Below are 54,863 nucleotides of genomic sequence, written 5' to 3'. Positions count from 1 at the left end.
GACGTCGCGGTCCCAGACCTCGGTGATGGCGCGGGAGAGCCGTTCCGTCGCGCGGTAGAGGTCGTACCGGGGGTCGCCTGCGTCCTTGGCGCGGTTGAGGACCGCGTGGTGGATCTCTCCGAGCTGCTCGTACTGCTCGGTGCTCAGGGAGCCGGCGGTGGACATTTCGGCGGCGAACGCTGCGATCCGGGCTGTCTCTTCGGCGGTGGTGTGTTCTTGCGTCATCGCCGCCGTGTCGACGTCGGTGCTGGCGAAGAGGTCGATCTGGTCTTGGTCAGCGAGGGCGAGGAGCCCGAAGTCCTCCAGGTCGGATTCTGCTGAGACGACGACGCTGACGGGAGTGGTGCGCCATTTGAGCGTCCGGTGGCCGCGAGCGTCTTGCTGGGCGAAGTGCTGCTCGAGCATCGCGGGGAAGCAGCCGCAGTCCTCGTGCTCGTCGTGGTGGTGGCCGATGCAGCGGTCGTCGGCGCAGCCGCATTCGTCGCCGGCCCACTCCGCGATGGAGGGCGAGCCGTACTCGCGCGCCCATTCGTCAGGGTCGATTTCCTGGGCGCGGAGGGTGCTGATCACGTCGGGGTAAAGCTTCATCGTTGGGGTCCTGTCTGATGAGGCGCGACGACCGGCGGTCGCGACGGGTGCGAGCGCGTCCATCGTCGCATCCGGTCACGACTCTGGCCGTGCTGCCGTTGCGCGGGTCTGGGGGGGGGTCGAGGGGGCTCTCCCCCTCGTGCGGGCCGGCCCGTTTCGGGTCGGCCCGCACACGCGCTCAGAGCGCGAGCGTGTGGAGAATCAGGGTCGTGGAGCCGATGGGCTTTGGGAAGTCGGTGTAGTCGAGGGTCGCGCGGCGGTTGCTGATGAGGTCGAGGGCGATCAGTTCCTCCTCGGACTCGTCCGTCATGTCGCCGGGCTCCTCGTCCCATTCGCGGAGGATCTGCCGGTCGGCGTCGAGGACTTTCCACAGTCCCCAGACGTGGGCGATGGGGCCGGTCGTCTCGTACTTGAAGACGAGGGCGGTCGCGGTGGGCCAGCCGTAGGCGGCCGCGGCGACGATCAGCGCTCGCGCTGCGGCGGCGGTCGCGGCGGCGTCCCCGGACGCGGCCGCGGCGTCGACGGCGACCTCGGCTGCTCGCAGCGTCGGGTCCTCCTGGTACGGGTCGAAGCGGTGGGCGGGGCGGGGTGCGGTGGTCGTGGTGGTCATGGTCGGGCCTTCCTGTGCAGCAGTGGGAGAAGAGGAGGGGCGGGGACCGGCGCGAGCCGGTCCCCGCCGGGTGGGCTAGCTGAGCCCTGCGGTGTCGGCGGGGGTGCTGTCGCCGGTGACGACCTGCTCGACCGGGGAGAGCACGTATCCCCAGGCCGCGAGCTGGCGGAAGTGCTCGGCCGTGCGCTCGTCGCCGCGGCGCCAGGACTCCTTGCTCGTGTGCGCCTCCTGGCCTCCGAGCACGACGGCCAGCGCGACCAGGCGGGCCTTCGCGGGGTTCGCTTCGACCAGCGCTGCGAGGGCGTCGGCGCGGTAGCCGGAGGGGCGCTCGATGCGCAGCAGCGCGTGCGGGAGGTCGCTGCCGTCGCTCATCCCATAGGACATCGCGAACCGGTGCGTGGTGAGGCCGAGAGCGATGACGCGATCCACGTCCTTCGGGAGGGTCTTGCGGGCGAGGAACGTCGCGATCCACTCGCGGCGCACCTTCTCGGCCGCGTTCCACGCCTCGTTGTTAGCGATGAGGACTTTCCGCTCCGCGGACTTCTCGGCGCGCTCCTCCTCGGCTTCCTCCTCGGTCTGCGGCCGCTCAGAGGCTGCGTAGGCGTCGGTATATCTTGCGGCGGTGGGGTCCTGGGGGAGGAGGGTGACCTCGACCTCGCCGCGCCAGCTGGTGTCGATGAGCACCCCGCGGCCGGAAGCGACGGCGACCTGCTTGGGGGTGACGCTCTTCCCGTCCTCGCCGCGCAGCTGCCGGATGGGCGTCCACGTCGCCTGGTCGCTGTAGGCGTCGGAGCGGGTGAGGATCTGGAAGCCGTTGCCGGTGTATTCGTCGACCGTCGCCGGGAAGAGCGTCTGGTGCGCGGCCTCGTCGCGGAGGTCTGCGGGGTGTGCTCGAACAGGGCAGGGTCGTGGGCGGCGATCTCGATGAGGGTCGCGCGCGCGTCGTTCTCGAACTTCAACAGCACTGCGGCCTGGTCCAGGGTCAGCTCGTGCTCGTGCAGAACGGACGTGACGGTCGCTGGCTCCGCGACCACCGGCCCCTTTTTCACCGAGTCGGTCCTGGCGCCGATGCGCTTGGCGATCGACGGATCAGACATGCCCTCGAACGCAAGCCGCACACCCGGACGGTGTGGTCCGTGACCGAAAGTACGGCGCGCTGGTCCTTCTCCACGATCTGCCGCACTATCCGGTCGACCGCGGTTCCGTCGCCCCCTCGAAGGCGTAGACCGGGGTGACGGCGACTCTGACCTGGCGGGCGGCAAAGGTGCTTCGCCGTCCGGCGCAAACGACGACGTGCGCAACGGGGCACTTGTCCAGCCAAATCGTCGACATGGGGGTGGCAGAAAGGACTCTGCGATTAGGCGTAGAGACGCAGGTCGCTTTCGTGTAATGGCTCCTCTTTGAGCGCGTCGATGAGCGCTTGAAGCGCGTTCAACGCGACAGCCTCCGCTTCAATGAAGTCATCAGAATTTGCGGCCTTGTGCGCGGCTCGTAAGACCGCATGGTGTCTCGCATGAATTTCATTCTCGCCAAAAACGGCTTCTAGTAGATCGGCAAAGTCTGCGTAATAGCGGTAAAGCGTGCCAATGCCGACGCCAGCGCGAGCAGCCACTTGGGCAGTCGTCGCCCTTTCTCGGCCGACCTCGACGACGACCTGCCGCGCCGAGGCGACGATTGCGGCCCGAGTCCGGTGGGCGCGATCTTGACGTGGTTCTACCGGCGTTCTGCGATTAAGGGAGACTGTCATGCTGACCATTTTCCCGTCGGTTCTACCGAACCTGATACATACTCATGTGAGAAATCGAGCATCTTCCGCAGAACCGGACGGACCCGGCGGGCGTCTCCGACGATGAAGACGCCGACCCTCGGGCACGCGCACGCCGGCCCCGATTCCCTTGACGACAGCCATGGCCGTCCTTGCCGCGAAAGACGACGGTGAACGTCCGGCCTCAACCAGCGACCAGCCGCGCGACGAGGAACCGGCCCGACTCGGACTCCAAGCGGCTTCGAGGGTAGTGGGAGCTGTGCCCACTCCGGTGGCCTTTAGCGCACGATGCCAGCTGGTAGTGCGGCCGACCTCGCGGCGCGACGGCGGGTGCGGACGTGGTGCGCGGTCCGATGGCCCAGCTCGAGGAGGTGCTCGCTGAGCGCCTGGGCCGCCCGCAGCTCGTCGAGGACCGCCTGCGGCAGCCGCCCGCGCGCACCCGGGAGCGAGACGACGGCAATGTGCTCCGGGATAAGTGAGAGCACCACCACGCCGATCGCGTAGAACTTGAGGGCAACGATCCCATCAGGTCCCTGGTCGAGCACGAGCGACAGCGCCCGCTCGACGTGCTCCGGATCAGCGGACTCGACAAGGGTGAGCATGGTCGTTTAGCCGCGCGCGCCTCTCCTCGATGCCCCTGGTCGCCCCGGCCTGCCCGTACTGGAAGACGCTGCCCGCGACGACGGCGAGACCACGTGGGAGCACCGCGACTAGGTCGCAGGCGACGGCACGGAATTGGTAGCTCAGCGTGGCGATCGCGGTGGAGCCCGCGGTCAAGCGCAACTGAATGGGCCTAGTGCTCAGTACACGCCCGCGAAGACGAAGGGGTCTCCCTCCGCGTTCGCAACAAGTGACGATTCGACGTCAGCAAGAATGTCAGGGCAGTTATCGCGTACCGAGTAGTACATCGCCGCACCCGCGATCAAGAACGCTTGGTCACGAGGAACAAAGTCAAGCGAATAGCTACTTATGGTCGTGCCTTGAAGGAGGCCGGCATAGTAGGGCGGGGGTGATTCTTCGAAAACCGCGCAGAAGCTGGCCCCGTCCTTGTCTGCGAGTATCTTTGCGTAGCCGTCAATAAGAACGTCGCTCCACGGCGTCGGTTCGGACGTAGGCACAGCGGGAGGTGGGACGGGTGAGAGTGACGGCTTCGACGTGTTTGCTGTTCTCGTTGGGGTCGGTGTAACGCTTTCAATTACACCTGGGGTGGCCCCCGAATTGGCTTCATCAGCCGACGCTGTGCAACCCGTCAACGCCGCTAGCGAGATCGTCATAAGGACTATGGGAATCAAGAGTCGGGCGCGCACGGCCTCAACATAACAGTGTCTCGCGAGAAACGGACGATCAACTGCGATGTAGTGCAAAGAAACGACGCCGGAGAGCGCATCTCGGTACGAGTGGCTTGAAGCACCCCGACCAGACGATCGGAGAACCGATGAGCGCAACGCTCGACGACACCGTCCTGCTGTCGCCGCTCATCGTTCCGCCCGAAGCCGAGATGAAGAAGGCCTTGCTGCTGAGCGAGCGGTTCTCGACGATCGCTCCGCGCGGGTTCCCACCCACCGAGGCCATGGCCGAGATGAGGGAGCGAGGCTGGTGGATTCCCGCCCATCTCGACGACCTCGACGACCTCACGCGAGAACGCGCCGTCCGCGAGTGCATCGACGCCGCTGAGCGGTACACCTTCACGACCGACGACTGGCAGCAGTCCGACAGGCTGTTCGCCCGCAAGCTCCCCTATGAACTGGAGCACTGGCTCGTCGAGAACGACTACCTCAGGCCGGCTTCTCGCGACGGATCCCAGTTCCGAGCGACCAGACAGAACCTGGTCCCCGCACTCCTCGCGATCTGCGGCCGGCGCCTCTGCCAGGCGAAGGGCTGGCAGTACGGCGTAGCCACGACCGCGACGGCCCGACAGGCGCTGTTCTCCATCGACGAGGCCACCGATGAGCGGGCTCTTGCCCTCACGCTCTACGACATCCCGGAGCCGCATCCGGATGCCACCTTCGAAGACATCGTGGCCTTCCGGCAGAGCAAAGAAAAGCTCCTCGCCCGCTACCTCGACGGCCTCCGAGACGTGCGGCTCGCTGTCGCGGAGGCGGAGGACGGCCGGGAGCTCGAGGACGCGCTCCTCACCTACAAGGCGCGCGTCACGGAGCTGCATCGAGCATCCGGGCCTCTGAAGGGCGAGGGCGGCGGGCGACTCGATCCGATGACTCTGCTGATCCCGATGACCGAGGCCGGCGTCGCGGTCGGAGACTGGTTGACCTCAGGGCCGAGCTTCGCTCCGATCGTCCTGGCGGTGCGAGCCGTCGCCTCGGTCGTCACTCTGCGTCGGCACGACGCGACGTCCTACCTCTCAGCCGCGGTGGCGAAGAACCTGATCGAGGCGCCGGAGAGCCGGGCGGTGACGGTCGGCCTGCGGGACTGACCGCACCACAGCGGCTCACATCACGACGCCGCCGGTCCAGGGTCGACCAAGGTTCTGTCACCGCCGATTCCGCACCGTCTTCACCATGCCCGATCCCACCCCCGACGCCCCCAAGGTCACCGCCGAAGACCTCTGCACCGAGCTGCAGCTGGGGAGTTCGGCTGGCTCCGCCTCACCGTCAGCCCCCGGGCGAGCACACTCGCCTCCCCTACCTGACTTCTCGGATGCCGCCCGGGAGGGGCAGGCCCCCACCGCTCACTCAGCGAGCGACTTCCACAGCGAGGCGTTGGTCTCCGTCATCGCCCAGCCGTCGCCGGGCCAGAAGATCGGCCAGCGGGTGTCGCCGCCCATGCGGTTCTTCATCCACACCGTTGCCCGGCCGAACGCGCGCTGCATGGTCAGCGGCTCGACGCCGGTCACCTTCGCCACGTCCTCGAGGGCGACCGCCGACGGCGACGCTGCGGCGAGGATGTCGAGGACCTGGCAGAAGAGCTTGATGGACTTCGCTTCGCCGGACCGGAGGACCTCGAACTCCTCGAGGGTCCACTCTCGCGAGTCTTCGATCGTCTCGTCATCGTTGCCCAAGACTCTTGCGGCTCCCGGGTTGCTCACGCTCGCAGCGCTGGAGTTCTGCCCTGCGATGAAACGCATCACGGGAATAACCAACTCTTCGGGCACGGGCACGTTCACGTAGGCGGTCATTGTTCTTTCCTTTTCTCTGAGACGAAGTCGAACAAGAAGACCGTAACACGTCTTGCATGAGTCTTGCAAGAGCCGCTGTGCTGAGCGTGTGCGCCAGCGCTCGACCCCGTGCGCATGAGGCGAGCAAGAAGATCGCCGCCGCCGCGCTTCTGGAATGGGAGCCTCGGGCCGATGCCGTAGCCGAAAAGTCCGGCTCCTCCCGCCTGTGCACGTCGCCACGCTGACGAGCAGGGCGCATCGATCGCCTCTGCGCAGAGGCTCACGATCTCCTACGGGAGTCCCCTCCGCCCCATTCGGTACCGTCTCCCCCATGTCCGACCCCACTCCCGACGCCCCCGAGGTCGCCGCCGAGCACCTCCGCGCGGAGCTGCAGCTGCGGCGCTTCGGGCGGCTCCGCCTCACCATCGACATGGCGCTGGGCAGCGGGTTCCTCGCGCCCTACGACCTCGTCGTCGTCCGCCTCGACACCGGCGCGGAGATCATCCGCGTGAAGGCCGATCTCACCGATCCCCACTACCTCCTCGGGCAGGTCGAGCTCGACCTCGAGACGAAGACGGTCGCCGAGTTCCTCGAGGAGTGGCGTCCCGCCTGACCGGGTCGGCACAGCCGCGATCCCGGTGACGGGACGTCGCTGAGGCGACCGGACCAGGACCGCGGAGATCCGCACCCCCTCGCCTCACAGACCCGCAGGGACCCTGTCCCGCTCCTCGCCGGCGGCCACCACCGGCACCCACGCGCCGCGCGCCGGCCGCCCCGCCCACCACACGTACACCCCGGCGGCGACCACGGCGCCTCCGGCCGCGACCGCCCACCACGGGAACCCGGCGACGTCGGGCGACTCCCCCGCCGCGTCCACGTCCGACTGCGGCGTCGGGATCACTCGTTCGCCCGTGACGAGGATGCGGTGGGTGTTGATCCCGAGCGGGGTGCAGGTGACGAGGGTCAGGAGGTCCTGGCCGGGCTGCACGAGGAAGTTCTGCGTGTCCTCCGGCTCGACGACAAGCGTCTCGCGCACGCGGTAGGTGACCACCTCGCCGTAGACCTCGATGGTGAAGGTGTCGCCCACGTCGACGCGGTCGAGGTGGGTGAAGAGCTCGGCCGAGGCGAGGCCGCGGTGGCCGGTGAGCACCGAGTGGGTGGAGGGGCCGCCGACCGGCAGGGCGGTGCCCTCGAGGTGGCCGACGCCCCGCTCGAGGACGGCGTCGCTCGTGCCGTGGAAGATCGGCAGGTCCACGTCGATGGCGGGGATCCGGATCCGGGCCATCAGCCCCTCGGCGTCGCCGCGCAGGAGGGAGGAGTAGCGCTCGCGGTCGGCGACCTGCTCGTCGTCGGCGAGGGGGAGGCGCTCGTTCGCGGCGACGGCCGCGCCGCCTCCGCTGAGGCTCTGGTTGTAGGCGCGGGCCTCGACGAGGTTCTGCCGGAGGGTCTCGGCGCCGAGGTCGGTGATGTCCTGCGTGAGGGAGTCGATCTCGCGCGCCTGCTCGACGGCGCTGAGCCAGCTGGCGGCGACGGGGTACAGCAGCAGCGCCACTCCCGAGAGGCTGAGGAGCGCGATGACCAGCGGGGCGATCGGCAGCCGCCACCGCGGCCGGCGGTGGATCCGCCTCCGCGGAGGAAAAGGGCTGGAGACAGAGGAATGCGGGGCACCCGACGGGTGCCCCGCATTCGACTTCGTCATGGTGTGACGTTACTCCGCGGTCTGAGCAGCCAGCGCGGTGCGGCGGCGCGAGGCGATCAGGCCCGAACCGATCGCGAGGGCGAGGAGCGCGCCTCCACCGAGGGTGAACCACTGCGCGCCGCCACCGGTGAGGGGCAGGGCGAACGCCGGCACCTGGGTGTGGAGGAACTCGACGTAGTTCTGGATCGGCGCGGTGGCCGAGCTCGGTCCGGCGACGACCTGCGTCAGCACCTGGGCCGGGGTGGGCAGACGGAATCCGGCGGGCGGGGTCAGCTCGCGGACGTAGTAGTTGCCCGGCGTGATGATCGGGATCTCGACGATGCCGTTCGCTCCGGTCGTCCAGTTCTGGTTGCCGTTGATGAACACCGGGTTCTGGCCGAGGTTGGCGTCGTTCTCGGTGAGGAACACCTGGTAGACGGCACCCGCGAGCGGCACGCGGTTGGCGCCGTTGTTCTGGTAGGCGTACACGGTCAGCTGACCGATCGGGGTGCTGCCGGTGACCGTCTCCGTGGCCCCGTTCACGACGCTCGTCGCCGAGTTGGTGATGATGCCGTTGGCCGGGATGGCGGTGGCGCGGGTGAGCACCGTGAGGGTGACGACGCCGCCCTGAAGACCCTGGAGCTTCGTGAGGCCGGCCTGCAAGAAGTTCAGCGTGACGTTCCGGGTCGCGGCGTCGTAGCCGAGCGTGTAGTCGGTGTTCGCGATGAACGCCGGTGCGGGCGCGGTGCCCGCGGCGCTGGTCACCGTGATGCCGGTGGGCGCGACGCCGGCCGGGCCGGTCGGCAGGTAGGTCAGCTCGGCGGGGAGCGTGTCGGTGAGGGTGAACGTGTCCAGCGTGTCACCGGCGGCGAGCACCGGGACGTCCGAGGCGATGGCCCAGCGGATGAGGTCGGGGTTGCGCGCCTCGACCGAGTTCGCCGCCGCGGGGACGCGCGTCTTGGTGAGCTCCGTGACCGCGTTCTTGGGGTAGACGTGGACGTCGTAGATCCACTGGTTCGCCGGCGCACCGGTCGGGCCCGTCGGGAACGGCAGGGTGACGAGGAACGGCGCCGCGCCGTTGGTCGCTCCGGCGGGGAGCTGGGTCTCGGTCACGAGGTAGAGGCCGAGCGGCATGCTCGCGCCGTTGTTGAACACGGCCTCGCCGTCCGTGCCGCTGGTGGCGGTGAAGGTGTCGGCGGCCGTGACGCGGGTCGCGGCGGTGCCCGGGGTCAGGTTCGCGACCTGGTTCCAGCCGTCGGGCGTGGTGAGGTCGACGCCCTGGACGCGCGCGGCGGTGAACACGGCGCCGGGCAGCGCGTCTCCGGGGACCGTGATCTCCTGGCCGGTGCCGATCGCCTGGCCGTTGTTGGAGCCCAGCGCGAGCTTGTGCACGGTGAGGGTGCGGCTGATGGTCGGGTCGATGTTGCCGGGCAGCGTGACCGCTGACGCCGGCGCGACGGCGGTGAACACCGCCGCAGCGCTCAGCGCGAGGACGCCGGCTGCGGCGGCGAGCCGCCTGGTGAGTGTGCGGGACATGTGATCTCTCCTACTGAGGTCGTGAGTGCTGGTGTCGTGGAGTCGAAGGTGTGCGGGAAGGGGTCTGCGGGAGAGCACCGGGGCTCTCGGTCGGGGCGTCACCGGGAGGGGCCTCGCAGCCTCCGGCGCCGCTCCCAGAGGAGGAGGCCGAGTGCGAGAGTGAGCACCGACCCCCCGCCCAGGAGGAACGCGTCGGTGCTGGCGCCACCGGTCAGCGGCAGGCGTGTGGGGTCCACGGGGGCGTTGACGAAGCGGTAGACCGCCGTCTGACCGGCCGTGGGGGCCGTGATCGTCCGCGAGGCGACCGGGGACCACGTCGTCCCGGTCAGGCGCTCGAGACGCAGTTCCTGGTAGGCGAGGCGGCGGGTCGGATCCGTCGCCGCCTCGGACAGCGTGTAGCCGTGACCCGGTCGCACCTCGAAGGTGCTCGCCGGGTTGCCCGCGGCGACGTACTCCGCGCCGGCCCGGGTCTCCGTCGGGAGCGTCGCTCCGGCCAGTGCGGCGGGCGTCGCGGTGACGCGCCAGTCGGCGGCCTGGAAGCCGGTCTGGGGGCGCAGGACCTGCTTGACCAGGGTGATCGTCGCGCTGGCGTTGTCCACGGTGCAGGTGACGGCGGCGCCGTTCGTCGGGGTCACGTCTCCGGCCGCGCTCACGGTGAGGGCGGCGCCGGTGTCGGTGCGGCACTGCCAGGGTCCGGTCTGCACGGAGGTGGCGGGGCCCCCGGTCTCGGCGAGCCGGTAGGCGGCACCCGGGGTGACGGGGATCGCCGACACGCCAGCGGAGCCCGCGCGGCCGGTCGGGCCGGGCAGGGCGCCGGTCGGGCCGGTGGCGCTGAGCGTGAAGTCGCTGGGCAGCGCACTGCCGGAGCTCACCGTCTTCACGAGCGTGAGCGAGGCCGTGGGCCGGTTCACGATCGAGCACTCGACGACCGCCGCGGAGGCGATGCCGGTGAGGCTCGCGCTGATGACGGTCCCCGACTGCGAGAACGTGGTCGCCCGGGCGGTGCCGTTGACCGTGCAGGCGCCGCTGACGAACGCGAAGCCCGTCTGCTGCACCTCCGAGACGGTGAGCGTCGCCCGCGACGCCTCCGTGCCGAACAGGACGGTCCAGGCGGCCTGGCCCGCGGCGTCCGTCTGCTGGCGGGGCGACTGCTCCGGCAGCAGGGCGACGGTGCCCGCGGTGGCCGTCGCCGTCGTGCCCACGGTCCAGTCCGCGCCGGGGCGGGTCGTGCCGGAGGCGTCCCGGATCGTCTTGGTGATGCGCACCGTCGAGGCGGGGCGCGGGGAGTTGAAGAAGGTGCAGGTGACGTTGACGCCGAGCCGGTTCGGGAGGGTGACCGTCCCGGTCGGGTTCGAGCCCGTGCTCACCCGCACGCCGTCCGCGTAGCACTCGTAGATGCTCGTGTAGGCGGTGATCGGGGAGGCGGAGCCCGCGGCCATCGCCTCCGAGACCGTCACCGTGCTGTTGATCGGAGTGGGGAAGGGGCCGATCTGCGCGGTCTGGCGGCCGGTGGTGGCGCCGGTGGTGGTGGCCGTGGCGAACGGCGACGCCGGGGAGCCGGCGGCGGCCGTGAGCTGGAACTGGTCCGCCGCGGCCAGGTGGCCCACCACGCTCTTCTGCACGGTGATCGTGGCCGGCGAGGAGCAGCCGGAGAGGTCGACGGCGTTGACGCTCACGCGCGGCGTGCCGCTGACGCGGGTCCAGGTGGTGGCGTCGAACTCGTAGGCGCTGCCGGGGATGGCGGGGACACCGTTCGCGGCGGCGACGTCGCCGTTGGCGAGGTAGACGGTTCCGCGCGGCGAGAAGGCGATGCCGTTGATGTTGGCGAAGGCGGCGTCGGTCCCCGTCACGGCCTTCGCGATCGAGGTGTTCACCGGGAGGGTGCCGCCGGTCGCCGCGGCAAGGGCGTCGGCCGGCACGGTGAAGATCGCGGCGCTGCTGGCGTTGTTGACCGAGCCCGCGCCGACGACGTAGAGGTTGCCGCGAGCGTCGAACGCCATGTCGCCGTTGCCGTTGGGGGTTCCGGAGGTGGGAAAGGAGCCGACGAGGGCGAACCGGGTGGCGACGGGGTTCGCCTCCGTGAAGCTCCAGATGTAGAACTGGCCGCTCGCGAAGCTGCCGAACAGGTACCGGCCCGTCCGGAGGTCGACCGCGCCGGCGACGATGCTGCCGGTCACCTGCGCTCCGCCGGCCACGGTCGTGTACGCGCTGTTCGCGATCCTCTGGAAGCCGGCCTCCGGCGTCCACTTGAGGACGGCGTCGACGTCCGTCGCGTCGGACGAGCGGTCCAGCGCGTAGGCGAAGGCACCGTTCGCGCCGACGCCGAGCGCGTTGGCCTCGGCGGTCCCCGACCAGCTGCCGATCGAGGTCAGGGATCCCGTGACGATGTCGGCCTGCTGCAGGGCGCCGGCCGCCGTGAGGGAGTAGAAGCGGCCGGTGTCGCAGACCAGGCGCGGCGTCTGCACCGTGTTCGTGAAGGTGCAGAGCACCTCCGCTCCCGCCTCGCTGGGGATCGTGATCGACCCGGCGGCGGAGGCTCCGGAGGCGATGACCGTGCCGCCGCGCGAGCACTCGTAGCTGTTGGAGTACCCCAGGCCCGCGCCCGCGGTCTGCGCCTCGGCGATCGTGTACGTCGCTCCGGACTGCACGGTGAGGCGGCTGATCTGCGCGGCCTGGATCCCGGTGGCGGTGCCCGTGGTGGTCGCCGACGCGAGGACGGTCGTGCCGCTGCGCACCGAGAGCGTGAACTGGTCGCCCGTGGCGCTGCGCACGGGCAGGTTCTTCCGGACGGTGAGGGTCGTCGCGGCCTGGACCGTCACCGACGTGGGGGCGGAGGCGATGAGGCCGGTGGGAGTCGTGGTCCCGGTGCTGTACGTCCCGGCTGCGGCGGCCACCACGTCCACGGAGACCGTGCAGGAGGTCGCGCCCGCGGCGAGGTCGCCGCCGACCGTCGAGACGGAGGAGGACCCGGCGGCCGCGGTCACGGCGAACGCCGTTCCGGTGACGTCGGTGCAGGACCCGCCGACGGCCGGCGTCGGCGCCACGACGAGGCCGGCCGGGAGAGCGGTCGAGAAGCGCCAGTCGGCCTTCGCGAGGAGGTCGCTGGTGTTGGTGACCGTGTAGGTCAGCGTGGTCGGCACCGTCGCGGTCGGCACCGCCTGCGTGAAGGCCGCGTCGAGCGCGGGGGTGACGTCGAGCACGCGGAGGTCGTCGACGGCGAAGGCGCTTCCCGTGCCGGTGACCGTGTTCACGAGCTGCACCTGGGCCGCGGCGATCTGCGCCGGAGTGAGGAGCGCGGTGCTCGTGCCGGTGTAGGCGGCGGCGCGGGCGGAGGCGGGGAGCGCGGGATCGACGAGCGCGCCGAGGCCGCCGACCAGCGGGAGGGTCGGGGACGTGTAGAACACGCTGCCGGTCGCGGTGCAGGGCACGACCGGTGCGGCGAATCCGGTGAGGACGGTGGACCCGCCCGAGATCAGGTTGAGGGAGAGGGACGCGTTGTTCGTCCCGCACTGCCCGCCGGCGGCGTTCATGCCGACGGCGTAGTAGCGGGCGGCGGGAGCGGAGACGCCGATCCCCGCGGCGCTCTGGGCGACGGTCGTGCCGCCGGTGATGGTGGCGTACGGGTACTCGACCAGGGCGTGGTTCGCCTGCGTGCCGGTGTTCGAGCCGTTGGCCGGTGCGGTGCTGGAGGCGGACCCCGGCACTCCGGCCGCCACCTGACCGAGGACGTCCGCCATGCGGCGGGTCTCGCGTGCGGCCGACGATCCCGTGCCGACGGTGAGGAGGGGCCGGGTCGGGCAGAAGGCGGCGTTGGGGTAGGGCGCCGTGTAGTTGACCAGGACGCCGGTGCAATTCGTGGCGGTCGACCAGCCGGTGGCGGCCGTGTAGCGGCCGTTCGCGTAGGCGGTGAGCGCGCTCGGGGTGGCGGTCAAGCCCTGCTCGAAGGTCTCGGTCCACACCTGTCGCGGGGCCTCGGCGACGCCGGCGGCGAGCGTGGAGAAGCCTCCCGCTGCTCGCGCCGTCGCGGGCGGGCCGCGGTCCGACTCCTGATCGTCGTCCGCAGCCGCCGGAGGAGCGGGCGCCGATCCGGCGGGCGCCGGCTCGACGGGCTGCTCCGTCCCTGCGGCGCCGCGGGGTGCTGCGGGATCGGGCTCGTCCTGAGCGGGCTCCTCCGCCGTCGCACTCGGCGACTCCGCGGCCTCGGCGGGTGCGGGAGAATCGGAGGTCGACGGGGCAGACGCGGAGGGGGCGGGTGCCGGATCGGCCTCGGGGGCTGCCGGCGGTGTCGGTGCGACGGGCGTCGGGAGAGGAGCGGGGGCGTCGCCGGCGACCGGATCCGCCTGGTTCGCGGCCTGCGCGGGAGACGAGGCGGAGACGTCGCCGAGCCCCCACGAGCCGACGAGGAGAGCGCCGATCGTCGCGAAGACGACGGCTCGCATTCCGAGGCGCGACGGCGCTCGGTGCCGTGAGTGGCGGCGCCGCCGGGTCGTGAAAGCCATGGTTCTGCTTCTCAGTCGTGTTGTCGATCGTGGAGATGAGCGAAACGTCGACACGACGAACGACACGGATGTCGCAGCGAGTGCGGAGGCCCCAGACTCCGGAGGGGAGCACGCCTTCCCCGCGGGCTTCCGAAGATGAACGTATAGGTCGGCCTCCCTCTCGCCATAGAGAAGTGAGCCCCCCTTGTCGGGGCCATAACCGATGAGAAAAGGACCGGGGTGAAGCCGAATATGGCGCCTTTTGACGGGTCCTCGCGAAGGAGTTCTAAGAAGTGAGCGCGCGCGACCGGCTCGGCTGACTTCTCCTGTCAGGTCCCGTGCAACGCTCGGGCCCCACCCGGCCACGTACTCGGTACACGCCCGACCGACGAAGGATGGCCCCGATGACGCGACGCACACTCGACGACCTGCTCTCCCGCAGCGACCCCGCGACCGACGACCGGGCGCCCGGCGTCCGCACCGCCCTCCGCGCCGTGATCGCCGAGACCCGCGAGCGCGCGCCCCGCCGGCCCGCGCGGTCGAGGGCGTGGTGGCTGGCGGCGCCCGTCCTCCTCGTCCCGGGTCTCGTGCTGGCGACCAGCGCCGGCACCGACGTCCGCTCGGTCCCCGACTTCACGATCCCGATTACCTACACCACCGACTCGGGCGCAGCGGTGTCGTGCTCGATCGACTACTTCAACGGCGAGATCGACTACCGCGAGGTCACCACCTCCGCGACCGACTACCTGCGCGCGCAGGACTGGAGCGGCATCGGCCAGCGGATCCACGACGACGCGGTCGCCTACACGACCGACCCCGCCTGGCTGGCCTCGGACATGAACAGCGACGGCCCCGGCCTCTCGGAGGAGACGATCCGCTGGCGCGCCTGGATCACCGCGGCGGACGACCACATCCTCGACACGATCCCCGAGGGCGTGATCGTCGAGGGCGACGGCGGCCTGGGCGGCAGCACCGACTGCACGGGAGAGCTGTGATGAGCGCCGGCGAGGCGGCGCCTGCGATGGCGCGCAGCGCCGTCCGCTCCCCCGCGCGCGACCGGGAGGCCGAGATCACGGCCCTGGTCGAGCGGGAGGCGCCGGACCTGCTCCGCTACTTCGCGCGGCGGACGGCGAGCCCCGAGGACGCCGCGGACCTCCTCAGCGACACCCTCCTGATCCTGTGGCGGAAGGAGCGGTCGATCCCCGAGGACGAGACGCGCGCGCGGATGTGGGCGTTCGGCGTCGCCCGGCGGGTGCTCTCGGGCCAGCGCCGCACCGCGACCCGGAGGAGCGCGCTGGTCGAGCGGCTGGCGGAGGAGCTCCGCATCACCCCACCCGCACCCGCCGACGACGCGGCCGAGGACGTCCGCGCCGCGATCGAGCAGCTGAAGCCCGTCGACCAGGAGATCATCACCCTCGTCTACTGGGACGGCTTCTCCCTCGCCGAGGCGGCCGAGATCCTGTCCCTCCGCGCCGCGACCGTGCGGAGCCGGCACGCGCGGGCGCGGGCGACGCTGCGGGACGCGCTGGGGGCGGCGATGTGAGGAGGGGTGCGGGGCGGGCGTGCCGGCAGCACCATCCGGAACACGTGGGGCCAGGCCGGCACAACGCCCCCGCAACGAACGACGTCCGGCCCCGCCCCACAGGCACCTAGTCGAGGAAGTACGCGTTCACCTTCTCGTCGGTGTCCAGGATCTCCTCCGAGGGCACGCCGACTCGGGCCGCGAGATCGATCGCCCCGAGAAGTGCGACCTCGATGTCGGGAGAGAACGCCCGGTCGAGGATGTCGATGAAGTGCAGCATGCTCGTCTCGAGCTTCGCCAGGAGATCGGCGTAGTCGGCGGCCAGCTGTTGATCGAGTGAGCGCTGGTCCTCGAGATATCCGGCGATGAGCGCTTCTTCCCGGGCGGAGAGCGAGGACGACGCGACGCTGAACATGACGGAGCCGACGGTGTTGCCGATGACGGCGCCGAGGACGGGGACCGGGATGAGCACCTGCCCGACGACCGAGGACAGCGCGCTGATGCCGGCCTGGAGGCAGAGGATCTCGGAGTTCTCGATGAACTCGATCTCGGAGATGTCGCCCGCTCGCAGCCTGCTCGCCTGGCCCGCGATCCCCAGCGCGGCGGTCGTGACCGTGTTTGCCGTGGCGGCCGACGTCGCAGTGAGATTGGTGAGTGAGTAGATCGTGAGACCGCGGACACCGCCCTTCACCGCGCCGAGACCGGAGACGTTCGCGATGTCCTTCCAGTCGTCGGTCGAGAACTCCTTGAGCTTCGTGCCTTCGCGGCGCTTGTCGAGGACCGCGGAGACGAACGCGGTCCCACCTTCGATCCCGGCGGCGACGACGGTGGCCTGAGCGCCCTGGCGCACCGTCGCCCGGTTCTCCCGAACGGCAGCCGCGCGGGCGGCCTCGTCGGTCGCCGTGATCCTTCTCTCCTCCGCCGCGAACGTGTCGGTGTACGCACCGAGCTGCACGTCCCGGTACTCCAGCCGGGAGGGCTCGAGTGCCGCGATGTCGATCGTCTCACTCGAGAAGAACGCCTTCACCCGGTTCCAGTCGCGGAGGGACGGGCCGTCCCCGCTGCGGGAGAGGACCTTCGCCGCATCCTCGGCGGACATCGCATGCAGCTTCTGGATGACCTCGAAGTGGTCGCTCGGGATCTGGTACCTGCCGCCGTTCCTCACGAAGTCCGGGTACCTCTCGAGGTGCTCCGTGATCGCGCCGAGGCCGAACCGCCCGCCGGCGGCGGAGAACTTCTGCTGGATCAGCAGGCCGTTCCGCATCAGATCGACGGGGCCGTTGTCGTTCACCCAGGCGTTGCCGCCGGTCTCCCCGAGCACAGCGGCACGGGCGTTGCCGATACCGACCTCGGCGACCTCGGCGATGAATCCGTGCGCGCCCTTCACTCCACCGCGGTTCGACGAGACCACGTCGCCTATGTGCAGGAGGGCCGTATCCAGATGGTCGAGAGCCGTCGAGAGGTTCTGGTCCTGCCTGCTCAGGGCGCCCATGAGGCGATCGACGCGCACCTGGTTCAGGTAGCCCACCCAGGCGGCGACGGCCTGCTCGTGAGTGCTTCTGGCGACGTCGGCGAGATCAGGCATCGTCGGCGGCCTGCTCCACACGGGCGCTCAGCAGTGCCGCACTCGCTTTCGCGACGTTCACGAGCGCGCCGAGCTGCGATTGCTGGGCGGGAGCCAGGGTCGCGAAGTCCGCCCCGAAGAGCGGCAGCGCCTCGCCGTAGACCTTCAGAAGCAGCTCTCGGGTAGAGGCGGTGCGCTGGAGGAGGTCGTCGATCTGCGCGTCCATCGCCTGCACCTGCGCGATGTTCCGCATCACGGCGGTGAGCATCTCGTGCTTCGTCTCGCGGTTCTCGAACTTCTTCTTCGTGAACAGGACGACCGAGGTGAGGACGGCGGCGCCTGCGAGGCTCCAGCCGACCGGGCCGGCCAGCGCGAGCAGCGCTCCTCCCGCGACGGTCCCTCCGCCACCGGCAGCGATGGCCCCGCCGCCGAGCCATGCCAGGGCGGCCTGGCTCGCAGCGGCACCGGACAGGGTCGAGATCGCGGTCCCGGTCGACGCGGTGCCGAACGTGGTGGCGACCCACATGGCGGCGGTCGGCGCGACGCTCGCGATCGCCGCGCCGGCGGTGACACCGGCGCCCGCTCCCGCCGCGGACTTCCGTGCAGCGACGAGATCCGCGCGGGCGATCTCCTCGGCGTCCAGGAACCGGGCTCTGTCGAGCTCGATCTGCTCGAAGTCCCTGCTGAAGGACTTGGGCGTGTTGGCGATGCTGTTCACCACGAGCTCGACGAGAGCGATCAGGTCGGTGGAGCGCTCGCGTTGCCGGAGGAGGGAGAGCCCGTCGTCGCTCATCGCCGTGAAGGCGCGGTTGTATTCGGCCGTGACCTCCTCGTACGACTGGAGGCTCCGCGGGCCGAACTTCTCGGCGGCTGCTTCGCGGAGATCGCCGGCCTGCTCCATCACCTGCGTCGTAGCGCTCCGCGCACGCTTGCTCAGATCGCCGGCAGCTCGTGCGACTCTCTCCTTCGCCGTGGCCAACTCCGGTCGCTCGACCATCACCCGCACCTGTTCCCCGTAGACGCCTTTTCCCGGCTCGACACTATCCAGCCGCGTATCGAGAAGTGGTCGGGAATACCGCTGCCGACGCTTCTCGGACACTCCTGCCGGATGAGTTGCTCCCGCCACTGCTCCTCCGGGTCGCGGCCCTCCGCACCCCTCCACCCGGCACCCCCGCCTGAGTAGCATCCCCCGAATGAGCAGGCTCGTCGTCTCCGTCCTCACCTCGCTCGACGGCCGCTTCGAGGGGCCCGGGCACGACCTCTCGGCGCTGCCGTTCGAGGACGCGTTCAACGACCACAACCTCGAGCTGCTGCGCCGCGCGGGCACGCTCGTCTACGGCGGCCGCTGGTTCCGCGACAACTGGGACAGCTGGAGCGCCGTCGCCGCGGACGGGACGGCGGGCGAGCGGGAGCACGAGACCGCGCGGCTGGTCACGTCGCTCGACGCGCTGGTGATCAGCGACTCCCTGGCTCCCGATCCGGAGGCGCCGTGGGCCGCCACCACCCGGATCGTGCCGCGGAAGCAGGGTCCGGCCGAGATCGGACGGCTCAAGCAGGGTGACGGGGGCGACCTGCTGATGTTCGGCAGCGGCACCACCTGGAATCCGCTCCTCGAGCAGGGCCTGGTGGACGGGCTGATCGTCCTCGTCGGCGCAGGCCTCGCGGGCGGCGGGACGCCGCTCTACTCCGGGGCGCCGCAGCACGGCCTGCGCCTCCTCGACGCGACGGTTCTGCCGGGCTCGGAGCTGGTGCGGCTCCGCTACGACGCGAGCGGGGCCGGCGGGCGGCCGCACAACCTCCGCTGAGACAGGGCGGCCTCCCTCAGGAGCCCGCGGCCCCTCCTCTCAGCCGACGTCGTGCGCGCCCGAGGCCGGGGCAGCTGCCGCGAGCGAGCCCCCAGCGGACTCCTCCGGCCGGCGGAGTGCCCGAGCGCACAGCCGGACCCCCAGAAGCGCAGTCGCCGCGCCTCCCGCCAGCATCCCGGCCCCCACCACCGTCCACGTCGTCAGGCTGGAGCTCGGCGCGCCGAGCAGACCGTAGAAGAGCCCGACCCCGCTGCCGACCAGAGCGGCCGCGACCAGCGGGATCGCCAACGCCGATCCCTTCTCCGACCGCGTCCACGCCGAGCTGCAGAGAACGGCGACGGCGCCGATCAGCCAGCCGACGCCGGGGATCAGCAGCCAGCCGAAGGCGAAGACCAGGGAGGCCACGACCGCGAACCACCGACGGTGGAGGACCGTCCGCTCGTCACCGCGATGGACTCCGGCCTCGACTCCGCTCGTCATGCATCGGAGCCTACGGAGACGGCCCGGACCGCGGCACGAAGTGGCGCGGGATCGGCCGGACGGCGCCACACCCGCCTCCGCTCGGTCCTGAGGAGCCGGTCCTGCCGAGCCGGTCCTCGAGCGCTGGCACCCGGCCCACCTGAACGCCCCGCCCTCCGCTCACCCCGCGACGGTCAGCGACACCTCGACCGCCACGTCCTCCGGCCCCTCCCCCAGCACCGTCTGCCGCACCTCGACCCCGTCGAGCCGCAGGCCGCTGTCTCCGGCGGCGTCGAAGAGCGCGACGATCGCCGGATGCAGGGTCCCCTCGGGCAGTTCCTCCCCGTCGCGGGGGCGCCAGGTGGCGACCAACTCGGTGCGCGCCGGGAGGATCGCGGCGAGATCGGCGAGGTCGCCCTCCGCCTCCGCCGACGTCGGCCAGCAGCAGACGAGCTCCGCCGAACCCGGCTCGCCCGCCCGGAGCGCCGTCCAGAAACGTCCCGTCGGCCCGAGCCCTGCCGCGTGCACTCGGGTGGCGAGCGCGCCGAAGATCTCGTTCGCCTCGTCGTCGCCCGGCCCGTCGGCCTCGTCCAGGGCGATCGTGAGGACCTGGCCGACGTACGGCTGCGCCGACATCGTCCGCTCGGCGACCTCGACCGGCACGGCGAGCGCCCGCAGCGTCACCTCGGCGGCCTCGAACGCCCGGTCCTCCTGCTCCCGCTCCGCGAGCACGCGCTCCCTGTGCGCCAGCAGCGCCTCCGCCGCGGTGCCGGCTCGAGTCGCCGCCGCGACCTCGGGCAGCGGCACCCCCGCGCTCCGGAGGGCGCTGATCACGACTCCGGCCCGGACCTGGGCGTCGGCGTACCGGCGGTACGACGACCGCTCGTCGACCTCCGCCGGGACCAGCACGCCCTTCTCGTCGTAGTGCCGGAGCGCCTTCACGCTCAGACCCGTGATGCCTGCGTACTCCCCGATGCCCAACATGCCTCCAGCATCCCGTCTCCCCCGGCGGGAGGGTCAACGGGCGGGAGGGTCAACGGGCGGGGGTGCCGACGCGGGACGGACAGCAGCGGAGCGGGCAGCAGCGGAGCGACCGGAGCCGGGCGGGCGGCAACGTGTCCGGCGCCGGCGGAGCCGACACGGCCTCACGCCGACGCTTCAGCTCTCGCGCTTCAGCCCGCCCGCCTCACCGCGAGCTCACCAGCCCTCGGGCCCCGCGCTCCCCGCCTCGTACTCGTCCAGCGGAGCGTCGCCCGCGGCCCAGGCGGAGAGCACCGGAGTGATGATGCGCCAGCACTGCTCGGCCACGTCGCCCGGGACCGAGAGCAGGGTGTCGCCCTGCAGGATCCCGGCGAGGACCTGCGCGTAGGGGTCGAGCGTGGCCGCGCCGGGTTGCGCCGTCAGGGTGGTGCGCTCGAGATCGGTCAGCTCGTCGGCGCTGTTCACGACCAGGTCGAGGCTGACGTCGCCGCCCTTGAGGCCGATCCGGAGGACCGTCCCGGCGTCGCCCTCGGCCGCCTGCAGGCCGCGCGGGGGCGTGGCGGCGCGGAAGTGGATCGCCACCTCTCGGCGCGGGTCGCCGATCGCCTTGCCGGAGCGGAGGACGAAGGGGACGCCCGCCCAGCGCGGGGTGTCGACCTGGAGCAGCAGCTGCGCGAGGGTCTCGGTGCCGGTCTCGGGGTCGACGTCGGGCTCGTCGACGTAGGAGGGGAAGAAGCGGCCGTCGACGCGGCCCTCGGTGTAGCGGGCGCGGCGGGCGGAGGAGGGGTCGTCGCGCCAGAGCCGCACGGCGCCGAGCACCTCGGCCATGCGCGCGTGGACCTCGTCGGGCGCGACCTCGTCGGGGCGCTCCATCGTGGTCAGCGCGAGCACCATCAGGAGGTGGCTCTGCAGCATGTCGCGCAGCGCGCCGGTCTTCTCGTAGAAGGCCGCGCGGCCCTCGATGCCGAGCGTCTCGTCGTAGACGATCTCGACCTTCTCGATCCACTCGGCGCTCCAGCTCGCCTCGAGCAGGCTGTTGCCGAAGCGCAGGCCCAGCATCCCCAGCACGGTCGCGTTGCCGAGGAAGTGGTCGATGCGCCAGAGGCGGCTCTCGGGGAGGACCTTCGCGAACGCCGCGTTGAGGGCGATCGCGTCGTCGAGGTCCTCGCCGAACGGCTTCTCGATGGCGACGACCAGCTCCTCGGGGAGGTCGAGCTCGGCGAGCGAGGCGGCGACCTTGTGCCCCATCGCCGGCGGCAGGGCGACGTAGAGCACCGGGGTCGACGGGCAGGCGTCGAGGAGGGCCTTCAGCTGCTCCGGGTCGGAGGCGTCGGTGGCGACGAAGCGCGCCCGTGACGCGAGCGCCTCGACCGTGTGCGCGGCGACTCCGGCCGCCTCGAGGCTGCGGCGGACGAGGCCCTGCCACTCCTCGTCGGTCTGGGGCGTGCGCGCCGCCCCGATCAGCGTGAGCTCGAGGTCGCGCGCGAGCTCGGCCACCCGGCCCAGGCCCGGCAGCAGCAGCCGCTCGGTGAGGTCGCCGCCCGCTCCGAGGATCGCGATGCTCCGCCGCTCGCTCCCCAGTGCCGCGGCCTCGGGGATTCCGATCTGCTCCGTCATGGTGTCTCCCTCGTAGCCGTCGTGAGTCAGCGGCCACAGTACGCGCCGGGCCCTGGCGCGAGGCCGGGAGCCGGGAGGGGTTGAGGAAGCGGGCGCGGAGTGGCAGGGCCGCGCGGTCGGGAGCGAGAGAGCTGCACGACCTCCGCTGAGACGCGGCCCGCCGTCTCGGGGCGGGGAGCCCCTTCTCAGCCGACGCCGGCGCGCGACCCGCGGACGCCCGGCCCGCCGCAGCCGTCCCGCACAGCACGTCATCCCTCTCCGGTGCCGTCCGGCGGTACCCTGCCCGCATGCGCCTGCGCCAGGTCGTCCTCGACACGGAGGACGCCCGCGCCCTCTACGCCTTCTACCTCGCCCTGCTCGGCGGCGAGTACCGCCCCGGCGACGAGCCGCCCGCGGACGGCTCGGACGACGAGGCGGAGTGGGTCGCGATCGTCACCGCCGACGGCGCGAAGCTCACGTTCCAGCGGGTGGCCGCCCTGCCGCGCGCGACCTGGCCGGAGGGGCCCGTCCCGCAGCAGCTGCACCTCGACTTCATGGTCGCGGACGCCGACGAGCTCGACCGGCAGAAGACCCGGGCGCTCGCTCTCGGCGCCGAGCTGATCGAGGACAGGAGCGAGGACCCGGAGGAGGCGCTCCACGTCCTCGCCGATCCGGCCGGCCACCCGTTCTGCGTCTTCGTCGCGCCCGACTACCCGGCGGAGTAGGGGCGCGCGGCTTCAGCGAGTCGCACGCGTCGGATCACATGCCGGTGATCGTGACCGTCGTCGTCGCGGCGATCACCGCGGCTCCCGTGACGCTCGCGGCGGTTCCCGCGAGGACGGCGGCGGCCGCCGGCCCTGCCCAGTGCTGCGCCGCGAGCGACCGGATCGCCTGCCGGTCCGGGATGCCGGGCCTCGGCGAGAGCGCTCCGGCCGCGTCGAGCAGGCCGATGAGCGCCGCGTCCGACGGAAGGGGAGCCGTCCGAGCCGCGAGGACCTCGGCGACCCGGATCCGCAGCCGCTCGTCCTCCGCCGGCTCCACGGCGGCGACCCGCTCGAGGAGGGCGGCATGCAGCTCCCTCCGCGTGAGGCGGGCGATCCACCAGGAGACGCTGCGCGGTGCTCGCTCCGCTGCGATCCACCCGAGTGCCCCGTCGAGCACGGCGTCCCCGAGCGCGGACCGCTCCGGCCCGAGGGCGACGGCTCCGGCGTCCACCTCGACGCGCCGCTGGAGGGAGAGCTCCGCGAGGACGGAGGCGGCCAGGACGGTGTCGAGAGCGCCCGACGAAGCCGCGGGCCGCCCGTCGCTCCGCCGCAGCAGGAGGAGGAGCGCGACGGGGAGGGGCGGCTGCCCGGCTCCGGGGGGCGCAGCTGCCGGCGGGGTGGTGGGAGCGGGCTGTTCCGAGGAGTTCCGTGTCGAGTCGTCCATCCCTCGAGCCTGGCACCCGACCCGTCGAGACCGCATCCGCCGGGCGACGGGTCCTCCGTCGTCCGACCGATCGACCGGCCGGACACGCCCGAGAGCCCACGTCGCGCCCCGAAGCGGACCGCTCCTCCGCCACATCGGGCGTCAGACCACCCCCGCCGCCGTTCCCGACACGATCAGGTCGGCGCGGTCGCGGGTGGCCTCGATCAGCAGCGCGTTCCGCCCGTCGACCTCGGAGGCCCAGGCGGAGGCCGCCTCGGGGGCGCGGCCGAAGGAGACGTGGCGGTCGACCAGGCGCTCGAAGCGCTCGGTCTCGGGAGTCGCGCAGAACCAGGCCTCGTCGAACTCGGCGCGCAGCAGCGCCCACGGGCCCTCGTCGACGAGGAGGTAGTTGCCCTCCAGCACGACGAGCGACGCGGAGGGGTGCACGGCCAGCGCGCCGGCCACTCCCTCGTCGACGGTCCGCTCGAAGGTGGGCGCGTAGACGACGTGGTCGGTCTCGGCGCGCAGCCTCCGCACCAGGGCGAGGAAGCCCCAGCCGTCGAACGTGTCGAGGGCGCCCTTGCGATCGTGGCGGCCGAGCTCGTCGAGCGTGGCGTTGGCGAGGTGGAAGCCGTCCATCGGCACGAAGGCGGCGGTCCCCTCCCCCGCGAGCTCGTTCGCGCGGGCGACCACGGCCCGGGCGAGCGTGGTCTTGCCGGCCCCGGGGCTGCCGGCGATCGCGACGATCGCGCGGCGGCCCGGCGAGGTCAGCGCGAGCGCGCGCCCGGCCAGCTCGTCGAGACCGGGCCGCACCGCGTCGGGCGCGACCTCGGTCTCAGGCCTCGCCACGGCTGCTCTCCAGCGCGTTCACCAGGAAGCCGTGGGCGTGGCGGGCGAGCGCGGGGCCGTCGTTCCAGAGGTTCCGCCACACGGCCAGGTCGTTCGAGAGGGTCGGCGAGACGACGGCCGACGAGAACGACTCGAAGGTGATGGGTCCGCGGTAGTCGATCGCGGCGAGGGCGTGGAAGAACGTCGTGAAGTCGAGGTGGCCGCTGCCGAGGTAGCCGCGGTGGTTCTCGCCGATGTGGACATACCCGAGACGATCCCCGACCAGCAGCACCGGGCGGAAGAAGTCGTCCTCCTCGATGTTCATGTGGTACGTGTCCAGGTGGATCAGGACGTTGTCGGCGCCGATGTCGTCGGCGAGGCGCAGGGCGTCCGCGGCGGTGTTGATGACGTTGGTCTCGTAGCGGTTGCAGATCTCGAGGCCGAGGGTCATGCCCTTCGTCGAGGCCTCGGCGGCGAGGTCGGTCAGCACCGAGACGACGTTCGCGCGGCCCGCGGCCGAGAGGGGCGCGCTGTACTTCCCGAGCGCGCTGTAGAGGGCGCCGGTGAAGTGGGTGCCGCCGAGCGCATGCGTGGTCTCGAGGGAGTCGGCGAGCAGCTTCGCGCCGCGCGCCACAACCTCCGGGTCGTCGCTGGAGACGTCGGCCGAGAAGGCGAGGCCGCGCGAGCAGACGATGCCGAGGTCGTTCGCCTCGAGGGCGGCGCGAGCGGAGGCGGTGTCGAGGTTCTGCACGTCGTGCAGCGAGAGCTCCAGCAGGTCGAATCCGGCCGCCTTGGTCTGCTCGATCGTCGCGGTCACTTCGTCGGGGGTGGTGCCGCCGGCGAAGACGAGGGCGTGCACTCCGAGAGGGTTGGTGGTCATGGTGGTGCTCCTTGGTTCGAGAGGTTCAGGGGCGGCGTCGGGCCGCGGGGTCGGTGTCGAGCAGGTCCGCGAGGAACGCGTGGCCGGAGATCGCGAGGGCGACGGGGTCGTGCCAGAGCTCGCGCCAGAGGCCCATGCCCTCGGCCGAGGCCGGGGGCTGGACGGCGGGCGAGAAGCTCTCGAGGGTGAGCGGACCGCGGTAGCCGGAGTCGGCGAGCGCCGCCGCGAGCCCGGTCCAGTCGGTGCTCCCGGTGCCCAGCTCTCCGCGGTGGTTCTCGGAGGCGTGGAGGTAGCCGAGCAGGTCGCCGGCGTCGCGGACGGCGCTCGCGAGGTCGACCTCCTCGAGGTGGGCGTGGAACGTGTCGAGATGCAGGAGCACGTTCGGCGCGTCGAGCTCGCGGAGGAATGCGGCGGTCTGGGCGGCCGTGTTCAGCAGGTTGCTCTCGTAGCGGTTCACGTACTCCGCTCCGACGACGACGCCGGCGGGAGCGGCGGCCGCGGCGACCCGCCGCAGCACGTCGAGCGAGCGCGAGCGGGCAGCCGCGTCGGCCGCGTGCTCGTACTTGCGCATGGCCGAGTAGGTGACTCCGCCGACGTACCGCGCGCCGATCGCCTCGGCGAACCGCACGGCCGCCAGGAGCCGCTCCTCGCCGCGGCCGGCCGTGGCCTGGTCGGTGATGTCGGAGTCGGCGTCCAGCGCGAGCGAGACGACCGCGTCGATCCCGTGCTCGTCGAGCAGGTCGGCGGTCCACGCGGAGGCGTCGGGGTCGGCGGGAGCCGGGATCTCGATCAGGTCGAAGCCGATCGAGGCGGCGGCGCCGATCGCGCGGCGCCCCGACTCCGGCGTCCAGTCGCCGACGAGCAGGCCCGCGTGGACCCCGATCGGCGACGAGCGCTCCGTGCTCCCGCGGTGCAGGAACTCGGGGTGCATCAGGCGGCCTTCGCGCCCGTGATCAGCGAGACGAGCTCGTCGCCGCTGGTCTCGGCGGTACGGCGGCCGGCGACGGCGAGGCCCGCGCGCATCACCCACACCTGGTCGCTCAGGCGCATCACCTGGTCGAAGTTGTGGCTGATCAGCAGCACGGCCACTCCGGCGTCGCGCAGCTTGAGGATGATCTTCTCGACGCGCGCCGTCTCCTGGACGCCGAGCGCCGCGGTCGGCTCGTCCATGATCACGATCTTGCTGCCCCAGCCCGCGGCCCGGGCGATCGCGACCGCCTGGCGCTGGCCGCCCGAGAGGCGGCGGACCTTGCTGGTGACCGGCGGGACGTTCACGGCGAGGTCGCCGAGCAGCTCCTGGGCCGTCTTCTTCATCTGCGTGCGGTCGAGGAACCGCACCCCGGGCACGCCCTTGGTGAGCTCGCGGCCGAGGAAGAAGTTCTGCCACACGGTCAGGTCCTCGACCAGGGCGAGGGTCTGGTGCACCGTCTCGATGCCGCCGTCCCGCGCGCCGAGCGGAGTGGTGAAGTGCACCACGTCGCCGTCGAGGGTGATGGTGCCGGAGTCGGCGGGGTGCACCCCGGAGAGGCAGCGGACGAGGGTGGACTTGCCCGCGCCGTTGTCGCCGATCAGGGCGGTGATCTCGCCGCGGCGCATCGACATCGACGCTCCCTTGAGAGCGTGGACGCCGCCGAAGGACTTCTTGATGTCCCGCGCTTCGAGCAGGATGTCGCTGGTCATGGCTGGGCTCACTTCTTCTGGTAGCGGGTGATGAGGGCGGCGAGCACGACCACCAGGCCGACGGCGAGGGGCTGGTAGAACTGCGAGACGCCGAGCAGGGTCAGGCCGTTGGTCAGCGCGGTCAGGAGGAACGCTCCGATGATCGGGCCGACGATCTTGGCCTTGCCGCCGGTGAGGCTCACTCCGCCGAGCACGACGGCCGCGATGGAGTTGAGCAGGTACTGCGTGTTGATGGCCGGCTCCGCGGCGCCGACGCGGGCGACGAGGAGGAGCGAGCCGACTCCGGCGAGGACGGCGGCGATGATGTACACCGCGATGCGCACGCGTCCGGCCTTGATGCCGTTGGCGACCGCGCTCTCCTCGTTGCCGCCGACCGCCTGCACGTGCAGGCCGAAGCGGGTGCGGAACATGACGACCCAGGCGACGACTCCGATGACCGCGGCCAGGATGATCGGGTAGCCGATGATCCCGATCGAGCCGGTGGTGAGGCGGAGCAGCTCGGGGCTGCCGACCGTGATCGGCTTGCCGTCGGAGACGATCAGCGCGAGGCCGGTCGCCACCGAGAGCGTGCCCAGTGTCGCGATGAAGTCGGTGACCTTGCCCTTCGCGATCAGGAAGCCGTTGATCACTCCGATCAGCCCCGCGAAGAGCAGGGCCGCGAGCGCCGAGAGCCAGAAGCCCCAGCCGGCGCTCCAGCCGATGCCGAAGCCGACCGCTCCGACGGTCATCGTCGCCGAGATCGAGAGGTCGATGCCGCCGGTGGTGATGACGAAGGACTGGCCGATCGAGAGGATGACCAGGATCGCGGCGGCGACGAGCATCGCCTTGATGTTGCCGAGGCTGAGGAACGTCGGCGTCGCGATCGAGAACACGATCACCAGGGCGACGAGCCCGATCGGTGCGGCGTTCTCGGCCCAGAAGCTGAGCTGACGGAGGTTCGCCAGCAGCGGGGAGGCGCTGGCCGGGGGTCGGGCGGTGACTGAGGTCATGGTCGCTTCCTGGGTTGCCATGGGCGGGAGGTCCTACTTGCTGGGGACGAGCGCGGCGAGCGGGTTGTCGAACTCCTCGAACGGCTGGGGGAAGGCGCCGAGGGCCTGCTCCGCGGTCTCGGAGGTCACGAGTGCGGTGGGCGACTCGATCTCGGCGGGGATCTCCTCGCCGGCGCCGACGGCCTCGCACGCCTGCACGCCGAGCTGGCCGATCGCGTAGGGGTACTGGGCGACGGTGGCGGTGAGGCCGCCGTCCTTCACCGACTGCAGCGCGTCCTCGTTGCCGTCGACGCTGACCACCTGGACGGAGCCGGTGAGGCCCGCGTTCTCGACGGCCTTGACGATGCCGAGGCCCATGTCGTCGTTCGCGGCGAAGAACGCCTTCACGTCGGGGTTCGCGGCGAGGATGTCGGTCGCCTTGGTCAGCGCGACCTCGCGCTTCCAGTCGGCCGCGGCCTCCTGGACGACGGTGAGGTCGGAGCCGATCGCGGCGGTGAAGCCGTCGACGCGGGCGGCGCTGGTGACGTCTCCCGAGACTCCGCCGATGACGGCGACCTCGGAGCCGGCGGGCAGCTGCTGCAGGAGGAAGTCGCCGGCCTTGCCGCCCGCGGCCTCGTTGTCGGTGCCGATGTAGGTGGTGACGTCGAGGTTCGCGGCCTCGACCGCGTCGGGGTCGAGCGGGCTGTCGATGTTGACGATCGTCTTGCCGGTGGCGGAGGCGAGGGCCTGCACCAGGTTCGTGCCGCTGATCGGGTTGACGATGAGGCAGCCGAAGTCCTGGCCGGCGACGGTGGTGAGCTTGTCGGCCTGGCCGGTGGTGTCGCCGATGTCGGCGGCGGCCTGCACCGAGACGTCCACGGAGTCGTCCTTCGCGGTGTCCTCGATGCCGTTCTCCATCGCCTGGAAGAAGGGGTTGTCGAGGCCCTTGATGACCGCGGCGACCTTGGTCGATCCGGAGCCGCCGGCGGCCGTGTCGCCACCCGAGGCGCAGCCGGTGAGGAGGAGTGCGAGGGCGCCGACCGGTGCGAGAACCGGGAGGAGGCGGCGTGCTGTGCGGTTCATCGTCATCCTTGAGGATCAGTGGCACCACTGCGTGCCGGTGTGTGAAAACTACCGGGGCTTTCGCGTTACCGCAATACGAAAGTCGGGGAACTTCAGGTTTCCCGTCGGCAGGCATGTACGCTGACCGTGACAAGAAGGGGAGCGATGACGGGGTACTCCACCGGCGAGGCCGGTTCGCACGTGGCCGACGTCCTCGCGCTGTTCCGCGAGCAGGGCGAGGTCTCGCGCAACGCGGTGATGGAGCAGACGGGGCTCTCCCGCTCCACCGTCAACCAGCGCCTCGCGACCCTCGTGGAGCTCGGCCTGATCGCCCCCACCACCGGCGGCGAGTCGACCGGCGGGCGCCCCTCGAGCATGTTCGCGATGAACCTGGTCGGCACGGTGTTCCTCACCGCCGACATCGGGGCGAGCGGATTCGTCGCCGCCGCCTGCGACCTGCGCGGCACCCCCCTCCGGCACGAGAGCGGCGTCGTCGACGTCTGGGAGGGGCCGGACGCCGTGCTCTCGCTGGTGATCGCCGCGTTCGAGCGGCTGCAGCAGGGCGACGCGGTCGCCGGCATCGGCGTCGGAGTCCCGGGGCCGGTCGAGTTCGCCGCCGGGCGCGTGCGCAACCCGCCGATCATGACCGGCTGGGACGACTTCGACATCGCCGGCTACTTCGCCGAGCCGTACGAGGGCGTGCAGGTCGTCATCGAGAACGACGCGAACGCCCGCGCCCTCGCCGAGTCGCGCCACCACGGCTCCGACAACCTGATCAGCCTGAAGCTCGGCACCGGCATCGGCTCGGGCCTCGTCTTCAACGGAGCGACGATCCGCGGAGCCGTCGGCGCGGCCGGCGACATCGGCCACACCCGCGCGGTCACGGGCACGGTCGACGCGGATCCGCTGCCCTGCCGCTGCGGCAACGCCGGCTGCGTGGAGGCGTATGCGAGCGGCTGGGCCCTCGTCCGCGACCTCTCGGCCGACGACCCCTCGATCAAGCACGTCGCCGACGTCACGGCCCGCGTGCTCCGCGGCGACATGCGCGCCACCCAGGCGGTGCGCCAGGCCGGCCGCGTCCTCGGCGAGGCGGTCGCCGACCTCGTCAACATCCTCAACCCGCGGACCATCGTGATCTCGGGCCAGCTCGGCGACTGCGGCGAGGTGCTGATGTCGGGCCTGCGCGAGCGCGTCTACCTGCGCACCCACCCGCTCGCCACGCGGCACCTGACCATCCACACGTCGGACCTGGGCGAGCTGGCCGGCGTGATCGGCCTCGCCCTGACGACAGCCGACCAGGTCTTCAGCCGCGAGCGCTTCGACCGCGAGGCGAGCGCCGAGAGCCCCCGCGCGGCGGCCGCCGCGAGCTGAGCGGGAGCGGGTTCAGTGACGCAGGGTCGCGGCGATCCGGCAGAGCACCTGGACGTGGGACGGGGCCTCGGGGTTCACCTTCTCGGCGACCGCCTCGACCTCCCATCCGGACGCCATGAGCGCGGCGACCTCACCGCACAGCCAGTCCGGCACCCATCCGATCCGCTCGCCGGACACCGAGGCCACCTCGTAGGCCTCCGGGTTGCGGAGGTTCGAGGCGTCGGGCACGAGGACCAGCCCGTCGCCCTGCTCGAGAGGCAGCACCGGAAGCGGGAGCTCGGCCCGATGGCGGACTCCCGACACGAAGAAACGACTGATGAGGGTCTGCGCGGTGCGGAGAGGCTTCTCCACGACATGGAAGGTGTCGGTCGCTCGCGCCGCGCCGGTCCGGACCATGATCTCGACGGGGAGGTCGGGGGACGCCGCCTCGAGACCGAGCCACCCCAGGTACTCCTCGTACGAGCCGCGCTCGGACGACATCACCCTGTTGGCGAAGAACGGCGGAAGGGACGAGCTCCGGTACTCCGCGTCCACACGGGGGAACTCCGCGAGCGGGAAGAAGTCCTCGTCGGCGACAGCCGCCGGCTCGTACCGGAAGAGGAAGCCGTCGACCCCGACGGACAGCACCGCCGCGCGGAGGAATCGGCGAGTACGAGGGTTCTGCCAGACGAGCAGCAGCTCGCGGACACCAGGGGTCGGACGCGGCGCCGGTCGATCAACGAGGAGAGTCATCGAGGATCCTCCTCCGTGTCGCTGCCAGCAGTCCTTCCGTGAAACTAGCGCACGTCTCCGACATCAGGGTCGGAGGCACCGCCGCGAGGACCTCGCGGACTGCAGAGGGATCGACCGCTCGGAGGCGAGCAGGCCAGAACGCCTGCGCCTCCGGAGAGGCCGCCGCGAGGGCCTCCGCTGCGAGGTCGACCAGCAGCGGTCTCCCGGCGAAATGGTGACTCCTTCCTCTCCGCACCCACCGGTCGAAGAGAGCCTCATCGGCGAGGCAGGCGGCGCGCTTCTCCTCGGTCTCCTGGAACCCGAGGGCGTTGCCGTGATCGAACGAGGGCGAGAGGGTCCGATGACCGCGTCCGGCGATGACGGCCCAGTTCTCGTCGTGTCGATCCCGTCCAGCTACCCAGGCATCGAACAGCAGGTAGCCCGCCCACACGTCGAAACCGCTCAGTCCGGCGACGGCGTCGAAGCCTGCAGGAGCGTCGACGCCGTCGAGAGCACGTCTCACCGCATCGACGGTGTAGCGGTCGTTGGGCCGCCTCCGAGCGTGGTCGTAGTGGCGATCGGAGTGGCGCAGCAGGCTGTTCCCGATCTCGAGGCTCTGGATCTGCTCGCGCTCGATGACGTTCCTCGACATGATTCCGCGCCGACCGCCCACCGTCGCAGGTCGGATCTCCGCGCACGGGACGTCGAGCATCCGCGCGAGATGGAACGACACCCACTCCGCCCAGTCCTCACCGCGGGTCTCGTCTCCTCGATGGCGGGCGAACTTGAAGAGCCACAGATCGCCGTCGGCGACGAGCCAGAACTTCTCCTTCGTCCCCATCGGCTCGTCCGACCACCCCTCGTCGAAGGCGCGCTCGATGGTCGTCGACTCCCACTTCGGCTGCATCCGGTCACGGTAGCCCGCGTGCTGCCGGCCGCGGCGGTCCTGTCGCGTCTCGCGGCCGCGACCCCCTCCGGCCCGCGCACTGTTACGCCCGGCGACGAAGGGTTACGCCGGGCGACGCGGGCCGGGACGGGCGGGCCCGCGGTGCTCCATCATCGTGTCCGGGACGACGCGGAGAGGCCGCGGCCGCCCGACCCCTCCGAAGGAACGCGATGATCCGGCTCGAGCAGCTCAGCAAGTCGTACGGTCCGGCGACCGTGCTCGACCGCCTCGACTTCTCGGTCGCGACCGGCGAGATCTTCGCCGTCGTCGGCCCGAGCGGTGCGGGCAAGAGCACGCTCGCCGCCTGCGTGAACCTCCTGGAGCGGCCCACCTCGGGCACGGTCGTCGTCAACGGGGAGGCGCTCTCGCAGCTCTCGGAGGAGCGGCTGCGCGTCGCCCGCCGCCGCATCGGCACCGTCTTCCAGTCCGACGGACTCTTCAGCCGCCGCACGGCCGAGCAGAACGTGGCCCTGCCGCTGGAGTACCTCGGCGTCACCGCCGCCGAGACGAAGCGCCGCGTCGCGGAGCTGCTCGAGCGCGTCGGCCTCTCGGACCGCGCGCGCTACTACCCGCACCAGCTCTCCGGTGGTCAGCGCCAGCGCGTCGGCATCGCCCGCGCGCTCGCCCTCCGCCCCTCGGTGCTGCTCTCGGACGAGGCCACCTCGGGCCTCGACCCCGCCTCGACCACCGCGATCACCACGCTCCTGAAGGAGCTGCGCGACGACCTGGGCCTCTCGATCCTCTTCATCACTCACGAGATGGAGACGGTGCGCCAGGTGGCCGACTCCGTCGCCCGCCTCGACCACGGCCGCATCGTGGAGTCAGGCCGTCTCGTCGACCTGCTGCGCGACCCCGCGTCCCCGCTCGGCCTCGCCCTCAACCCGGTGCGCCCCTCCGTCGCGCCCGGCCCGGGTCTGGGCGAATGGGTGGTGGGCTACTCCCGCTCCGGAGTGCCGACCGACTGGGTCACCCGGCTCGCGGAGGCGGTCGGCCCCGTCTCGCTGCTCGGCGCGGCGATCGAGACGGTGGACGGGCAGGCGGTCGGCCACGCGACGATCGGGCTCGGCCCGGTCGATGAGGCGCGGCTCACCCGTGCGGCGGCCGAGCTCGGCCTGTCGGTCCGGCCCGCCGGCGTGCGCGTCCTCGCCGAGGAGGTGGCGGCATGATCCTCCACCTCGACAACAAGGTCCCGCTCGAGCAGATCCCCGCGCTGGTGCTGCCGGCGCTCGGCGAGACGCTGATCATGGTCGGCATCGTCATGGCGATCGTGGTGCTGGTCGGCGTGCCGCTGGGCGCTCTCGTGCACAACCTCGCTCCGGGCGGGCTGGCCGAGAACCGGGCCGCCAACCAGGTGCTCAGCGCCGTCATCAGCGTCGGCCGCTCGCTGCCGTTCCTCATCCTGATGGCGTCGATCATGCCGTTCACGCGCCTGATCACCGGCACCAACATCGGGATCGCGGCCGCCGTCGTGCCGATGTCGATCGCGGGGATCGCCTTCTTCACCCGGATCGTCGAGAACGCGCTGCGCAGCGTGCCGCTCTCGCTCACCCGCGTCGCCCGCGCCTCCGGAGCGTCGCGGCTGCAGGTGGTGCGGACCGCCCAGCTCAGCGAGGCGGTGCCGCAGATCATCGGCGGCCTGACGATCAACACGATCGCGATGATCGAGTACTCGGCGATCGCCGGCACGATCGGCGCCGGCGGCATCGGCTACGTCGCGGTGACCTACGGCTACCAGCGCTTCGACACCACCGTCATGCTCGCCACCATCGTGATCCTGGTCGCCACCGTCGCGACCGTGCAGCTCACCGGCGACGCCCTCGTCCGCGCGACCACGCCGGGCGCCTCCCGCTCGCGGCGAGCGCCGCGGGTCGCGGCCGCCGTCTAGAACCACTCCTCCTCCTACGCCCTCGGGCGTCCCTCCCGCGCGCCCGCGCACCCCCTCTTCGAAAGGCACCGCCATGTCCACTCCCGACGACCTCGGATTCGATCTCAAGAAGAAGCGCCGCTGGCCCTGGATCGCCGGAGCGGCCGTCGTCGTGGTCGGCGTCGCCTCCGCGATCGCCGTCCCGCTCCTCTCCCCCGCCGTCTCGGCCAACGAGCAGGAGGGCGCGACGCTCTACGTCGCGACCGCCGAGGGCAACGCCTCCGAGCAGGCCCTGGTCGACTTCGTCGCGAAGGAGGTGGCGCCGCGCTACGGCATCACCGTCGCCTTCAAGGGGCTCTCCGACAGCAACACCATCAACCGCGCGGTGAGCGAGGGCGAGGTCGCGGCCACGGTCTATCAGCACAAGCTCTGGCTGGGACAGGTGCTCGAGGCCAACCCCGACTTCGAGGAGGAGGCGGCCACCCCCGTCTTCCGCTGGGGCTTCGGGCTCTGGAGCGACAAGTACTCCGACGTCTCCCAGATCCCCGACGGCGGCACGGTCTCGCTCTACTCCGACCCCGCCAACGAGGCGCAGGGCCTCTGGCTGCTGCAGAACGCCGGCCTGATCACGCTGAAGCCGGGCACGGAGCCGGGCACCGCGACCCAGGACGACATCGCCGAGAACCCGAAGAACCTGCAGTTCACGCTGCTCGACTTCGCCGCCCAGTCGCGCGCCCTGCCGGACCTCGACGCGGCCGTCGGGTACACCGAGTACTACCTCGCCGCCGGCATCCCGATCGAGCAGCAGATCTTCGCCCCGCAGGCCCCCGACGACTTCGCCGGGCAGCTCACCATCGGCTCGAAGTACCGCGACACCGAGAACGTGAAGAAGCTCGTCCAGGCCTTCCAGGATCCGGCCGTGCAGGAGTTCCTCGCCACGGACGAGACGGTGAAGGGGATCCTGCTGCCGATCGACGGCTGAGCAGGGCCGGAGCGACGGGGTCGCCTGAGGAGTCGCGCGCGGCTTCTCGGGCGACTCGGCGTCTGCGGACGTAGCGTGGGCTCATGAACACGTTCACTCTCCACAACGGTGTCGAGATCCCCGCCCTCGGACTCGGCGTCTTCCAGACTCCGCCCGACGAGACCCGCGCCGCCGTCGCCGCCGCGCTCGACGCGGGGTACCGGCACATCGACACGGCGGCGGCCTACGGCAACGAGCGCGAGGTGGGCGAGGCGATCGCCGGCCGCGACGACGTCTTCCTCGAGACGAAGGTGTGGATCAGCGACTACGGCTACGACGAGACGCTGCACGCCTTCGACAAGAGCGCGGGCAAGCTCGGCGTCGAGCGGATCGACCTGCTGATCCTGCACCAGGCCCTGCCCGAGGCCTTCGACCGCACCCTCGACGCCTACCGGGCGCTCGAGCGGCTGCTCGCCGACGGGAGGGTGCGGGCGATCGGCGTGAGCAACTTCATGGTCGAGCACCTCACCCGCCTGCTCGCCGAGACCGACGTCGTCCCCGCGGTGAACCAGCTCGAGGTGCACCCGTACTTCCAGCAGCGGCGGGTCGAGCGCTTCGGCTGCGAGAACGACATCCTCACCCAGGCCTGGTCGCCGATCGGCGGCATCACCGCCTACCGCGACTCCCCGCGCCGCAGCTTCGACGACCCGGTGCTCCTCGAGCTCGGCGCCAAGTACGGGAAGACGGCCGCGCAGGTGATGCTGCGCTGGCACCTCCAGGAGGGCCGCCAGGTCATCCCCAAGTCGACCCGCCCCGAGCGCATCGCCGAGAACATCGACGTGTTCGACTTCGCGCTCTCCGGCTCGGAGCTCGCCCGGATCGACGCCCTCGAGGCCGGCGTGCGCGGCGGACCGGAGCCCGAGGCCGTGACGCTGGAGGCGTACGGCCGCGACATCCCCGAGGCGTGAGGAAGGCGCCCGCGACGGGAACACCGGAGCCGTCGCGGGCGTTGCCCTCACCATGAGCGTTCCCCTCTCCATCCTCGACCTCGCCCCCATCGCCCCCGGTGAGACCGCTCGCGACAGCTTCGCCGCCTCCGTCGCCCTGGCCCAGGAGGCCGAGCGGAACGGCTACCGCCGCGTCTGGTACGCCGAGCACCACAACATGGCGAGCATCGCCTCCAGCGCGACCTCGGTGCTCATCGCGCACGTCGCCTCGCAGACCTCCACGATCCGCCTCGGCTCCGGCGGCGTCATGCTGCCGAACCACTCCCCGCTCACCATCGCCGAGCAGTTCGGCACCCTCGAGACGCTGCACCCGGGCCGGATCGACCTCGGACTCGGCCGCGCCCCCGGCAGCGACCAGGCGACCTTCCGCGCGCTCCGCCGCGACCCCGACTCCTCCGAGCGCTTCCCGCAGGACGTGCTGGAGCTGCAGGCGTTCCTCGCCGGCGAGTCCCGCATCCCCGGAGTGAGCGCGACGCCCGGTGCCGGCACCCGCGTCCCCCTCTACATCCTCGGCTCCTCGCTCTTCGGCGCGCAGCTCGCGGCCGCGCTGGGCCTGCCGTACGCGTTCGCCTCGCACTTCGCTCCGGACGCGCTGCACCAGGCCGTCGCGGAGTACCGCCGCGGCTTCCGCCCCTCCGAGCAGCTCGACGCGCCCTACGTGATCGCCGGGATGAACGCCATCGCCGCCGACACCGAGGAGGACGCGCAGGAGCAGTTCGCGCAGATGAAGCGCGCCCGCCTGATGATGCTGCTGCGCCAGAGCGGGCAGATCCCCGTCGGCCAGACCTTCGACGACGAGGAGCTCGACGCCCTGCTCAGCGCCCCGATCGGCGCCCACGTCGCGAGCATGACCACCTACACCGGTGTCGGCACCGGCGACCAGGTGGCCGACTACGCCGCCGACTTCGCGCGCTCCGCCGACGCCGACGAGGTCATCGTCGCCCACGCGTCGCTGCAGACGGAGGCGCGCCTGCGCTCGGTCGCGCTCCTCGCGCAGTCGAACGCGCGCGTCGCCGCCTGACGGGCGGCCCAGTCCGTCGACGCCGCCGCACGGGCCCCGTGCGCGACCGGGGCCGCGCATCGGCGGGCGTGCGGCGCGCATCGGCGGACTCCTGTGAAAGTGAGCCTCTAACGGGGGCCACCTCTCAGGGCACGACCCCGGGAGGAGCGCGTCCGCGGTGCCAGGCTGAGCCCTGTGTCGACGATGACGGGCAAGCGGCGTGAGCCCGGGGACAGCCCTGCGCGGTCAGCGGCCCTGCTGCTGCGGGTCTGCGCGGGCGACCGGACCGCCTTCCGGCAGCTCTACTCGCTCACCGCGGGCCGGGTCGTCTCCGTCGCGGACGCCGTGCTCGACGACCGCGCCGCAGCCGAGGAGGTCGCGCAGGAGGTCTACCTCGAGCTCTGGCGCACCGCGCGCTCGCTCGACCCGGGCCGTCCCGTGCTCGCCTTCCTGGCCCAGGTCGCGCACCGCCGTGCCGTGGACCGCGCCCGGGCGGACCGGTCGGCGCGGCGCCGGGAGCTGCAGTACACGGTCCTCGACCGGCCGCGCGATCACGAGTGGGAGCGCTCGGACGTCCGGTTGGCCCTGGCGCCCGCGGCCGGCGCGATCCGGCAGCTCGCCGCCATCCACCACGACGTCCTCTACCTCGCCTACGTCCGCGGGTACAGCCACTCCGAGATCGCGGAGGAGCTGTCGATCCCGCTCGGCACCGTCAAGACCCGGCTGCGCGACACCCTCATCCGCCTGCACACCCACCTGCAGTCCGCCGGCCCGGCGGATCCGGACGGCGGACCGGGACGGCGCATCCGGCACTGACCGGTGGCGCGGACGCCTCTACGCGACCGGGGTCGCACGCTTCAGGACCGTGTCCGGCCCGCTCAGCCCGCCTGCGTCGCGCCCGAGACCGCGAGCCCGACGATCACCGTGAGCACCGTCGTCCACAGCGCGATCGCGACGCCCTGCCAGAGCAGGATCCGCCCGCGGCCGACTCCGGCGCCCGCCAGCATCACCGCGGTGAAGTGCGTCGGGAGCAGCAGCGGCCCCAGCAGGCTCACGCCCGGGACGCCGTAGCGGGTGAAGGCCCGCTGGAACTTCTCGCGCCGCGGAGTCGTCCGCTTCGCCTCCGAGCGGCCCGTGATCGCCGAGCGGACGCCGGTGCCCAGCAGCACGAGCAGCGCCACGCAGACGAAGTTGCCGATCGCCCCCGCAAGCCCGGCGACGACCGGGTGGATGCCGCCGATGATCCCGATGCTCGCCGCTCCCTCGCCCTCGATGAAGGGGACGGCCCCGGCCGCGGCGACGACGAGGGGCTGCACGAGCTCGGGAACGCGGCCGATCAGGTCCTGGAATCCGAGGATCGCGTCGCTGATGATCGTCATGGTCGTGCCTTCCGGTTCGTGGCCCCGGCTCTCGGGACTCCTCCATCCGACCGTGTCCGCGCCCGCTGCGGCAGTGCCGCCGGGTCACCGCGTCCCGGGAGGATCGACGGCCCGAGGGGTGACAAGTGTCATGGTCGTAGCCTGGGCCGCATGGTGAACTCGACCGAGGCGGATCCGCCCGTGCGCGCGGGCCGCGGCGTCGCCGTGACCTGGTGGTACACCCTCGCGTCGGCCGCCTCCTTCGTGGTGATCGTCCTGGCCGTCTGGTCCGTGGCGGTGCTGAGCGCCGAGGCCGAGGAGTGGCGGAAGGGCGCCTACTTCCTGGGTGCGGCCGCCTGGGTCGCGGTGTTCTCGCCGACCGCGCTCGCGTACCGGCGCGCCGACCGCGAGGGCCCGGTGCGCCTCCGGGCTGTGCCGACCCTGGTCTTCGGCCTCGGAGTGGCGGCCGCGGCGCTCACCGGCACGGCCGCCGGGAGCCTCGCGCTCGGGCTCTCGCTCGCCGCGACCCTGGTCGCCGTGCTGCCCTGGCAGAGCGGGGTGCGGCTCCGGGTGATGGTGCTCTGCACGATCGTCCTCGCGGTCGCGGCGGTGCTCGAGCAGACACGCGCGGCGCCGGACGCGTCGGCCGCGCTCTCGACCCTCCTGCTGTTCGCGACGCTGCTGCCCCTGACGGTCGTCAGCGCGCTGTGGTGGTGGGACATCGTCCGCGAGCTCGACCGGGCGCGCGCCGCCGAGGGCCGACTCGCCGCCGCGCAGGAGCGCCTGCTGCTCGCCGGCGACGTGCACGACCTCCAGGGGCACCACCTCCAGGTGATCGCGCTGCAGCTCGAGCTCGCCGAGCGCCTCCTCGGCAGCGACCCGGAGGCCTCTCTCGAGCAGCTGCGCGCCGCCCGGCGCTCGGTCGACGGCGCCCGCACCGGCACCCGCGAGCTGGCGACGCGCTTCCGCAGCGTCCCGCTCGCCGACGAGCTGGCCAACGCTGCCGACCTGCTCCGCTCGGCCGGGCTCCGCGTCGAGCTCGAGGTCGACCCGGCGGCGGCTCACGCGCCGGCCGAGACGCTCGGGCCGGTGGTCCGCGAGACGACGACCAACATCCTCAAGCACGGCGGCGGCTCCAGCGCGCGGCTGCGGCTCGCGCGGGAGCAGGACGAGTGGCGGTTCGAGGCGGTGAACGACCTGGCACCGGACGCGGAGGAGGCGGACGGGACCGGCTCGGGCGTCCTCGGCATGGCGGAGCGGGTCGAGCGCGCGGGCGGGACGCTGCGCGCCGGGGCGGTCCGCCGCTCCTTCGAGCTGGACGCGCGCCTGCCGGTGGGGAGCGACTCGTGATCCGGGTGCTGATCGCCGACGACGAGGACATGATCCGCACGGCGCTGGCCGCGCTCCTCCGCCTCGAGGAGGACCTCGAGATCGTGGGCGAGTGCCGCGACGGCGAGCAGGCGGTCGCGGAGGCGCTGCGCCTGCAGCCCGACGTGTGCCTCTTCGACGTCGAGATGCCCGGGCTCGACGGGATCGAGGCGGCGGAGCGGCTGCGCCGGGTCTCGGCGACGCGCGTCGTGGTCGTCACCCGGCACGCGCGGCCGGGGGTCCTGCGGCGAGCGCTCGGAGCGGGCGTCAGCGGCTTCCTGCCGAAGTCGCGCCGGGTCGAGGACGTCGCCGAGGTGATCCGCCAGGTCGCGAGCGGACGCCGCTACGTCGATCCGGAGATCGCCGCCGACGCCCTGGCGAGCACGCGCAGCCCGCTGACCGACCGCGAGCTCGACGTGCTCAGCGCCGGCTCCCGCGGCGAGACGATCGGCGAGATCGGCGCGGCGCTGCACCTCTCCTCCGGCACCGTTCGCAACCACGTCTCGTCGATCCTGCGCAAGCTCGACGTCGACACCCGCCAGCGCGCGGTCATCGAGGCCCGCGAGCGCGGCTGGATCTGAGCGCGGGCGCCGCGACGGCAGCCACTACGCAGGAGTCGTCGCACTCGCGCTCGAGTGCGACGACTTCCGCGTTCTCGCGAGCGGTGCCCGTCAGGCCGTCGGCGTCCAGATCCGCATCGTCGACGGTCCGCGGTTCGCCCAGCGGTGGTACGGCCGGAACTCCGCCTCGAAGCGGCGCCCCTCCTCCACCGGCACGGAACCGTAGGGCCAGCCGGGAGCCGCCTCCCGCGCCACGAGGGACACGCGCGCTCCCTCCGCCGTCACGACGGGCGGCACCGAGGCGTCGACCGCGATGTGCTCGGTGTCCAGGCCCTCGGGCAGGTCGAGCGACTCGATCGCCAGCACGAACGGCCCGCGCTCGAGGGCGACCTGGCCGCGCACCGCGTCGATCCGGGGATGCGGGGCGACGAAGCGGGCCGTCATCGGCAGCGAGAGCCGCACGGTGTCGCCGGCGGAGAACGCCCGGCGGACAGTGACGGTCGGCGTCGAGACCGGCTCGCCGTCGAGCAGCGCCGAGCCCCGCGCGAACGGCGGCACCCGCAGCGTCAGCGCGAACTCCGCGTCCTCGAGGATCCGCACGACGATCTCGCCGTCGGCCGGGTACTCCGTCTCGACGCGCAGCGCGACGCCTCCGGTGCGCACCTCGTACGCGCCGTACTGGTGGAGCTGCACCCCGTCGTCGGTAGCGGTCGCGAAGCCGAGCTCCACGCTCGCCAGGGTGCGGGCGGTGTTGGTCGGGCAGCACGAGACCCAGAACCAGGGCGCGCGGAGGCTGGACTGCGCGCGGTCGGTCTCGCGCGACTCGTCCGGAGCCACTCCGTCGACGCGCTGCTGCAGCGTGTTCGTGTAGAAGAAGGCGCGGCCGTCCTCGCGGGTCGCGGGGAGCACCGCGTTCAGCAGCGTCCGCTCCATCAGGTCCGCGTAGCGGGGCTCGTTCGAGCCGAGCAGGAGCCGCCAGCTGAGCATCGTGGAGCCGATCGCCGCGCAGGTCTCGGCGTAGGCGCGGTCCGGCGGCAGCTCGTAGTCGGCGCCGAACGCCTCGTCCTGGTGGTGCGAGCCCATCCCGCCCGTGACGTAGGTGCGCCGCTCGACGGTCGCCTCCCACTGGCGGCGGACCGCCTCCTCCAGCTCGGCGTCGCCGGTCTCGACCGCGACATCGAGAGCCCCGGAGGCGAGGTAGAGGGCCCGCACCGCGTGGCCGCGCAGCACCTCCGCGTCGCGCACGGGCACGTCGTCCTGGAAGTACTCGGCGCCGAACGCGATCGGCTTCAGCGTCCCCGTCCCGCGCCGCTCCACGAACAGGCGGGCCAGCTCGAGGTAGCGCTCCTCCCCCGTCGCCCGCGCCAGCTCGGCGAGCGCCGGCTCGATCTCGGGGTGGCCGCACACGGCGACCCTCCCCTCGGGCCCGAACTCGCGGTGCACGTGGTCGGCGAGCCGTCGGGCGACCTGCGGCAGGAGGTCGTCGTGCCCGGTGCGCAGCCGCGCCACGGCGGCCTGGATCAGGTGCCCGAAGCTGTACAGCTCGTGGCCCCACTCCAGGTCGGAGTAGCGCGCACGCTGGCCGGGCCGGCCGAAGCTCGTGTGCAGGTAGCCGTCCGGGTCCTGGGCGGAGGCGACCCGCGCGACGAGGTCGTCGTACCGCTCCTGCAGCCCGGCGTCGTCGCTCCGGCCGAGCTCCCAGGCCATGGCCTCGAGGAGCTTGTAGACCTCGGAGTCGACGAACTCGATGCCCGCGTGCACGTCGCCGCCCTCGGCGGACGAGATCGAGCCGTCGGCAGCGCGGTCGAAGTTGCCGGCCCAGCCGACGCGCTCGATCCACGAGCGGCAGTGCTCGATGACGGCGGAGGAGTTGAGGTCCTGGTAGTGCTTCCAGAAGCCGCCGGTGAGGCGGATCTCGTCCTGGCGCAGCGGCCGGAGCACGCTCCGCGAGGGGGCGACCGGGCCGCCGAGGGCGGTGGCGGTGGGGGCGGTGAGGGTCACGGTGTCTCCTTGGAGGGACGGGTCAGTCCTTGACGGCGCCGGCGGTGACTCCCGCCGAGACGTACCGCTGGGCGACGACGAGGAGGACGGCGGCCGGGAGCGAGGCGACCACGGCGGTCGCCATGATCGAGTTCCACTCCTGGTTGTTGTTGCCGATGTACTTGTAGATGCCGAGGGTGATCGGCTGGAGCTTCCCGCCGCTGTCGAGCGTCGAGGCGAAGATGAAGTCCGACCAGGCCCAGAGGAACGCGAACAGCGAGACGGTGACGACGGAGTTGCGGCTGATCGGCATGATCACCGAGGTGAAGGTGCGCCAGGCGCTCGCTCCGTCCATCCGGGCCGCCTGGGTGAGCTCGTCGGGGATCCCCGACATGAAGGCCGTGAAGATCAGCACGCCGAACGGCACCGCGATGGTGGAGTCGGCCACGATCAGGCCCGGGATCGAGTTGAGCAGTCCCAGGTTGAGGTAGATGGCGTAGAAGCCCATCGCCATGATGATCGCCGGGATCATCTGCGCGATCAGCAGCACGAACGAGAGGGCCTGCCCGCCGCGGGGCCGCAGCTTCGCCAGCGAGTAGGCGGCGGGAGCGGCGATCGCCACGGTCAGCAGCACCGTGCCGAGGCCGACGACGAGGCTGGTGCCCAGGTAGGGCAGCTGCTCGCTCAGCACCGCCTGGTAGCCGGTGAACGTGGGAGCGAACGGGAACCAGTCCGGCGGATCCTTCCGCATCGAGCCGGTCGGAGTGAGGGAGACGTTGATCATCCAGTAGACGGGGAACAGCATGACCGCCGTGAGGGCGATCCCGACCACCGTCAGGTACCAGGGGCGTCGGGCGGTCACGAGTCGGCCTGCTTCCGCTGGACCCGGATGTACACGAGGCCGAAGACGAGGGCCAGGATGATCAGCAGGTTGCCGACGGCCGCGGCCGGTCCGAAATCGGGCAGCATCGAGCCGAAGCCGAGCTGGTACGTCCAGGTGGCGAGCGTGGTCGAGGAGTCGGCGGGGCCGCCCTTCGTCATGATCCAGATGATGTCGAACACCTTCAGCGTGTAGACGAGGCCGAGCAGGATCGTGATCGCCGACACCGGCCGCAGCAGCGGCAGCGTGATCCGCCAGAACTGCTGGGCGCCGGTCGCGCCGTCGAGCGAGGCCGCCTCGTAGAGGTCCTGCGAGATGTTCTGCAGGCCGGAGTAGAGGATCACCAGGTTGAACGGGATGCCGATCCAGATGTTCGCGATCAGGACCGCGATCAGCGAGGTGGTCGGCGAGGTGAGCCAGTTGATCTGGCCGATCCCGAACGACTCCAGGAACGCGTTCACGATGCCGGAGTCGCTGTTGAGCATCCATGACCAGGTCGAGGCCGAGACGATCAGCGGCAGGAGCCACGGCACCAGGAACAGCGCCCGGAGCGTGCTCGCGAGCGGGAAGCGGCGGTAGAAGAACACGGCGAGCGCCAGCCCCAGCGTGAACTGGAAGAGGAGCGAGACGCCGGTGAAGACCGCCGTGTGCAGCAGCGCCGGGCCGAAGGTCGCGTCCTGGAACACCTGGACGTAGTTGTCGAACCAGACGAAGGGCGCGTTCCCCTGCACGAACGAGCGGACCGTGTAGTCCTTCAGGCTCAGCTCGAGGTTGCGGTACAGCGGGAACGCGTAGAAGACGAGCAGGTAGGCGACGAGCGGGGCGAGGAACGCCCACGCGACCAGACGGCCGCCCTCGGGGCGCCAACGGCGCCGACGGCTCTCGGCGGCCGGGGCGGGCGGGGCCGGCGGCTCGGTGCCGCGCCGCAGGAGGCGGGCGGTCTCGGTGGCAGTGGTCATGGTCTCTCCCGTCCCCCCGGCCGGTGCGCGGAGCACCGGCCGGAGGGACCTCGTTCGGGGAGCGGGAGCCCCCGGTCGTCCTACTTCGTGGCGGATTCGGCGGCCGACTGGGCGGCCTTCAGGGCGTCCTCGGGAGACTGCGAGCCGCTGAGCACGGTCTGCACCGCGCCCCACAGCTGCTCCGAGATCTTCGGGTACTTCGTGCCGAGGTCGTCCGAGGTGCGGCCCTTCGCGGCCTGCACGGCGGTGACCCACGGCTCGAGGTCGGCGTTGCCGGCGACCTGCTCCTGCTGCGCCTCGGCCGTCGGCGCGATGTACGAGAGCGTGTTGTCGGTCGTGACCAGGCTCTCCGTCGAGGTCAGGCACTCGGCGATCTGCTTCGAGGTCTCGTAGCGCGCCGTGTCCGACTGCACCGGGAGGGTGAGGAACTCGCCTCCGGTCGGTGCGGGGGCCGCTCCGCCGTCCTTCGACGGGATGGTCAGGACGCCGTAGTCGATGCCCGAGGCCTTCGCGTTGGCCAGCTGCCAGGTGCCGTTCTCGCCGAAGGCGTACTCGCCGGTCTCGAACTCCTGCCAGCTCGTGGTCTGCGTGTTGCCGATCACGGAGTTGGGCGCGTAGCCCTTCTCGAGCCAGTCGCTCCAGAGCGAGACGGCGTCGACCGCGGCGGGCGAGTCGAGGTCGGTCAGCTCGGCGCCGGAGCCCCAGAACCACGGCAGGAACTGGAAGGTCCCCTCCTCCGTGCCGATGCCGGAGAACGTGATGCCCTTGCCGCCGGAGGCGGTGACCTTCTCGAGCGCGTCGGTCAGCCCGGCCCAGTCGGTGATGGAGGCGGCGTCCACGCCGGCCTTCTCGAGCACGGCCTTGTTGTAGTACAGCGCGAGCGTGTTGGCGCCGATCGGCACGCCGAAGGTGTCGCTGCCGGTCTGGCCGGCCGCGAGGATGTTCGCGTCGATCCCCTCGGTGGAGAGCCCGGACTCGGCGGTCGTGGTCAGGATGCCCGACTCCGCGAGCGTCGAGACCACGGGGTTGTCGACGAGCAGGAGGTCGGGCGAGTTGCCCTGCTGGCCGGCGAGCAGCGCCTTGTTGGTCAGGTCGGTGGTGTCGTAGCCGGTGCGCTCGACGGTGACGCCGGCCTCGGTCCCGCAGGAGTCGATGAGCTTCGCCCAGTCGGACGACTCGTCGAACTGGGGGTACGGGTCCCAGAACGTGTAGCTGCCTCCCGCGGCGGAGCCGGAGTCTCCCCCGGAGCCGCTCGCGCAGCCGGTCAGTGCGGCGGCGGCCGTCCCCAGCAGGACGGCGGCGGCGAGGCCCCGAGCGTGCTTCCTCGTCTTCACGGATGATCCCTTCGTCGTTGACGGATTCCTCGGCAGTCGTCCCGATCGTCTGCGCCGGGCCGAAACTACTTTCTGTCGGGTAAACCTAGGCAGGGGCGGTCAGCGCGTCAAGAGATGCGACCTTTTCGGTCTTTTCGGTTTTTCGCCGGAGTCGTGCGAGGATCGACGCGGCGGCCCGCCGGGCCCGGAACGGAGGCGCGGTGCCACCACGCAAGCCCACCGGCACCATTACGCTCACCGACGTGGCGGCCGCCGCCGGCGTCTCGATCGCCACCGCCTCCAAGGCGCTCAACGGCCGCGACCAGGTGCGCGCCGAGACCCGCCAGCGCGTGCTGGACGCCGCCGAGGCCCTCTCCTTCACCCCGAACCCGTTCGCGCAGGCCCTCAACTCCCGGCGCACGGGCACCATCGGGATGCTCACCAACGACCTCGACAACCGCTTCGTGCTCCCCGTGCTGCTCGGCGCCGAGGACGCGTTCGGCGCAGGATCGACGTCGGTGCTCCTCTGCGACGCCCGCGGCGACTCGATCCGCGAGCAGCACCACATCAAGAACCTGCTCGCCAAGCGCGTCGACGGGATCGTGGTGCTCGGCCGGACGACGAACCCGCGCCCCTCGATCACCCGCACCATCCCGGTGCCGGTCGTCTACGCCTACGCGCCCTCGGAGGATCCGCGCGACTCCTCCTTCACGCCCGACAACGTGCAGGCCGGCGTCCTCGCCGCCCGCCACCTGATCGAGCGCGGACGGACCAGGATCGCCCTCGTCAACGGCGAGCCGAGCTACACCGCCGCGCACGACCGCGCCCGGGGCGTCGAGCAGGCGCTGACGGAGGCGGGGCTGCCGCTGGTCGGCGGCGGCGTCCTCTTCGGGCAGTGGTCCGAGAGCTGGGGCCGCCAGTGCGCGGAGACGCTGCTGCGCGCGCATCCGGACCTCGACGCGATCATCTGCGCGAGCGACCAGATCGCCCGCGGCACCCTCGACCACCTGCGCGAGACCGGCCGGCGGGTGCCGCAGGACGTGGCCGTCGTCGGCTTCGACAACTGGGACCTCCTCGTCGAGGCCGCCCGCCCGCCGCTCTCGAGCATCGACATGATGCTCGACACGCTCGGCCGCGCCGCCGCGGAGGAGCTCTCGAACGCGATCCACGGACGTCCGACCGCGGGGGTGCAGGCCATGCCCGTCCGCCTCGTGCCGCGGGAGTCCTCCGGCTGACGCCCCCGCCCTCCGCGAGAACGCGGAGGACACCGCCTGCTCAGCGGTGTCCCGACCCTCGGAGCGGCGTCTCGACGCACGAGCGGGCCAGCGCGCATCGGCGAGGACACCGGAGGGACGGGCGGAGCGCGATCGAGGGCGCAGACGTGCGCCGGACCCCTCGGGAGTCCGGCGCACGGCGTGGCGATGATCAGCTGCCGGTGATCAGCCGGGATCAGCTGCCGGTGCGCTCACTGCGGCGTCGGAGGGTGAGGATCAGACCGCCGCCGACCAGGGCGAGCAGGCCCAGCACTCCGGCGGTCGCCGTCGCTGCGGCGTCCACTCCGGTCGAGGCGAGAGCCGGACCGCGGGGACCGTTCGACCCGGACACGGGAACGACCGCGGCTTGGGAGGGCGCCGGTCGCGGCGCTGTGGTCGCGGTCGGAGTGGGCGAGGCCGTGGGCGTCGCGGTCGGCGTGGGGGTGGGGGTCGCCGTCGGCGTGGTGGTGGGAGTCGCCGTCGGAGCCACGGTCGGGGTCGCCGTCGGCGTGGTCGTGGTCGTCGGCGTGACCGTCGGAGCCACGGTGGGCGCGATCGTCGGAGTCACCGTCGGAGTGACGGTGGGCGCGATCGTCGGAGTCACCGTCGGAGCCACGGTGGGCGTGACCGTCGGAGTCACCGTCGGCACGACGGTGGGAGTCACCGTCGGGGTGACGGTGGGAGTCACGGTCGGCGTGACGGTCGGGGTGACAGTGGGTGTGACCGTCGGCGTCACGGTCGGCGCGACGGTGGGGGTCACGGTCGGCGTGATGGTCGGGGTCACCGTCGGAGTGACCGTGGGCGTCGCGGTCGGCGTGACCGTGGGCGTCACGGTCGGCGTGACCGTGGGAGTCACGGTCGGCGTGACGGTCGGGGTGACAGTGGGTGTGACCGTCGGCGTCACGGTCGGCGTGACAGTCGGGGTCACGGTCGGCGTGACCGTCGGGGTCACGGTGGGCGTGACCGTCGGGGTCACGGTGGGCGTGACCGTCGGCGTCACGGTCGGCGTGATGGTCGGAGTCGCCGTCGGCGACGGTCCGCCGTCGGAGGGCTCGCAGCCCGGCTCGGTGAAGTCGTTGGAGTCGAGCGTCACCGCTCCCGAGCGGGCCAGTGCGCGGCCCTCGACGGAGACGCCCGTCGTCACCGTGATCGAGGCCGAGGCGAGCACGGAGCCCACGAAGTCCGAGTCGGTGCCGAGCGTCGCGGAGCTGCCGATCTGCCAGTAGACGTTGCAGGCCTGCGCTCCGTTGATCAGGGCCACCGTGCTCGACGACGCCGTCGTCAGCGTCGACGCGGCGCGGATCACGAAGACCGCCTCGTTGACGCCCTCCGCGTCGAGCGTGAGCGTCCCCGTCACTCCGACCGGTCCGGCCGCGGTGTAGACCCCGGGCTTCAGCGTCCTGCCGCCGATCTCGGCGTCGATCTGCGCGGTCGTCGCCTGCGAGGCGAGCTGTCCGTAGGCGGTGCCCACGTCGGCCTGGGCCTGGGCCGCCTCCGCGTCTCCGCGGTGGATCACTCCGTCCGTCCGTCCGGGCGGGAACCCGGTGACGGCGGTCAGCGGGCTGACCCCGACGCTCTGGTCCAGGACGCTCGACCCCGTGTTCGTCACGGTCGACGCGGCCAGGACGGAGTAGTCCTCCGCCGTGCCGAGGTCGGGAGCAGTGGCCGCCTGCACCGAGACGCCGGCGAAGAGCGCGGCGCCGACGACGGCGAGGACGACACCCGTCCCGATCGCCCTCTTCTGCGGTCCTGCCGATGACGGCGGAGCGAGGTACGAGAGGACACGTGCGGCATGAGGCCAGCGATCTGCCCACGTCAGCGTGAGCTCAATAACCCGAGGTGGGAGGCTCGAACCGTGGGTCGCGCTCCTCGCCCGCGTCTACGCCGCGACCCTGACGGGGGGCAGGATCCGCCGACGGCGTCCCCCGACCCGGGACATGCCCGCCACCGGAGTCCTCGCGCCGGTGACGGCGGACCCGGCCGGCGGAGCGGATCAGCGGTGACGCCCGCGGCACCCGAACCGGTCGGAGTGCTGTGCGTCCCGGGAGCCCTCAGCCGAGAGCCGCCACCCGCTCGATCACGCCCTCGCCCAGCCGGGCGACGTACCCCTCCGGATCCGGCCCGGCCGGCGCCAGCTGCACGTGGTCGATCCCCAGCGCCGCGTACTCCTCCATCGCGCGGACGAAGCCGTCGGGGTCGCCGATCGGATCGCCGCCCCCGGTGATGGTCTTCGTGATCGTCGCGTAGTCGCGCCCGAGGTCGTCGCAGTGCCGCTTCAGCACGTCGAGCTTGTGCGCCACGTCGTCCGCGCCGGTGCCGAACAGGTTGCAGGCGTCGCCGTACTGCGCGACCAGCCGCAGCGTCTTCCTCTCTCCGCCGCCGCCGATGAGGATGGGCGGGCCGGGCTGCTGGATCGGCGCCGGGTGGTTCAGCGTCTCGGCGAGCCGGTAGTGCGTCCCCTCGAACGGCCCGTCGTCGTCGCTCCACATCTGACGGCAGATCCGCAGCGTCTCCTCCAGCCGCTCGAACCGCTCCTTCAGCGGCGGGTACGGCACACCGAGCCCGAGGTGCTCGCGCTCGTACCAGGCGGCGCCGATGCCGAGCATCGCGCGCCCGCCGGAGAGCACGTCGAGGGTGGTGACGATCTTCGCGAGCAGTCCCGGATGGCGGTACGTCACGCCGGTGACGAGGAGCCCCAGCCGCATCCGCTCCGTCCGGCCGGCGACGAAGCCGAGCGAGGTGTAGCCCTCGAGCATCGGATCCTCGCTCGTCGCGAAGTGCTCCATCTGGAAGTAGTGGTCCATCAGCGTGAACCAGGCGCAGCCGACGTCCTCGGCCGTCCGCGCGGTCGCTCCGAGGATCGGCGCGATCTGCGCACTCCCCCCGCGCAGAGTGAAGTTCATGAAGTGAATGCCGAGCTGCACGCGCGTCTCCTGTCGTCCCGGGATGTCCAGGAGCCAGTGTGCGCCGAGCCACCGCTCAACACGCCGACGCGCCCGCCTCTGAGCGGCGTCTCATCCGTTCCGCGGCGTCTCGGCCGATCGCACCCGCCGAGGGGCGGTCGCCCTCACTCGCAGACGCGGAAGCGGTTCCGGTCGAACCCGACGACGTCGCCGACGGCGAGCTGGCGGCCGCGGCGCAGATCGACCTCGCCGTTGACGGTCACCAGCCCCTCGGCGACCGCCTCCTTGGCCTCGCCGCCCGAGAGGATCCCCGCGAACTTGAGGAACTGGCCCAGGCGGATCGACCCGCCGCCCAGCGGGACGTCGACGGGCTCGGGGACGGCAGCGGCGCCCTTCACGTCAGACCGCCGGGATGTCGGCGAAGCGCGAGAAGTGGCCGTGGAAGCCCACGGTCACCGTGCGGGTCGGGCCGTTGCGGTGCTTGGCGACGATGAGGTCGGCCTCGCCCGCGCGCGGGTTGTCCTTCTCGTAGGCGCTCTCGCGGTGCAGGAGGATCACCATGTCGGCGTCCTGCTCGATCGAGCCGGACTCGCGGAGGTCCGAGATCGCGGGGAGCTTGTCGGCGCGCTGCTCGGGGCCTCGGTTCAGCTGCGAGAGCGCGATGACCGGCACCTGCAGCTCCTTCGCGAGGAGCTTGAGGGCACGGGAGAACTCCGAGACCTCCTGCTGGCGGCTCTCGACCTTCTTGCCGGAGGTCATCAGCTGCAGGTAGTCGATGACGACCATCTTGAGCCCGACCCGCTGCTTGAGTCGGCGGCACTTCGCCCGGATCTCGACGAGGGTCATGTTGGGCGAGTCGTCGATGTAGAGCGGCGCGTCGTTGATCCGACCACGGGTGGAGGCGATGGTCGTCCAGTCGCGCTGGTCGACCGTGCCCTTGCGCATGTGCTGCAGCGGCACGGACGCCTCGGCCGAGAGGAGGCGCATCGCGATCTCGCTGCGCCCCATCTCGAGGGAGAAGAAGATCGTGGCCATGTTGTGCTTGATTGCGGCGGCGCGGGCGAAGTCGAGCGCCAGCGTCGACTTTCCGAGCGCGGGGCGCGCGGCGACGATGATCATCTGCCCGGCGTGGAAGCCGTTGGTCAGGTCGTCGAGGTCGGCGAAGCCGGTGGGGACGCCGGTGAAGCTGCCGTCCTTATGAGCGGCCGCCTCGATCTCGTCGATCGCGACGGTCACCGCATCGGTCAGCGGGACGTAGTCCTCCGCCGTCTCGGAGCCGGTGACGTTGTAGATCTCGGCCTGCGCCGTGTTGACCAGGTCGAGCACCTCGCCCTCGCCCTGGTAGCCCATCTGCGCGATGCGGGTGCCCGCCTCGACGAGGCGGCGCAGCAGAGCGCGCTCGGCGACGATGGAGGCGTAGTAGCCGGCGTTGGCCGCGGTGGGGACCATCGAGGTGAGCGTGTGCAGGTAGTCGGCGCCGCCGGCCCGCTGCAGCTCGCCCTGCTTCGTGAGCTCGTCGGTGACCGCGATGACGTCGGTCGGCTCGCCGTGCGAGTAGAGGGCGAGGATCGCGTCGAAGACGATCTCGTGCTTGGGGATGTAGAAGTCGGTGCCCTTGACGCTCTCGACGACGTCGGCGACCGCGTCCTTCGAGAGCAGCATGCCGCCCAGCGCCGACTGCTCGGCGAGGAGGTCGTGCGGAGGGGTCCGCTCGTTCCCGCGCGACTCGCCGCGGTCTCCGCGACCGTCCCGTCCGTCCGAGCCGGGTACCGCCAGGTGCGCGATCGTCATGCCTTCGCCTCCTCCTGTCGGGTGCTGCGCGTCCGGTCGAGCCGGTGCCGGGATCCGGTCTACCAGCGACCTCCGACAGCGGCGCACGGGCGCCTGCCCGCACCCCTCGCGGGGCGCTGCGCCACCCTACGGACCGCCGCCCGCGGCACGCAAACCGCCCTGTGGAGAGAGCTGTGCAGAACCGAGGGGAAACGCCGGGCCCACTGTGGGCAACGTGTGGACAACCCTGTGGGATCAGCGGCCCTCAGCAAGTTTTTTCCGGCTTTTGACCAGGCATTTCCTGCTTTCCACAGGTGTGTGGGGAAAAGAGTCTCAAGACCACAGTGAAGGTTGGTCCCGCCGGAGGGTGTATGTGGATGGAGCTGTGGAGAACGGGAACGACGAAGGGCGGTGCGAGGGGACTCGGAAGTCCCGTCGCACCGCCCTCCGCGGCGTTCTCGCGGCCTTACTTGGCCGCGACCACCTGCAGCTTCACAGTGGCCTGGATGTCGTCGCGCAGACGCACCACGGCCTCGTGCTCGCCGACGTGCTTGATCGCGTTCGAGATGACGATCTTGCGCTTGTCGAGCTCGCCGAATCCGGCCGCCGCCACCGCGTTCGCGATGTCGGAGGTCTTCACCGAGCCGAACAGGCGGCCGTCCTTGCCGGCCTTGACCGTCAGCTTCACGCGGTTGGCCTCGAGGACCTGCTTGGTGTGCTGGGCCTCTTCGATGGTCTTGTGCTCACGGGCGGCTCGCGCCGACTTGATCTGCTCGACCTGCTTCTCGCCACCGCGGGTCCACGCGACGCCGAAGCCCTGCGGGATGAGGTAGTTGCGGGCGAACCCGTTCTTCACGTCGACGACGTCGCCGGCCGAGCCGAGTCCGTCGACCTCGTGGGTCAGGATGACCTTGGACATACCGTTACCTACCTTCCGCTGCCGGCGTAGGGCAGGAGCGCCATCTCGCGGGCGTTCTTGACGGCACGGGCGATGAGGCGCTGCTCCTGAACGGAGACGCCGGTGATACGACGGGCGCGGATCTTCCCGCGCTCCGAGATGAACTTGCGGAGGGTCGCGACGTCCTTGTAGTCGATGACACCCACGCGGACCGACTTCGCGGGGGCCGCGTTCTTCGCGCCCTTGCCGCGGATCGGCTTGCGGCGGTCGCCGCTGCTCTTTCCAGCCATAGTGGTTTCCTTAGATTCTGGTTCGCCCCTGCCCCGCCGCGAGCGATCGCGGTGCGGGGGAGGCGTGATTCAGGTGAGGAGAGCGTCCGAGCCGGGGCTCAGAACGGCGTCTCGTCGTTGTAGCTGCCCGGCGTGCTCCACACGTCGCCACCGGCGGGAGCGCTCGGCGCCCACGGCTCCTCGGCCTGACCGCCACGGTTGCCACCGGCGTTGCCGGAGCCCCCCTGACCGCCGCCGCCGAAGCCGCCCTGGCCGCCGCCGATCTGACCGCCGTTGCCCTGGCCGCCACCGGCCTGGCCGCGTCCGCCTCCACCGGAGGCGCGCGTGACCTGCGCGGTCGCGTAGCGCAGCGAGGGCCCGATCTCGTCGATCTCGAGCTCGATGCTGGTGCGCTTCTCGCCTTCCTTCGTCTCGTAGGAGCGCTGCTTCAGGCGGCCGGTCGCGATGACGCGGCTGCCCTTGGTCAGCGTTCCTGCGACGTTCTCGGCGAACTCGCGCCAGACGGAGGCGCGGAGGAACAGCGCTTCGCCGTCCTTCCAGTCGTTCGCCTGACGGTCGAAGGTGCGCGGCGTGGAGGCGATGGTGAAGTTCGCGACCGCGAGCCCGCCCTGCGTGTAGCGCAGCTCGGGGTCGGCGGTGAGGTTCCCCACCACGGTGATGATCGTCTCGCCGGCCATGAGCGCTACGCCTTGGGAGCGGCCGAGGCCTTGGCAGCCTTGCGGGCGGCCTTCTCGTCGGCGAGCTTCGCGGCGGCCGCGACCTGGGCGATGCCCTCTTCGGCCCGCAGCACCTTGGTGCGCATGACGGCCTCGGACAGCTTCAGCTGACGGTCGAGCTCGTTCGCTGCGGCAGAGGTCGACGTGAAGTCGACGACGGCGTAGATGCCCTCGGACTTCTTGTTGATCTCGTACGCCAGACGACGGCGGCCCCAGACGTCGACCTTGTCGATGGATCCACCATCGGTGCGGATGACGTTGAGGAACTTGTCGAGACTCGGAGCGACGGTGCGCTCATCGATCTCGGGGTCCAGGATGACCATGATCTCGTACTGATGCGTCACTAACCCACCTCCTTCGGACTGAACGGCCACGGTATTTCCGTGACAGGAGGGTATGTAGCATCTGCCCACTCCCGCGGACGCGAGTGCGTCTGGTCGTGGACAACCTGTACAGACTACAACAGGACCGCGGCGACGCGCCGGACGGATCCGCTCGAGGCGCACCATCCCGGGCGCAGGGCGAGGCGAGCACGGGGCCCGGCTCAGCGCCTCAGCGCGACGCCCACCATTCGCGGAGCCGCTGCGTCGCGACCTCCTCGCCGAGCGGACCCTCCTCGAGCCGCAGCTCCAGCAGGAACCGGTACGCCTGCCCGACCGCGGGGCCCGGGGCGAGGCCGAGGATCTCCATGATCCGCGTGCCGTCGAGGTCGGGGCGCTTGGAGGCGAGCTCCTCCTTCTCGGCGAGCTCCGCGATGCGCGCCTCGAGGTCGTCGTAGGCGTGCGCGAGCCGGTCGGCCTTGCGGCGGTTGCGCGTGGTCACGTCGGCGCGGGTGAGGATGTGCAGCCGCTCGAGCAGGGGCCCGGCGTCGGTCACGTAGCGGCGCACCGCGGAGTCGGTCCACGCGCCGTCCGTGTACCCGAAGAAGCGCAGGTGCAGCTCGATGAGACGGGCCACGTCCTTCGTCGTCTGGTTGTCGAACTTCAGGGCGCGCATCCGCTTGATCGCGAGCTTGGAGCCGACCAGGTCGTGGTGGTGGAAGCTCACCGCTCCGGCCGGCTCGAGCCGCCGCGTGGCCGGCTTGCCGATGTCGTGCAGGAGAGCGGCGAGCCGCAGCACCACGTCCGGCGCGGCTCCAGGGTGCCGCGACTCCTCCAGCGCGATCGCCTGCTCCAGCACGGTGAGGCTGTGGGTGTAGACGTCCTTGTGGTGGTGGTGCTCGTCCTGCTCCAGGCGCAGCGCGGGCAGCTCCGGGAGGAAGCGACCGGCCAGACCGGTGTCGACGAGCAGCTCCAGGCCGGCACGGGGCGAGGCGGTCGCGAGGAGCTTCCGCAGCTCCTCCTGCACGCGCTCCGCCGAGACGTCGTCGATCCGGCCGGCGAGCTCGGCCATCGCCCACTCGACCTCGTCGGTGGTGCGGAAGCCGAGCTGCGAGGTGAAGCGCGCGCCGCGGAGCATCCGGAGCGGATCGTCGCCGAAGGAGAGGTCGGCGGGGGAGGGGGTGCGCAGCCGGCCGGCGAGCAGGTCCTCCACTCCTCCCGAGGGATCGACGAGGACGACCTCCGGGAGCCGCAGCGCCATCGCGTTGACCGTGAAGTCGCGCCGCACCAGGTCGCCCTCGAGCGAGTCGCCGAACTCGACCTCGGGCTTGCGGCTCACCCCGTCGTAGCTGTCGCTGCGGTAGGTCGTGATCTCGACCGTCTCGCCGGCCACGCGAGCGCCGATCGTGCCGAAGGCCCGGCCGATGTCCCAGTGCGCCTCGGCGATCGGAGCGACGATCCGCACGATGTCGTCGGGGCGTGCGGAGGTGGTGAAGTCGAGGTCGTGCACGCCGTGGCCGAGGAAGGCGTCGCGGACCGGGCCGCCGACCAGCGCGAGCTCGTGGCCCTGGGCTGCGAACGCCTCCGCCAGCCGCGTCACCGTGGGCGTCCCCGCGAGCGCGCGGAGGGTCTCGAGAGCGGTCTGGACGCTGTGCATTCGCACGATCCTAGTGGCGGGGGGTGTCCCGTCAGCGGGTGACCGTGCCAGGGGGTTACAGGGGTATCCGCGTGCACAGCGGACGCACCGCCTGCCCCGAGGAGGGCTGCCCGTAGAATCACCCGCATGGAGGCCGAGTGAGTCCGATGCATCGGCGCGACCCCTCCCTCCGCTCCCGCCGCTCGCGGGCGGCCCTCCTCCTGCTCCGCTCGGCAGGTGCCGCCGCCCTCGCGCTCGGCCTGACCGGCGTGGCCTCCCC

At 71.7% G+C, this 54,863-nt stretch carries 55 protein-coding genes (2 of these 55 running past the window's edge); 17 read left to right on the top strand and 38 right to left on the bottom strand.

Going from position 1 to position 54,863, the window contains the following annotated elements:
• From C5D66_RS17115 to C5D66_RS16755, 6 genes are all read right to left on the bottom strand, one after another.
• A protein-coding gene (locus tag C5D66_RS17115) for a hypothetical protein (RefSeq protein ID WP_181125762.1) crosses the window boundary here: on the bottom strand, positions 1-588 show its 5' portion. Its footprint begins 285 nt before the window's first position; the window shows 588 of its 873 coding nt (coding positions 1-588); its start codon is at positions 586-588; its stop codon lies off the left edge, out of view.
• 178 nt (positions 589-766) lie between these two features.
• Complete coding sequence (locus C5D66_RS07030; protein WP_104326833.1) at positions 767-1,198, bottom strand: hypothetical protein; 432 nt, start codon at positions 1,196-1,198, stop codon at positions 767-769.
• Between the two features lie 75 nt (positions 1,199-1,273).
• The gene (locus C5D66_RS07025) at positions 1,274-1,882 is read right to left on the bottom strand and encodes a hypothetical protein (RefSeq protein ID WP_104326832.1); all 609 of its coding nucleotides are present in this window, start codon (positions 1,880-1,882) and stop codon (positions 1,274-1,276) included.
• A gap of 673 nt (positions 1,883-2,555) precedes the next feature.
• A complete protein-coding gene (locus C5D66_RS07020) occupies positions 2,556-2,945 on the bottom strand; it encodes a TetR/AcrR family transcriptional regulator (protein ID WP_181067895.1) in 390 nt (129 codons plus the stop codon).
• 296 nt (positions 2,946-3,241) lie between these two features.
• Positions 3,242-3,565: a hypothetical protein gene (locus C5D66_RS07015; protein WP_104326830.1), complete on the bottom strand. Its 324-nt coding sequence runs from the start codon at positions 3,563-3,565 to the stop codon at positions 3,242-3,244.
• 198 nt (positions 3,566-3,763) lie between these two features.
• Positions 3,764-4,081 (bottom strand): hypothetical protein, encoded by a 318-nt coding sequence (locus tag C5D66_RS16755; protein WP_146084781.1) that lies wholly within the window; start codon positions 4,079-4,081, stop codon positions 3,764-3,766.
• Positions 4,082-4,365: 284 nt separating this feature from the next.
• Between C5D66_RS16755 and C5D66_RS07010 the strand changes: the two genes are divergently transcribed.
• Positions 4,366-5,394 carry a hypothetical protein gene (locus C5D66_RS07010; RefSeq protein WP_146084780.1) on the top strand — a complete coding sequence of 343 codons (1,029 nt, stop codon included), beginning with the start codon at positions 4,366-4,368 and terminating at the stop codon, positions 5,392-5,394.
• Positions 5,395-5,649: 255 nt separating this feature from the next.
• On the opposite strand, the gene C5D66_RS07005 is transcribed toward C5D66_RS07010, so the two are convergent.
• Positions 5,650-6,096, bottom strand: coding sequence for a hypothetical protein (locus C5D66_RS07005; protein ID WP_146079450.1), 447 nt, complete (start codon positions 6,094-6,096; stop codon positions 5,650-5,652).
• 310 nt (positions 6,097-6,406) lie between these two features.
• Here C5D66_RS07005 and C5D66_RS07000 point away from each other — a divergent pair, with 310 nt between their 5' ends.
• Positions 6,407-6,688: a hypothetical protein gene (locus C5D66_RS07000; RefSeq protein ID WP_104326828.1), complete on the top strand. Its 282-nt coding sequence runs from the start codon at positions 6,407-6,409 to the stop codon at positions 6,686-6,688.
• 84 nt (positions 6,689-6,772) lie between these two features.
• Here C5D66_RS07000 and C5D66_RS06995 read toward each other — a convergent pair whose 3' ends face one another.
• The 3 genes from C5D66_RS06995 to C5D66_RS06985 form a co-directional block, all read right to left on the bottom strand.
• Positions 6,773-7,774, bottom strand: coding sequence for a class C sortase (locus C5D66_RS06995; RefSeq protein WP_219815198.1), 1,002 nt, complete (start codon positions 7,772-7,774; stop codon positions 6,773-6,775).
• A gap of 9 nt (positions 7,775-7,783) precedes the next feature.
• Positions 7,784-9,289: a SpaH/EbpB family LPXTG-anchored major pilin gene (locus C5D66_RS06990; protein WP_104326827.1), complete on the bottom strand. Its 1,506-nt coding sequence runs from the start codon at positions 9,287-9,289 to the stop codon at positions 7,784-7,786.
• A gap of 98 nt (positions 9,290-9,387) precedes the next feature.
• On the bottom strand, positions 9,388-13,788 hold the full coding sequence (locus C5D66_RS06985) for an LPXTG cell wall anchor domain-containing protein (RefSeq protein ID WP_146084779.1): 4,401 nt from the start codon (positions 13,786-13,788) through the stop codon (positions 9,388-9,390).
• A 383-nt stretch (positions 13,789-14,171) separates the two neighbouring features.
• On the opposite strand from C5D66_RS06985, the gene C5D66_RS06980 reads away from it, so the two are divergent.
• Positions 14,172-14,762, top strand: coding sequence for a hypothetical protein (locus tag C5D66_RS06980; RefSeq protein WP_104326825.1), 591 nt, complete (start codon positions 14,172-14,174; stop codon positions 14,760-14,762).
• On the top strand, positions 14,762-15,310 hold the full coding sequence (locus tag C5D66_RS06975; protein ID WP_219814508.1) for an RNA polymerase sigma factor: 549 nt from the start codon (positions 14,762-14,764) through the stop codon (positions 15,308-15,310). Before C5D66_RS06980 ends, C5D66_RS06975 begins: the two co-directional genes overlap by 1 nt.
• A 106-nt stretch (positions 15,311-15,416) precedes the next feature.
• On the opposite strand, the gene C5D66_RS06970 is transcribed toward C5D66_RS06975, so the two are convergent.
• Both C5D66_RS06970 and C5D66_RS06965 read right to left on the bottom strand, forming a co-directional pair.
• Complete coding sequence (locus C5D66_RS06970; protein ID WP_104274563.1) at positions 15,417-16,874, bottom strand: hypothetical protein; 1,458 nt, start codon at positions 16,872-16,874, stop codon at positions 15,417-15,419.
• Positions 16,867-17,754, bottom strand: coding sequence for a hypothetical protein (locus C5D66_RS06965; RefSeq protein ID WP_219814289.1), 888 nt, complete (start codon positions 17,752-17,754; stop codon positions 16,867-16,869). Before C5D66_RS06965 ends, C5D66_RS06970 begins: the two co-directional genes overlap by 8 nt.
• A 292-nt stretch (positions 17,755-18,046) precedes the next feature.
• On the opposite strand from C5D66_RS06965, the gene C5D66_RS06960 reads away from it, so the two are divergent.
• The gene (locus C5D66_RS06960; RefSeq protein WP_104274558.1) at positions 18,047-18,658 is read left to right on the top strand and encodes a dihydrofolate reductase family protein; all 612 of its coding nucleotides are present in this window, start codon (positions 18,047-18,049) and stop codon (positions 18,656-18,658) included.
• A 39-nt stretch (positions 18,659-18,697) separates the two neighbouring features.
• Here C5D66_RS06960 and C5D66_RS06955 read toward each other — a convergent pair whose 3' ends face one another.
• The 3 genes from C5D66_RS06955 to C5D66_RS06945 all read right to left on the bottom strand — a co-directional run bounded on the left by C5D66_RS06955 (position 18,698) and on the right by C5D66_RS06945 (position 21,715).
• On the bottom strand, positions 18,698-19,138 hold the full coding sequence (locus C5D66_RS06955) for a hypothetical protein (protein WP_104274559.1): 441 nt from the start codon (positions 19,136-19,138) through the stop codon (positions 18,698-18,700).
• 159 nt (positions 19,139-19,297) lie between these two features.
• A complete protein-coding gene (locus C5D66_RS06950) occupies positions 19,298-20,101 on the bottom strand; it encodes a MerR family transcriptional regulator (RefSeq protein ID WP_104326824.1) in 804 nt (267 codons plus the stop codon).
• 213 nt (positions 20,102-20,314) lie between these two features.
• Positions 20,315-21,715, bottom strand: coding sequence for a glucose-6-phosphate dehydrogenase (locus C5D66_RS06945; RefSeq protein ID WP_104274625.1), 1,401 nt, complete (start codon positions 21,713-21,715; stop codon positions 20,315-20,317).
• A gap of 287 nt (positions 21,716-22,002) precedes the next feature.
• Between C5D66_RS06945 and C5D66_RS06940 the strand changes: the two genes are divergently transcribed.
• Positions 22,003-22,419 carry a VOC family protein gene (locus C5D66_RS06940; RefSeq protein WP_104274626.1) on the top strand — a complete coding sequence of 139 codons (417 nt, stop codon included), beginning with the start codon at positions 22,003-22,005 and terminating at the stop codon, positions 22,417-22,419.
• Positions 22,420-22,453: 34 nt separating this feature from the next.
• Here the strand turns inward: C5D66_RS06940 and C5D66_RS06935 are convergent, their stop codons facing one another.
• The 7 genes from C5D66_RS06935 to C5D66_RS06905 all read right to left on the bottom strand — a co-directional run bounded on the left by C5D66_RS06935 (position 22,454) and on the right by C5D66_RS06905 (position 28,540).
• The gene (locus C5D66_RS06935; protein WP_181067893.1) at positions 22,454-23,122 is read right to left on the bottom strand and encodes a GPP34 family phosphoprotein; all 669 of its coding nucleotides are present in this window, start codon (positions 23,120-23,122) and stop codon (positions 22,454-22,456) included.
• Between the two features lie 141 nt (positions 23,123-23,263).
• Positions 23,264-23,950, bottom strand: a complete 687-nt coding sequence (locus C5D66_RS06930) for a nucleoside/nucleotide kinase family protein (protein WP_208543338.1) — start codon at positions 23,948-23,950, stop codon at positions 23,264-23,266.
• The gene (locus tag C5D66_RS06925; RefSeq protein WP_104225811.1) at positions 23,937-24,809 is read right to left on the bottom strand and encodes a sugar phosphate isomerase/epimerase; all 873 of its coding nucleotides are present in this window, start codon (positions 24,807-24,809) and stop codon (positions 23,937-23,939) included. Before C5D66_RS06925 ends, C5D66_RS06930 begins: the two co-directional genes overlap by 14 nt.
• Positions 24,810-24,834: 25 nt before the next feature.
• Complete coding sequence (locus C5D66_RS06920) at positions 24,835-25,740, bottom strand: sugar phosphate isomerase/epimerase (RefSeq protein ID WP_104274598.1); 906 nt, start codon at positions 25,738-25,740, stop codon at positions 24,835-24,837.
• On the bottom strand, positions 25,740-26,489 hold the full coding sequence (locus C5D66_RS06915; protein ID WP_104222715.1) for an ATP-binding cassette domain-containing protein: 750 nt from the start codon (positions 26,487-26,489) through the stop codon (positions 25,740-25,742). Before C5D66_RS06915 ends, C5D66_RS06920 begins: the two co-directional genes overlap by 1 nt.
• 8 nt (positions 26,490-26,497) lie before the next feature.
• The gene (locus tag C5D66_RS06910) at positions 26,498-27,478 is read right to left on the bottom strand and encodes an ABC transporter permease (RefSeq protein ID WP_104222714.1); all 981 of its coding nucleotides are present in this window, start codon (positions 27,476-27,478) and stop codon (positions 26,498-26,500) included.
• 33 nt (positions 27,479-27,511) lie between these two features.
• Positions 27,512-28,540, bottom strand: a complete 1,029-nt coding sequence (locus C5D66_RS06905) for a substrate-binding domain-containing protein (protein ID WP_104222713.1) — start codon at positions 28,538-28,540, stop codon at positions 27,512-27,514.
• Positions 28,541-28,684: 144 nt separating this feature from the next.
• On the opposite strand from C5D66_RS06905, the gene C5D66_RS06900 reads away from it, so the two are divergent.
• Complete coding sequence (locus tag C5D66_RS06900; RefSeq protein ID WP_104225808.1) at positions 28,685-29,890, top strand: ROK family transcriptional regulator; 1,206 nt, start codon at positions 28,685-28,687, stop codon at positions 29,888-29,890.
• A 12-nt stretch (positions 29,891-29,902) separates the two neighbouring features.
• On the opposite strand, the gene C5D66_RS06895 is transcribed toward C5D66_RS06900, so the two are convergent.
• Positions 29,903-30,622, bottom strand: coding sequence for an HIRAN domain-containing protein (locus tag C5D66_RS06895; protein WP_146084778.1), 720 nt, complete (start codon positions 30,620-30,622; stop codon positions 29,903-29,905).
• Positions 30,606-31,508 (bottom strand): hypothetical protein, encoded by a 903-nt coding sequence (locus C5D66_RS06890; RefSeq protein WP_104274107.1) that lies wholly within the window; start codon positions 31,506-31,508, stop codon positions 30,606-30,608. The genes C5D66_RS06895 and C5D66_RS06890 overlap by 17 nt, the downstream gene beginning before the upstream one ends.
• Before the next feature lie 209 nt (positions 31,509-31,717).
• Here C5D66_RS06890 and C5D66_RS06885 point away from each other — a divergent pair, with 209 nt between their 5' ends.
• From C5D66_RS06885 to C5D66_RS06860, 6 genes are all read left to right on the top strand, one after another.
• Entirely contained in the window at positions 31,718-32,713 is a 996-nt protein-coding gene (locus tag C5D66_RS06885) for a methionine ABC transporter ATP-binding protein (RefSeq protein WP_104222709.1), read from the top strand.
• Complete coding sequence (locus tag C5D66_RS06880) at positions 32,710-33,432, top strand: methionine ABC transporter permease (RefSeq protein ID WP_104274108.1); 723 nt, start codon at positions 32,710-32,712, stop codon at positions 33,430-33,432. Before C5D66_RS06885 ends, C5D66_RS06880 begins: the two co-directional genes overlap by 4 nt.
• A gap of 73 nt (positions 33,433-33,505) precedes the next feature.
• On the top strand, positions 33,506-34,393 hold the full coding sequence (locus C5D66_RS06875) for a MetQ/NlpA family ABC transporter substrate-binding protein (RefSeq protein WP_104257783.1): 888 nt from the start codon (positions 33,506-33,508) through the stop codon (positions 34,391-34,393).
• Between the two features lie 83 nt (positions 34,394-34,476).
• The gene (locus tag C5D66_RS06870; protein ID WP_104222706.1) at positions 34,477-35,340 is read left to right on the top strand and encodes an aldo/keto reductase; all 864 of its coding nucleotides are present in this window, start codon (positions 34,477-34,479) and stop codon (positions 35,338-35,340) included.
• Positions 35,341-35,392: 52 nt separating this feature from the next.
• Positions 35,393-36,400 (top strand): LLM class flavin-dependent oxidoreductase, encoded by a 1,008-nt coding sequence (locus C5D66_RS06865; RefSeq protein WP_104232972.1) that lies wholly within the window; start codon positions 35,393-35,395, stop codon positions 36,398-36,400.
• Between the two features lie 183 nt (positions 36,401-36,583).
• Entirely contained in the window at positions 36,584-37,195 is a 612-nt protein-coding gene (locus tag C5D66_RS06860) for a sigma-70 family RNA polymerase sigma factor (protein WP_244229683.1), read from the top strand.
• A 62-nt stretch (positions 37,196-37,257) separates the two neighbouring features.
• Here the strand turns inward: C5D66_RS06860 and C5D66_RS06855 are convergent, their stop codons facing one another.
• Positions 37,258-37,758 (bottom strand): small multidrug efflux protein, encoded by a 501-nt coding sequence (locus C5D66_RS06855; RefSeq protein WP_104225805.1) that lies wholly within the window; start codon positions 37,756-37,758, stop codon positions 37,258-37,260.
• A gap of 150 nt (positions 37,759-37,908) precedes the next feature.
• Between C5D66_RS06855 and C5D66_RS06850 the strand changes: the two genes are divergently transcribed.
• Positions 37,909-39,087 (top strand): sensor histidine kinase, encoded by a 1,179-nt coding sequence (locus C5D66_RS06850; RefSeq protein WP_104274109.1) that lies wholly within the window; start codon positions 37,909-37,911, stop codon positions 39,085-39,087.
• A complete protein-coding gene (locus tag C5D66_RS06845; protein ID WP_104222701.1) occupies positions 39,084-39,686 on the top strand; it encodes a response regulator transcription factor in 603 nt (200 codons plus the stop codon). Before C5D66_RS06850 ends, C5D66_RS06845 begins: the two co-directional genes overlap by 4 nt.
• Positions 39,687-39,776: 90 nt before the next feature.
• On the opposite strand, the gene C5D66_RS06840 is transcribed toward C5D66_RS06845, so the two are convergent.
• From C5D66_RS06840 to C5D66_RS06825, 4 genes are all read right to left on the bottom strand, one after another.
• Entirely contained in the window at positions 39,777-41,666 is a 1,890-nt protein-coding gene (locus tag C5D66_RS06840) for a glycoside hydrolase family 127 protein (RefSeq protein ID WP_104274110.1), read from the bottom strand.
• Between the two features lie 22 nt (positions 41,667-41,688).
• Positions 41,689-42,507, bottom strand: a complete 819-nt coding sequence (locus tag C5D66_RS06835; RefSeq protein ID WP_104274111.1) for a carbohydrate ABC transporter permease — start codon at positions 42,505-42,507, stop codon at positions 41,689-41,691.
• Positions 42,504-43,484 (bottom strand): carbohydrate ABC transporter permease, encoded by a 981-nt coding sequence (locus C5D66_RS06830; RefSeq protein ID WP_104225802.1) that lies wholly within the window; start codon positions 43,482-43,484, stop codon positions 42,504-42,506. The genes C5D66_RS06835 and C5D66_RS06830 overlap by 4 nt, the downstream gene beginning before the upstream one ends.
• Before the next feature lie 80 nt (positions 43,485-43,564).
• Positions 43,565-44,818, bottom strand: a complete 1,254-nt coding sequence (locus tag C5D66_RS06825) for an extracellular solute-binding protein (protein WP_104247031.1) — start codon at positions 44,816-44,818, stop codon at positions 43,565-43,567.
• A gap of 200 nt (positions 44,819-45,018) precedes the next feature.
• Here C5D66_RS06825 and C5D66_RS06820 point away from each other — a divergent pair, with 200 nt between their 5' ends.
• Positions 45,019-46,032 carry a LacI family DNA-binding transcriptional regulator gene (locus tag C5D66_RS06820; protein ID WP_104225800.1) on the top strand — a complete coding sequence of 338 codons (1,014 nt, stop codon included), beginning with the start codon at positions 45,019-45,021 and terminating at the stop codon, positions 46,030-46,032.
• Between the two features lie 214 nt (positions 46,033-46,246).
• On the opposite strand, the gene C5D66_RS17360 is transcribed toward C5D66_RS06820, so the two are convergent.
• From C5D66_RS17360 to C5D66_RS06775, 9 genes are all read right to left on the bottom strand, one after another.
• Entirely contained in the window at positions 46,247-47,725 is a 1,479-nt protein-coding gene (locus C5D66_RS17360) for an ice-binding family protein (RefSeq protein ID WP_219814507.1), read from the bottom strand.
• 376 nt (positions 47,726-48,101) lie between these two features.
• A complete protein-coding gene (locus tag C5D66_RS06810; protein ID WP_374952916.1) occupies positions 48,102-48,974 on the bottom strand; it encodes an LLM class F420-dependent oxidoreductase in 873 nt (290 codons plus the stop codon).
• 143 nt (positions 48,975-49,117) lie between these two features.
• The gene (locus C5D66_RS06805; protein WP_104255635.1) at positions 49,118-49,351 is read right to left on the bottom strand and encodes an RNA-binding S4 domain-containing protein; all 234 of its coding nucleotides are present in this window, start codon (positions 49,349-49,351) and stop codon (positions 49,118-49,120) included.
• A gap of 1 nt (position 49,352) precedes the next feature.
• Positions 49,353-50,744, bottom strand: coding sequence for a replicative DNA helicase (dnaB, locus tag C5D66_RS06800; protein WP_104225797.1), 1,392 nt, complete (start codon positions 50,742-50,744; stop codon positions 49,353-49,355).
• A gap of 445 nt (positions 50,745-51,189) precedes the next feature.
• The gene (rplI, locus tag C5D66_RS06795) at positions 51,190-51,642 is read right to left on the bottom strand and encodes a 50S ribosomal protein L9 (RefSeq protein WP_104222692.1); all 453 of its coding nucleotides are present in this window, start codon (positions 51,640-51,642) and stop codon (positions 51,190-51,192) included.
• 8 nt (positions 51,643-51,650) lie between these two features.
• On the bottom strand, positions 51,651-51,911 hold the full coding sequence (gene rpsR, locus C5D66_RS06790; protein WP_055784551.1) for a 30S ribosomal protein S18: 261 nt from the start codon (positions 51,909-51,911) through the stop codon (positions 51,651-51,653).
• 98 nt (positions 51,912-52,009) lie between these two features.
• The gene (locus tag C5D66_RS06785; protein WP_104222691.1) at positions 52,010-52,588 is read right to left on the bottom strand and encodes a single-stranded DNA-binding protein; all 579 of its coding nucleotides are present in this window, start codon (positions 52,586-52,588) and stop codon (positions 52,010-52,012) included.
• Between the two features lie 5 nt (positions 52,589-52,593).
• Positions 52,594-52,971, bottom strand: a complete 378-nt coding sequence (rpsF, locus tag C5D66_RS06780; protein WP_068207796.1) for a 30S ribosomal protein S6 — start codon at positions 52,969-52,971, stop codon at positions 52,594-52,596.
• Between the two features lie 208 nt (positions 52,972-53,179).
• Positions 53,180-54,604: a CCA tRNA nucleotidyltransferase gene (locus C5D66_RS06775; protein WP_104222690.1), complete on the bottom strand. Its 1,425-nt coding sequence runs from the start codon at positions 54,602-54,604 to the stop codon at positions 53,180-53,182.
• A gap of 146 nt (positions 54,605-54,750) precedes the next feature.
• Between C5D66_RS06775 and C5D66_RS06770 the strand changes: the two genes are divergently transcribed.
• Positions 54,751-54,863, top strand: the 5' end (the start) of a protein-coding gene (locus tag C5D66_RS06770; protein ID WP_104255636.1) for a DUF6049 family protein. 2,107 nt of this gene lie beyond the right edge of the window; 113 of the gene's 2,220 nt are visible here — the first part of the coding sequence; it begins with the start codon at positions 54,751-54,753; the stop codon falls past the right edge of the window.

This window comes from Rathayibacter sp. AY1B4 (genome assembly GCF_002932815.1).
GTDB lineage: Bacteria > Actinomycetota > Actinomycetes > Actinomycetales > Microbacteriaceae > Rathayibacter.
Note: the sequence above shows the minus strand (reverse complement) of the source record. Positions and strands in the feature narration are given on the sequence as shown.

Bases quoted from the DNA above. Each gene is read 5' to 3' on its own strand.
- C5D66_RS07030 (WP_104326833.1), bottom strand. From the start codon at position 1,198: ATGACCACCACGACCACCGCACCCCGCCCCGCCCACCGCTTCGACCCG.
- C5D66_RS07020 (WP_181067895.1), bottom strand. From the start codon at position 2,945: ATGACAGTCTCCCTTAATCGCAGAACGCCGGTAGAACCACGTCAAGAT.
- C5D66_RS07015 (WP_104326830.1), bottom strand. From the start codon at position 3,565: ATGCTCACCCTTGTCGAGTCCGCTGATCCGGAGCACGTCGAGCGGGCG.
- C5D66_RS07005 (WP_146079450.1), bottom strand. From the start codon at position 6,096: ATGACCGCCTACGTGAACGTGCCCGTGCCCGAAGAGTTGGTTATTCCC.
- C5D66_RS07000 (WP_104326828.1), top strand. From the start codon at position 6,407: ATGTCCGACCCCACTCCCGACGCCCCCGAGGTCGCCGCCGAGCACCTC.
- C5D66_RS06995 (WP_219815198.1), bottom strand. From the start codon at position 7,774: ATGACGAAGTCGAATGCGGGGCACCCGTCGGGTGCCCCGCATTCCTCT.
- C5D66_RS06990 (WP_104326827.1), bottom strand. From the start codon at position 9,289: ATGTCCCGCACACTCACCAGGCGGCTCGCCGCCGCAGCCGGCGTCCTC.
- C5D66_RS06985 (WP_146084779.1), bottom strand. From the start codon at position 13,788: ATGGCTTTCACGACCCGGCGGCGCCGCCACTCACGGCACCGAGCGCCG.
- C5D66_RS06980 (WP_104326825.1), top strand. From the start codon at position 14,172: ATGACGCGACGCACACTCGACGACCTGCTCTCCCGCAGCGACCCCGCG.
- C5D66_RS06975 (WP_219814508.1), top strand. From the start codon at position 14,762: ATGAGCGCCGGCGAGGCGGCGCCTGCGATGGCGCGCAGCGCCGTCCGC.
- C5D66_RS06970 (WP_104274563.1), bottom strand. From the start codon at position 16,874: ATGCCTGATCTCGCCGACGTCGCCAGAAGCACTCACGAGCAGGCCGTC.
- C5D66_RS06965 (WP_219814289.1), bottom strand. From the start codon at position 17,754: ATGGAGCAGGCCGGCGATCTCCGCGAAGCAGCCGCCGAGAAGTTCGGC.
- C5D66_RS06960 (WP_104274558.1), top strand. From the start codon at position 18,047: ATGAGCAGGCTCGTCGTCTCCGTCCTCACCTCGCTCGACGGCCGCTTC.
- C5D66_RS06955 (WP_104274559.1), bottom strand. From the start codon at position 19,138: ATGACGAGCGGAGTCGAGGCCGGAGTCCATCGCGGTGACGAGCGGACG.
- C5D66_RS06950 (WP_104326824.1), bottom strand. From the start codon at position 20,101: ATGTTGGGCATCGGGGAGTACGCAGGCATCACGGGTCTGAGCGTGAAG.
- C5D66_RS06945 (WP_104274625.1), bottom strand. From the start codon at position 21,715: ATGACGGAGCAGATCGGAATCCCCGAGGCCGCGGCACTGGGGAGCGAG.
- C5D66_RS06940 (WP_104274626.1), top strand. From the start codon at position 22,003: ATGCGCCTGCGCCAGGTCGTCCTCGACACGGAGGACGCCCGCGCCCTC.
- C5D66_RS06935 (WP_181067893.1), bottom strand. From the start codon at position 23,122: ATGGACGACTCGACACGGAACTCCTCGGAACAGCCCGCTCCCACCACC.
- C5D66_RS06925 (WP_104225811.1), bottom strand. From the start codon at position 24,809: ATGACCACCAACCCTCTCGGAGTGCACGCCCTCGTCTTCGCCGGCGGC.
- C5D66_RS06920 (WP_104274598.1), bottom strand. From the start codon at position 25,740: ATGCACCCCGAGTTCCTGCACCGCGGGAGCACGGAGCGCTCGTCGCCG.
- C5D66_RS06915 (WP_104222715.1), bottom strand. From the start codon at position 26,489: ATGACCAGCGACATCCTGCTCGAAGCGCGGGACATCAAGAAGTCCTTC.
- C5D66_RS06910 (WP_104222714.1), bottom strand. From the start codon at position 27,478: ATGACCTCAGTCACCGCCCGACCCCCGGCCAGCGCCTCCCCGCTGCTG.
- C5D66_RS06905 (WP_104222713.1), bottom strand. From the start codon at position 28,540: ATGAACCGCACAGCACGCCGCCTCCTCCCGGTTCTCGCACCGGTCGGC.
- C5D66_RS06900 (WP_104225808.1), top strand. From the start codon at position 28,685: ATGACGGGGTACTCCACCGGCGAGGCCGGTTCGCACGTGGCCGACGTC.
- C5D66_RS06895 (WP_146084778.1), bottom strand. From the start codon at position 30,622: ATGACTCTCCTCGTTGATCGACCGGCGCCGCGTCCGACCCCTGGTGTC.
- C5D66_RS06890 (WP_104274107.1), bottom strand. From the start codon at position 31,508: ATGCAGCCGAAGTGGGAGTCGACGACCATCGAGCGCGCCTTCGACGAG.
- C5D66_RS06885 (WP_104222709.1), top strand. From the start codon at position 31,718: ATGATCCGGCTCGAGCAGCTCAGCAAGTCGTACGGTCCGGCGACCGTG.
- C5D66_RS06880 (WP_104274108.1), top strand. From the start codon at position 32,710: ATGATCCTCCACCTCGACAACAAGGTCCCGCTCGAGCAGATCCCCGCG.
- C5D66_RS06875 (WP_104257783.1), top strand. From the start codon at position 33,506: ATGTCCACTCCCGACGACCTCGGATTCGATCTCAAGAAGAAGCGCCGC.
- C5D66_RS06870 (WP_104222706.1), top strand. From the start codon at position 34,477: ATGAACACGTTCACTCTCCACAACGGTGTCGAGATCCCCGCCCTCGGA.
- C5D66_RS06865 (WP_104232972.1), top strand. From the start codon at position 35,393: ATGAGCGTTCCCCTCTCCATCCTCGACCTCGCCCCCATCGCCCCCGGT.
- C5D66_RS06860 (WP_244229683.1), top strand. From the start codon at position 36,584: ATGACGGGCAAGCGGCGTGAGCCCGGGGACAGCCCTGCGCGGTCAGCG.
- C5D66_RS06855 (WP_104225805.1), bottom strand. From the start codon at position 37,758: ATGACGATCATCAGCGACGCGATCCTCGGATTCCAGGACCTGATCGGC.
- C5D66_RS06850 (WP_104274109.1), top strand. From the start codon at position 37,909: ATGGTGAACTCGACCGAGGCGGATCCGCCCGTGCGCGCGGGCCGCGGC.
- C5D66_RS06830 (WP_104225802.1), bottom strand. From the start codon at position 43,484: ATGACCACTGCCACCGAGACCGCCCGCCTCCTGCGGCGCGGCACCGAG.
- dnaB (WP_104225797.1), bottom strand. From the start codon at position 50,744: ATGACGATCGCGCACCTGGCGGTACCCGGCTCGGACGGACGGGACGGT.
- rplI (WP_104222692.1), bottom strand. From the start codon at position 51,642: ATGTCCAAGGTCATCCTGACCCACGAGGTCGACGGACTCGGCTCGGCC.
- rpsR (WP_055784551.1), bottom strand. From the start codon at position 51,911: ATGGCTGGAAAGAGCAGCGGCGACCGCCGCAAGCCGATCCGCGGCAAG.
- C5D66_RS06785 (WP_104222691.1), bottom strand. From the start codon at position 52,588: ATGGCCGGCGAGACGATCATCACCGTGGTGGGGAACCTCACCGCCGAC.
- C5D66_RS06775 (WP_104222690.1), bottom strand. From the start codon at position 54,604: ATGCACAGCGTCCAGACCGCTCTCGAGACCCTCCGCGCGCTCGCGGGG.